Raw genomic sequence first — 57,671 nt, 5'->3', positions numbered from 1 at the left:
CTAAAGGTTTTGATGACATGGAGACGGTAAGGAAAATGAAAGAAATCGTACCGGAATACAAATCAAACAATTCGATATACGAGAAACTCGACTAATTTTTTTGTAATGGATGTAATTAAGACAAAGATTGAAGGGGCATATATTATCGAGCCTAAAGTATTCAAGGATGCGCGTGGGTATTTTTTTGAGTCGTTCTCACAGCGGGAGTTTGATGAGAAGGTAGGGCCTGTCAGGTTTGTACAGGACAACGAGTCGATGTCGAGTTATGGGGTGATGCGTGGATTGCATTTCCAGCGCCCACCGTTTACGCAGAGTAAACTGGTGCGTTGCGTGAAGGGGGCTGTGCTCGATGTGGCAGTGGATATCCGTAAGGGTTCTCCCACCTATGGACAGCATGTGGCGGTGGAGCTGACGGAGGAGAACCACCGGCAGTTCTTTATCCCCAAGGGCTTTGCGCATGGGTTTGCGGTGCTTTCTGAAACAGCGGTGTTTCAGTATAAGTGCGATGAGTTTTATCATCCGGAGGCTGATGGTGGCATCAGCATCCTGGATGAATCGTTAGGGATTGACTGGCGTATCCCTACTGATAAGGCGATTCTTTCGGAGAAAGATACGAAGCATCAGGTGTTGAGGGATTTTGATTCGCCATTCTGATGGGGCTTCGCCCCCTCATACCCCCCCAAAGGTTAATCGCCTCATTGGTTCTTTTTTCGACCAATGGGGCGATTTTCCTTTTAATCCGATTTTTTTTCTTTATGGTGGCGAGCCGCTGCCGAGCTCACCTGGTGGCTCAGCGACAAACTCTTCGGCGCCGACAGCCCAGTAGCCGTAGGCTCCTCGGGCACCACCGTCGAAGTGCGCTACGCCTTCTGAGCGAGAGAGAGCAAAAAAAATATGGTAAAGAATTCTTTTTTATTCAAAAAAGTTGTATCTTTGCATCGGTTTATAACAATAAAATGATAACTAATCTTCTTACATAATATGATTACAACGATAAAGTCACAGTCAACAGAGATAAGTACCCTCGATGCACTTTGGACACTCTATCAGAGTCAGTCGAAGAAAGTACGTCAGGCTTTGGCCAAGCGTATACTTGAGGAGCATAAGCTGCATCAGACTCAGGCGCAACAGCAGATGGTCAAGGAAAGTCTGACACGAGCTTTTGATGACCTTCATTCTGGTAAGGTCCGTCATGATGCTCGTAAACTGTTCAAGTAGGCCATTATGCGTTAAATGGTCAATTTTGACATATTAAGGCACATTAATGAGGTGATATAAAATTATCCCGCCGTCCTCGAAGCTGAGGGCGGCGGGCTTTTTTATTGCTCTAAGATGAGCGGGGAGAGAGAGCTATGGCTGTAGATGGGCATAGGCCTTTACAGCGTCAAAGCATGGGCATTTCTTGTCGGGGTTCAGATCGTGATGACCTACGATGAGAGCTTTCGGGAATTGGGCGTGGAGACGTTCCAGCAGTTGCTCTAATGCTATTTTCTGCTCGGGCGTCCGTGTGTCGACTTCTTCCCCTTTTTCATTGAGACCGCCTTCGTAGCATACACCGATACTATGGCTGTTGTGACCTACGCAGTGGGCACCGACCTTTTCGATGGGGCGTCCTGTTTCGATAGTGCCGTCGCGCCTTACCACATAATGGTAGCCGATACCCTTCCAGGGCCTGCCATCCTTGGTCTTCCGCTCCTTGTGCCACTTGTTGATGTCGGCTACAGAGCTCCGCTGTCCGGGATGGACAGCAGAGCAGTGGATGATGATGAGTGTGATGGTTCTCATACGCTTACACATGATACGGTTCCAAGTGCTGCGGCGAGTGCTGTGAGCACGCTAATGAACGTCTGAATTAAAAATTTCCAGATTTTCTTTTGAGTTTTGCTCATAATGTATTATCTTTGTCGGGTGAAACATCGATGCATTAGTCTTCGGTGCTGCCGTCAGGGTTGGGCTCGCCCCCTTCACCGCCGGTATTGCCACCGTTGGTGCCGCTGGTGTTGCTGCCGCCGCTGGTGCCGCCAGAGTTACCGCCTCCATCGGTGCTGGGAGCATCTGGATCAGGTTCCGATGACTCTTCGTTAGAGGTCTTGCTCACGCGCTTGAACTCGGCTTTCGTCTTGAATCGATCGATCCACATCTTGGGCAGTTCGATACCGATATCAGCTGTGAGGTCGCTGATGGTGAGGTCGGATACCGAGAGTTCGCGGTTCACGTCGATGTTGAGAGTCGGATCGGCAGCCTGTCGTGCCTGCAGCTTCTCTCTCAGCTGTTTCTGGCTGATGGAACCTGACACGCTCGGACGGAAGGTCAGTCCCTCAGGTGAGCATATCACCTTGACGTTCAGACCTAACAGCAGAGGCAGGCGCAGCTCGATCAGTTTCATCACTGCAGCTACATCGGCAGCAGTCACTGTGGCGCCGTCGGCCAGATAGTCACAGAGCCCGTTGAAATCGAGCGTCTGCTGATTCACCAGACGGGGAATGACCAGATCCTCACCAGTCAGATGATTGTGGATTTTGTACATTTGCACTTTTAGTGCCATCTTGTTGCTCCTTGTCAATAGGAGACTTGGTATTTTCTCTACGACACGACGTTGTGCCTTGAGATTGACGTTGCAAAGGTAGCCTTTCGAAGTGCTGAAAGCAAGAAAGAAACCAGCTGCCAACTTTCTTTCTAAATATGGACTGATAATCAATAACTTATAGAATAATTAAAAAACTATGGACATCAACATTAAAGGAGATCCCGGAACGGGTAACACCTACCAGGAGATTAACATTCAGCATGTGGAGAACTTTAACCCCGCAGCTACAGTTGTAAACAACTATTATAATGGTACGCGCGCAACGACCAGGAAGGCTTCGGATGCCGCCGATCCGGCTGCCACTGTCGATATTGCGACCATTCGTCAGGACATCCTGAACTATGTGAGCCGATTGCGCAGTCTTCTTGCCGATGCGTATAAGAGCAGCTATATGACGTTGTGGGACGAGCTGCTCCGTGTCGATGTGATTGCCGAGCGTGTCTATAACCCAGGCAAGCAGCAAGGCACCAATTTTAATCGTAACTTTGTGGCGAATATCATCTGCTATTTAGGTCGTCGGGGTTTCTTTGGCGATCGCGATGCTTACATTCCGTCACATTTTTCAATGCTTCTCGAAGGCACTATAGAGCATTCGGTTCGGGCCGAGTTGGCGAGGCTTCCCGAGGAGGGTATCGTATCCCGCCTGAATAGGGTGCTTGAAAACCGTGAATTAACTCAAACGATGAAATGAGCGTGCTCGTTTTATAAATCGAATTAATTCAACAGAAAATATGTGTAATTTAGGCATACTGAAAAAGCTCACGAAAAAGCTTCGTCCGAGGCGCCCCGTGACGCACGTCATCATTGTTGTTCCATTGAACTTTATCAATGTCAATTTTGTAACAATAATTGTAGATAAAGTTGATAGTTTCAATCCCAATGCGGTGACTGTCAACACCACCTATTATGGTCATGAATCGTCCGGGGATGATTCCGACGATGAAAGTCAGCTGTAGTATCTTTGCTTATGGCATGCAATCAGCCCTCTCTTGGTGGCATCGCGCTATCAAGGGAAGGGTAGATTGCGCTATCTTAAAAACTGCGGACGAATCGGAAATTAATCCCCGATTTATTTGGTTGATTAAAATATTATGTTTATTTTTGCAGCGGAAAATTGATGAATCGATTCACACCATTCGTTCAATTTCTGTGATATTACTAGTCTAAACCGACCTAATGCGCTGATAATCATAGTTTTATAGTTAAGCGTTAGGAGAGGGATTATTACGCTCTGTCCATTAGGAACGATGATTTTTATAAAACGGTAGTAATATATCGTTTTACAATCTAATTGAGAAAATAATGAAAACAGCACTTATTACTGGTATTACTGGTCAGGACGGTAGTTACCTGGCCGAGTTTTTGTTGGAAAAAGGTTATGATGTTCATGGAACGATTCGTAGAAGCTCCGTCGATTTCCGTGAGCGCATCGCCCACCTCGAGGGGACACCCCATTTCCATCTACACTATGCCGACCTGGGCGACTCTATGAGTGTGCTGGGCGTGATTGGAAAGGTACGCCCTGATGAGATATATAATCTGGCAGCTCAGAGCCATGTGCAGGTGAGCTTTGATTCGCCTGAGTTCACCGCCGATGTCGATGCTGTAGGTGTGCTCCGTATCCTGGAGGCAGTTCGTCAGCTTGGTATGACGGAGACCTGCCGTATCTATCAGGCTTCGACATCGGAGCTGTATGGTAAGGTGGAGGAGGTCCCTCAGAACGAGAATACACCTTTCCATCCCTATAGCCCATACGCTGTAGCCAAGCAGTATGGTTTCTGGATTGTCAAGGAGTATCGTGAGGCCTATAATATGTATGCCTGCTCAGGCATCCTCTTCAACCACGAGAGTGAACGCCGTGGCGAGACCTTCGTCACTCGCAAGATCACCCTTGCTGCCGCCCGCATCAGCCAAGGCCTGCAGGACTGCCTCTACCTGGGCAATATGGACAGCCTGCGCGACTGGGGCTATGCCAAGGACTATGTAGAGTGCATGTGGCTCATTCTTCAGCAGGACAAACCAGAGGACTTCGTAATCGCTACAGGCGTTCAGCACTCTGTTCGTGAATTCACGGAACTTGCGTTCAAACATGCAGGCATTGAACTGAAGTTCGAGGGCGAAGGTATCAACGAGAAGGGAATTGTAGTAAAAGGCCCAGAAAACTTGATTGGTAAGACCGTTGTTGCAGTTAGCGAAGATTTCTATCGTCCTACGGACGTGGTGAACCTCTGGGGTGATCCCACAAAGGCAAAAGCTAAATTGAAGTGGAATCCTAACAAGACCAGCTTCGAGGAGTTGGTGAAGATTATGGTCGAGCACGACATTGCCAAGGTTGCCGCAGAAGGTGCAGCAGCGAAGGTTAGAACCAACTTAGCTGAATACTTGGAGAAAGGAATCGTAAAGTAAGCTTCAGAGTTTAAGTGGTTTAAAAATTTAAGAAATTTAAGATGGCCGCAGTAAAGGACTTTGAAGAGCTAGCAATCTTCCAGAAAGCACGTGAGCTTTCTAAGAAGATTTATCCTGTTACTAATAGGGAAGGATTTAAGTCCGATTTCCCAGTTAATTGAAGGGGAGTATTTAACTTACATCTTTTTTCTCTTATCAAGTTACTCAAATAAGAATTGTCTAGATGGACTATAGATAAATAATAGAATCACTGATAAATGCAAGATACATCTTCAAATAACAAACGATTAGCCAAGAACTCTATTGCATTATATATCCGAATGCTTCTTACTACCGTGGTGGGTTTATATACATCACGTGTAGTATTAAACACATTGGGCGTTGATGATTTTGGAGTTTATGGCCTTGTGGGTGGTGTAGTATCCATGTTGGGTTTTTTGAACTCAACCATGTCTGCCTCCACCTCTCGCTTTATTACCTACGAGTTAGGCAAGGGTGATAAACAGCGACTTGCAGACACATTCTCTTCTGCTCTCATAAATCATATTATCATAGCAGCTGTTGTATTTGTATTATGTGAGACTGTTGGTATATGGTATATCAATTGTAAGATGGTTATCGCCCCAGAGCGACTCTTTGCAGCTAATTGGGTGTTTCAGTTCTCTGTCCTATCTGTTTTATTGACTATTACCCAGGTACCATATAACGCGTGTATTATTGCACATGAGAAGATGGATGTATATGCTTATGTGGAATTGTTGAATGTTTCTCTTAAACTTCTTATCGTATATCTGCTTCAAATCCTAAGTGGTGATAAATTGATTATCTATGGATTATTGGTATTCATAGTATCCAGTTTCATAAGAATAGTTTATCGATTATATTGTCATAGACATTTTGAAGAGTCTCATTTCCATTTCGTTTGGAAACCAGAAATATTAAGACCCATGTTGACATTTTCTGGGTGGGACCTGTATGGAAACCTTGCTAGTACAGCCAGAATACAAGGTGTTAATATGATTATCAACTCCTTCTTTGGTCTTGCACTTAATGCTGCTTCAACAGTGGCAGCGACCGTTTCTTCATCCGTTGGTCAATTTGCAGGTACTGTTGTAACAGCGGTTAGGCCACAGATTATCAAAAGTTATGCACGTGAGGAATACGATGAGACCGAAAGACTCATCATGCTGGGATGTGTGCTGAACTTCTTTCTTTTTTCACTTGTGGGAATTCCGCTTATTTGCGAAATGCATTATGTTTTGGAATTGTGGCTCAAAATAGTTCCTGATCATGCAGTATCTTTTTGTCAGTTATCGCTTATAGCTTCTATATTATCCAGTATGACGTATATAGTCATCACAGGCATACATGCAACAGGAAAGGTTAAGACAGTCGGCATTGTCCTTGGAACGATGTACTTACTGATTCTCCCTGCAACATATATTCCATACGCATTAGGTTGGCTGGATGCTAATCTGCCATATTACATTGGAGTTATAGTAGGCTTGTTAAGCATTGCCGCACCTGCATATATCTTAAAGAATTATATGCCTTCGTTTTCAGCAACGAAATTCGTTCTTAACATTGCTGGCCATCTTTTAATTCCGTTTGCGGCACTTATTTTTATTGTCACGTTCGTCATGAGCAATATGGAAGAGAGTTTTGTAAGGTTGGTATATACGACTTTGTTTTCTACTTTACTACTAGGCATATCTTCTGTGGTAATGGTGCCAGCAAATATAAGGGGTGCTGTGATACAATACATAAAACGATTTTTAAAAAGAAATACAACAAATATATGAACTGTAATAAAGAAAATGAATATAGTTAACGATAATTAGCACTTAGTGCTGATTCGTACCCTCTCATGGGGGCTTCTCGCCCCCACACCCCTCGGTGTTTTCAGGTATTAGATTTTCCAACCTGATACACTTTGGAAAAATGCAGGAGTTACTTTTTTGAAGATATGTAACCATCAACATAGGGTTTCTCCTGAGTGACAATGGCAAAAGCCTGACGGATGAGTTTGTTAGCCACAGCTATGACAGCGACTTTTCCAGGCTTGCCATTAGACCGCAAACGGTCATAACAGGCTCTGCATTCAGTGTTGCATCTCAGAGATGCGAATGCTGCCACATAGAGCTGACTCCTTAAAGAAGAGTCCCCGTTGCGGTTGATGTGACCTTTGAAATTGACTGAAGTACCGGACTGCTGATAAGTCGGCGACAATCCCAAATGACGGGTGAGTTGCTTGGCATTATCAAAGTAAGTGAAGCCGCCAGTGGCCATGATGAGTGCAGCTGCAAGCGTTATACCTATGCCTTTTACAGAGGTGAGTAAATCCATCTGCTTCTTGTATTCAGATTTGGCAAGAGATGTAAGATCTTCTTCTAGGTCTTTGATCTGCTTCTCAAGGAAAGCAATGGTCTTGTCAATAGACTTCTTGCACTTGGCATCAAAGAACGGCAGCACCTCCATGGAGCCTTTGAGGTTCCTTGTGGCAATGAGTTGTTTCTTGAGCTGGCGGATGACTGTACGCTTCTGCTTTAAGGTGAGAATGGCATCACTGCGGAGCTTGTATGGCGCAGGTTGCATTTTCTCTCCATAGAGAGCAATCAGACGGGCATCTATCTCATCCGTTTTGACGGTAGATAGCATTGCACGAGCAAAGTTCTTCACTTTGAGCGGATTCTCCAAACTTGTCGTTATACCTGCCTCTGAAAGCAGATAGACAAGCAGAGCACTGTAATTTCCTGTCGCTTCCATGACGCAATGGTGCTCCTCCTTGGAGATAGTCCTGATGAACTCATGAATCCCCTTAGTGGTGTTCTTGAATGTCTTCGTCTTGCTGTTCTTGTCTGGAGAGTAAGCGACGACGAAAGAGTCCTTGCTGACGTCAATACCAATGTAAGTCATAACAATAACATTTTAAATAATATGCAACATCGAAACATCTTGGAGCCATCATTGCAAATGCGGGGTCAATGCCCAGTGAACTGTCCGGATTCGGATGTTAAGGAGTGGGGGCGGAACATATTTTACTGTCTTATGACGAATGAAAGGACGGCCTTATTCCACATCCTTGATGTTGTTAACGAGTGCAAATATAATAATTAATATTGAATATACAATGAAAGGAATAGTACTCGCCGGAGGTTCCGGCACTCGCCTCTACCCTATAACCAAGGGTGTAAGCAAGCAGTTGCTTCCTATATATGATAAGCCGATGGTGTATTATCCCATCAGTGCACTGATGCTGGCTGGGATTAGAGCCATGTTAAAGAACCAATATGGCCAGTATCTACTTAAGGTCATAGATGAGATGAAAGAAGAAATTAATTCTAATACATTCACTCATCCTGAAATGTCAGAAATAAAAGAATAGAAATATGTCAGAGAAACAAATTACCGTTACCTCGCCGTTGTTGCCAAACCTTGACGAGTTCAATGAGATGCTCAAAGAGATTTGGGCAAGTAAATGGGTGACTAATAATGGCCAGTTCCATAAGCAACTGGAGAAGGCATTGGCAGAATATCTGAAAGTACCTTATATCAGTCTTTTCACAAACGGAACATTGCCTCTGCTTACAGCCCTTCAGGCACTTCGTATAACAGGCGAGGTCATTACCACACCATATAGCTTTGTAGCTACAACTCATAGTATTTGGTGGAACGGGTGCAAACCTGTCTTTGTGGATATTGAGGAAGAAACTTGCGGCATAGATCCTGACAAGATTGAGGCTGCTATTACCCCTAAGACTACCGCTATCATGCCTGTTCATTGCTACGGCAAACCCGTGAAGATGAAGCAGATTCAGGAGATAGCTGACAAGTATGGTCTTAAGGTTATCTATGACGCTGCTCATGCCTTTGGTGTAGAGGTGAATGGTGAAAGTGTACTTAATGCAGGCGATATGTCAACCTTGAGTTTCCATGCCACGAAGGTTTATAACACCCTTGAAGGTGGCGCCTTGGTATGTCATGATGAGAAAACAAAGCAACGTATTGACTATCTTAAGAACTTCGGCTTTGCTGGTGAGACAGAGGTCGTTGCTCCTGGCATCAATAGTAAAGTCGATGAGGTACGTAGTGCTTACGGTCTTTTGAATTTGAAGCAGGTGGACGCTGCCATTGCAGCAAGACAAAAGGTCGCACAGAAATATCGTGAGGCATTGAAAAATGTTCCAGGTATCTCTTTCTTTGAAGATATGCTTGGTGTCCGTCATAACTATAGCTATTTCCCCATCTTTATCAATGCGGAGGAGTACGGCAAGACCCGAGATGAACTTTATTTTGAGATGAAAGAAAAAAAAGTATTGGGACGTCGTTATTTCTATCCTCTTATTAGCGATTTTAGCACCTATCGTGGATTGCCAAGTGCTACACCAGAAAACCTTCCAATTGCAACAAAGATTGCAAATGAGGTAATCTGTCTTCCAATGCATCATGAACTGAGTGAGGAAGATATCAACAGAGTTCTTGAATTAGTTGTAAGATAAAAAAATGAGCAAGAAGATATTAGTGTTCCCTGGAACACAGTGGCAGGTGCCGCTGATTGAGAAGATACAGGAAATGGGACATCAGGCGTTAGTAGTTAATCCTGACCCAGAAGCTCCTGGAATGAAAAAGGCAGATATGACGCTCATAAGCGACATCTTTGATAAGGACAAGGTTGTTGCTTTCGGTATAGAGCAGCATATTGATGCTGTTATGTCTGATGAGTGTGACATAGCTATGAACATGGTAGCTGAACTTGGTAAGGCTTTTAATGTCCCAGCGATGGATGAGGAAACAGCTGCACTCTTCACGGATAAATTCCTGATGCGTGAGTTCAGTAAAAAGCATGGGCTTAAATATCCGGAATACAAGTTCTGTAAGACCGTTGATGATGCCATCGCTTTACAAAAGGAAATCAACAAGCCCATCATCATTAAACCCCTTGATAGTAATGCAAGTCATGGCGTGTTTAAGTGTAGCAACGAAGAGGAGATTCGTAAACACTTTGATGAATCCATGTCATTCTCGCGCGTAGAGAAATCAGTGTTGGCGGAACGCTTCATTGTTGGTACTGAGTTTACCATTGATGGTGTAAAGACACCTCATGGACACTATACGATGGCTATCAGCGAGAAGAAACACTTTGCCCATAACGAGAGCATTGCCAACGAACTCTTGTTCTCACACTATAATCCATATTTTGATTACGATAAACTGAGGGCTACTAACGATGCTTTCGTGATGAAGAGCAACCTTCAGTTTGGCTTTACTCATGCCGAGTATAAGTTTGAGGATGGCGAGTTCTATCTCATAGAGATCGCAGCCCGCGGTGGTGGTAATATGATTTCCAGTTGCATAACTCAGTATATGACAGGTTATGACACCTATCGTTACTTAGTTGAGTGCGCAACAGGAAATGTCCATGATGAGGATTTCTCACTGCGCCCCGAATATAAGGAGCGTGCCGCTGTTCTAAAGTTCTTTGAAACTCCAGGCGGTGGTGGTAAGGTGAGAGAAATAAAAGGTCTAGATTATATTGAGAACGAACCTGATATTAAACACTATCGTTTGAACTTCAAGGTTGGCGATACTATTGAGGATGCCCTCAATGATTCTGTTCGCATTGGCTTCTACATTGTTTGCTCTGAGAACATGCAGAAACTGAGAGAGGTAATAAGTAACGTACAAAAGAACTTCCAAATTTTATATTAAGCGATTATGGATACAGAAGCTATTAAAAGACAAGCTCTTGACCTGATAGAGGCCAACAAAATCTCATCCACAGAGATTGGTGATGTGCTTGGAAAAACAGGTCAGATAGAAGGTGTCCATGCTTTGAATGCTCAGATGTTCAAGGCTGGTGAAGTGAAAATGATTTATGCTATTAACAATAGCAACTATGAGGTGCATAAACAGCTTGCAGAGTGTGATGACATCAAAGACAAAATTCTCTTTGTCTATAATGTTAATTGTGACCGTGCTGTGTTTGGAGACTTGGTTTCTAAGTACATCATGCTTTATAAGCGTGCTAAAGCCATAGTTATCAATGGTAAGTTGCGTGATGCTCACACACTGATTAAGGAAAAGTATCCTATTTGGCTTCAAGATGTCAGCCCTATTGGTTGTGTAAACCGTCAGAACGGTCCTGATATAGACCCCAAGTTTCTTCAGGAGTTGAAGGATAAGTATGATGGTGCAATCATGGTATGTGATGATTCTGGTGTTGTGATGATTCCAAAGGATAAGATTGATGAGAAATTGATTACTAAACTGGAGTTTATCGAGTATCAGGAGGATATTTGGTTTTACTGTGTTGATACACTTAAGATGAGTACCTATGACACAGTTTGCTTGAAGAAGTATTTGGAGGGAGGTCTGATTGATGAGAACAGGCTTGAAAAATTGAACGAGTTCCAAAAAAATATGTAATAAACCAATATTATTACCGATGGATAATTATGAAGGATTCTTAGGGCAGGGCTCTATTGTCAATAATGTTACTGGTCCTAAGTCAAGTAAGATTTTTGGCCAATGCAGAGTTTCTGATACTACTCTGCATGAGAAAGCCACAATAGGAGATTTTTCTACAATAAGGGAGAGCGAAATAGGAGAGATGAGCTCTATTCAGAGACATTGCGATATTTGGCGGTTGGATCTTGGCAGATATACTTGTGTAGGTAGAATGTCTACAATTCAAGGAACTAAGATTGGCTCATTCTGTGCTTTGTCGTGGAATCTTAAAATTGGAGGGGATGATCATGACTATCATATGCTCTCTACTCATCCTTTTTGGCATAACGTTTCATGGGGCATTGCGGAGGATAAAAAATATTCGGATTTCTATCATGAAAAGGAATACGAAGAACCTTGTGTGATTGGAAATGATGTTTGGATTGCAGCTGGTGTTTCAATTTGCAGAAATGTACATATAGGTAATGGCTGTGTAATAGGTGCAGGTGCTGTAATTACAAGGGATTTAGAACCTTATTCGGTTGTTGTAGGCGTCCCCGGTAAGGTTATTAAGAAGCGCTTCAGTGATGAAATCATTGAACGACTAGAGAGAGCACAGTGGTGGAATTTGCCCATTAATGTGATTCATGACAATTTGTCCCTTTTCCGTAATTCTCATTTAAATGAAGAAATATTGGAGAAGATAGAATTTCTATGTGAAGAGAATAAATTTTAGTATGTCCACAGGAAAGGAGCATTTTATATGAAGAAAATATTACTATTAGGAGCTAATGGAGGCACAGGAAAGTACTTTGTAGATTATTTTTACGAGCAAAACCCTGAAGATGTTCAATTAATTGGAGTCGGACGTCATCATTGTGATTTCGTTGAATCTAAAATAGACTATATTCTTGCAGACATAACAAAAAAAGAGGATGTGGAGAAACTTCCGAAGGATGTTTATTCTGTTGTTCTTCTTGCTGGAGCGATGCCTGCCCGAATGAATGGATACGACCCTGAGCAATATATTAATACTAACATAGTAGGAGTTTTCAATATCCTTGAGTATTGTGTGAAGAATCAAGTTGATAGAATCCTTTTCACACAAAGTTTTGGCGATATTAAAGACAAGGCTGAAAAGGAGTTAGTTTTAACTCCAGATATGAGCCCCGAATTCCGCTATGACACAGATCATTCTGTTTATGTTGTTTCGAAGAACACCGCGGTTGAATTAATCAAGTGCTATCATGCTATACACAACCTAAAAGCATTCATTTTCCGACTTCCTACAGTTTACTCTTGGTCATCAAATGATTCCTATTATGTCGATGGTGTTCTTAAAAAAAGAGCCTGGCGTATTCTAATTGATAAAGCAATAAATGGTGAGGAAATAGAAGTTTGGGGAGATTCTTCACGTGTAAAAGATATGGTCTATGTTAAAGATTTCTGCCAAATGTTATATAAGGCTTGCTTCGCTGATAAGGAATATGGACATTACAATGTTGGAACAGGAATCGGTACTTCGTTAATTAATCAGATTAAAGGTATGATAGATATATTTGGAGATGGGGATTATTCCCATATTGTTATGCGTCCAGATCAGCCATCAGCGCCTCAATATATCATGTCAATAGATAATGCTATAGCAGATTTAAGGTATAAGCCATCGTATTCATATTTGGATATGTTAAAGGATATGAAAAAAGAAAGGAAACTCAACAGATTTTAAATAGTAAGTAAATTAATAGTAGTTCAAAAGAAAATTATAATGCCCGAACAGAATTTGAAAGAAAAGACGGTGAATGGAACAATCTGGGGTGGTTTAGAGAATGTCACTTAGGTTGGTGCTTCCTTTGTCGTAAGTATAATACTGGCTCGACTGTAAGCAGCCAATTTTGACGTATTACCTGAAAAAGTGAGATGACATACCTTTGCACTGACATTTTAAATATAAGATCATGTTCAGTAGCAAAGACTTTGAAAAATGCTGGTTTTTATACCAGAGCGAAGGATTACCTTACAACCTCTCCATTGAAGAGTTCTGCCTTAAACAAGGCGTCCCGGTAAACGAGTTCAATAAATGGTACAGGGATACACACAAACGAATACACCCAATCCAAGTAGATGGTGCTCCGGTTCTGGAAAGCAAAGAAAATGGCTCAGCAGAACAGGCACCCTCCCAAGGTCCGGTTCGCATAGCAGTAACCATCTGTATGAGCAATGGCGTCTTTATCAAGCGGAAGAACCTAAACTACGAGAGTCTTCATCGATTCGTAGAGAAACTGGAGGGCCTATGCTGACGATATCCGGCTTGATGCGTTTCTACTATATTCCAGGTGTGACAGATATGCGCTGTGGCTACTGCCGTTTACTAGAGATAGTCAAGCAGATGACGCATCATGACCCCTATAACTGAGATGTGTTAGTATTCATGTCCAGAGACCGCAGGAAAGTAAAGATGGTCCACTTTGAGAACCATGCCTATTATATCCACGAAAAAGTCTTCACCAATGGCTATAAATTCATGCTTCTCGAGTATAGAGACGAAAGCGGGCAGATGAGTGATCGCATGGACTGGAAGGATTTGGTAGCAGTATTGGAAAGTCCCGTGATAAAGAAACTGCGGCTGAGATAGCTCTCCGCCCGATTAATAATATTTAGCATAAATATCTGTATATCAGATAAATAAGCAAAAAATGGTTGGAAATCTTACATTTATTTTGTAGCTTTGTGGAGAAATAGAAAGGTATGGAATTAGAGGATTTACAGTCCAGAATGGAGCATTTTCGCCACTTGGAGACTCGGGAGAATAGCCCTGAGCCCCCTCAAAAAGCATACCTTTCAATGGAACGCGACGAAATGATATGGTATATAGAGTTTCTCCAGGACCGTTTGGACGAGGAGAAACGTGCCCGTGAAGTGTCAGAGAAGCGTTTCGAAGAGGAGAGCGCAGCACGCAGGGAGGCCGACAAACGTGTCTTTAACCTACTTGATAAAATAGATCGTATGGTTGAACAACACAGTTATGAGATGCAGAGCTTACTCCAGAAGAATCAGGAGCTGCAGCAATCCATTACGGATCTGACCTCCACAATCCGCCTGAGTAGGAAGAATCGCTTTGCCTCTACCAGTTAGAAGATACATCCGGAATCTAAAAAGAATGAAGCTCCGACCCGTGACGAGGAATGTGAAGATCATGACGGCACTCCGGCAAGTGCCGCAACAGAATCTCCTGCTTCCAATGACCATCGGCATATAATAGTCAATTAAAAATCAATAAATTTTGCCAATATTTAACGTAGGTACCCTAAAAGGGGGTCCTTTTGGTGCTATACGTCAGAATTGGCTACTTACTAATTTATCAATAAGTTACTGGATTATTCTTTCAATCCAAATTCTTGTTGAGTCTTTTGTTTTTTTAAATATGTGAGATTTCCAAGTTAAATGAATATACAATGAAAGAAATGATAAGACCATTAATTAAAAAGATAAGGAGATAAATATGGATACGAAATATGAATATAAGGTATGCACAAGATGTTTAACCTTCAACCATGCGCCATACATAGAGGACACACTGAGTGGCTTTTCCAATCAGGAGACGACATTTCCTGTGATTCATTGTATTATTGATGATGCCAGTACAGATGGTGAGCAAGAAGTAGTGAAAAAGTTTGTGTATGAGAACTTCTGCATAGATGGTTTAACAGAAGAGACTGATGACTATGTTATGTTATTCATACGACACAAGTCCAACATAAACTGTTACTTTGCTGTCTATTTTTTGAAATACAATCATTGGCGAGTGCCAGAATTTAAAAAAAGAAAAGAAGAGTACTTTGAAAGATGGACTGAAAAAGCAAAATACACTGCATTATGTGAAGGTGATGATTATTGGACAGATCCCCAAAAATTACAAAAACAGGTTGATTGGTTAGAAAATCATGACGATTATTCTATGTGTTTTCATCAGGCAATTGAGCATTCTGAAAACGGTTCTTTTCCAGATCGCCCATTTGCAATAATAGAAAATAGAGATTACGATGGTGTTGAACTTTTTAGAAAATGGATTGTTGCAACGGCCTCTGTGGTGTATAGGGCGAGTATACACAATTCACAGATTTTTAAAGAGACTCGTGAGAATAAGAATTTTTGCTATGGTGATATTACCCTTTTTCTGTCATGTGCTCATGAAGGTAAAGTCAGAGGTATGTCTGATATGATGAGTGTTTATAGACGTAATGATGGTGGTGTTACTCTTTCAGTGTTCAACACTTATAAAAAGGCGTTAAAAACAGCTGTTCATAATCATGAGATATACAAAGTTTTTGGAGAAGCATACAAAGCAGATTCTGACCATTTCGTTTTGACTATATTATGTAGTAATTTTGTTAAGCATAATGTGCCAGATGATGCCAAAAAGGAAATGATTGATTATGCAAAAACCATTTCAAAAATTGGGACTTATTCTATGATATGTAAATTCTATATTTTAACACGCCTACGCGAATTTAAACATCGGATATTGAGATGAAAATATCAATCGTTACAATCAACTTTAATAATGGAGATGGACTTGAGCGTACCATCAAAAGTGTTCAGGAACAGACTTATCAAGACATTGAACACATTGTTATTGATGGTGCTTCTACAGATAATTCTGTAGATGTAATAAAATCCTTGGAAGAAAAAATTGCATACTGGGTAAGTGAGTCAGATAAAGGTATTTATAATGCCATGAATAAAGGCGTCGCTCAGGCTCACGGAGAGTATTGTCTTTTCTTGAACTCAGGTGACAGACTTTTTAAACCAGATTCTCTTGAGAAAGTGATTCAACAAGCCCCAACTGAAGATATTGTATCTTGTGATGTTATAAGAGATGATGATGAGGTTTATGGATATGATTCACCACCAGATGAAATAACCCCTGCATTTATTAGTAGAAGTGCTATTCCTCATCCTTCTACGCTGATAAAAGCCTCTGTGATAAGACAATATGGTTATCGTGAGGATTTTAAACTTATATCGGACTGGATTTTTTTCTATGAGGCTTTAATAAGAAACGATGCGACGTATCAACATATTAGTTTGCCATTGTCAGTTTTCTATACTGATGGTATATCTTCAAGAAATAAAAATCTAATTAAAGAAGAGGGAAGAAGATATAGTGCAAGTATCTTTTCGAAACGTATGCTAAAAGAAAAACATACCCAGATTTACAAAGATTTCATTGATAGACAGTTCCTTTCGGATAGATATAATAAAATCATACATCATGTTATAAGATTTTTCTGCTGGCTACAAAGTCATAATATAAAAATGTAATTAATAATAGTAAGGCAGATATGAAGGTTCTTCAAATTAATACGACATATAACATTGGTAGTACGGGACGTATAGTAGCGGGAATTGACAATGTCCTGCAAAACGCAGGTCATGTTTCTTATGTCGCCTTTGGTTATGGGAATGTAGAAGATAGACATCATTTTCGTATTGTAAATCGCTTTGAGGCAATATGCCACAATGTGTTATCACGTTTTACTGATGGGCAAGGGCTTTTTTCACAACTGGAAACAAAAAAATTGCTCAGATGGATGGATGATATACAACCTGATGTGGTACATCTGCACAACCTTCATGGTAATTATGTGAATTATCCCATGCTCTTTAAGTGGTTACAGCATTCAACATGCAAGGTAGTTTGGACGTTGCATGATTGTTGGCCTTTTACTGGGCATTGCGCTTATTTTGATACTGTTCAATGCTTGCGCTGGAAAGATGGATGTCGCGATTGCCAGCAATATAGGTCCTATCCAATGTCTTTCTTTGTTGATCATAGTAAAAAAAATTGGCATAAGAAGAAAGAGCTATTTACTTCATTAGGTGAACGCCTTGTTATGGTACCTTGCTCTGAGTGGCTCGGAGGATTGTTGCGTGATTCTTATTTTGAAAACACTAAAATTGAAGTTGTTCATAACGGTATTAATATCTCGAATTTTTGCATTTGGAAAAAAACAGAACCAGCGTGTAATGGTAAAGTCTATGTGCTGGGAGTGGCACCAGCATGGGCAAAAAGGAAAGGGCTGGATGACATGATGAAATTGAGAAAATTACTACCAGACATAATTGATATGGTATTGATTGGACTGACTATAAAACAATTATCAAGACTCCCAAAATCTATAATTGGGAAAGAGCGTGTAGACTCAGTTGAAGAATTGGCACAGCTCTATTCAGGGGCTTTAGTACTCGTAAATCCAACTTATGAAGATAACTACCCTACCGTAAACCTTGAAGCTGAAACTTGCGGAACACCAGTAATTACGTATAGAACAGGTGGAAGTCCAGAGTCAGTGCCTGAGGATATGGGGGTTGTAGTGAGACAAGGTGACGTAAATGGCCTATATAAAGCGGTTTTAGATATTTATAATAATCCATTGAAATATAACTCTGAAAGAATAAGTCGGTTAGCTCGTTGTAGGCATGATGAGAACTTGTGCTTTCAATCATATCTTAAAATCTACGAAAAAATATGGGAATGATTCCTTATTATTTCATGCTTGCTATCATATTGATATGTGCATGGGCCTTTAGTCCAAAAATGTCATCGAAGAAACAGAAGTGGCTATTAGTTGTAGCATTGTTACCCGTTTTCTGTTTGTTGTCATTCAGATCAGAATCAGTTGGAGCTGATACGGCAAGCTATACTTCGTTATATTTGAATATGGCAGACCTTGGAAGTGTGGATAAAACGAGTCGAATTGAGTTCGGATTTCAGTTGTTCTCTATTGTTTTGTATAAATGTTTTGGCTCAACGCAGGCCCTTTTTATTTTTTCATCGCTGATTGTATGTGTTTCATTGTTCATTTTCATTAAACGGACTGCGACTAATCATTCTTTAGCTTTGTACTTTTTCGTAACTATGGGTTTTTTTCAGTTCGCTTTATCTGGTATTAGACAAACGTTGTCAATATCTATATTATTATATACTCTTCCATTTATTCAAAACAAGAAATTAATTCCTTATTTTGCTATTGTTATTTTGGCGTATTTATTTCATAAGTCTGCTCTATTATTCTTACCGATGTACTGGATAATGAATTTGAGAGTTACAAAATTAAACATGTTGCTTGCATTTGGTATAATGCTGGGAGCGCTTATTTTTGCTGAACCACTATTATTGACAGCTGCTGATGCACTTAACTATGATTATGGCATAGAGAGTACGGGTAACGGTATACTTTTTATGTTAGTCGTCTTAATTATCTCTGTGTTATGTTTAAAGAATAGATTAGTAATAATAAATAAAAAAGCTACAAATGTTTTATTGCTTAATGCCAATTATGTTTCCCTAACGCTTTGGGTGGTTAGGCTTGTCAGTCGTACGGTTGAAAGAGTGTCATTGTATTATATGCCTTTTACATATGTAGCGCTTGAACAATATATTAGTACGCGGTCTAATAATAACAGATGGTCTTTTGTGTTAGTAGCTGTATTGTTGGCAACATTTTTGTTTGTTCATCGTATTTCTCCATCAGAAGCATTGAATAACTTTACATTTTATTGGCAATGATAAAAATTGTTTTTGTTTCAAACTACATTAACCATCATGAAAAGTTCTTTTGTGATGAAATAAGTAAAAAGCCAGGAGTTGAATTTCATTTCATCCAGACCATGCAAATGGATGAAGAGCGTGTAAATCTTGGATGGAGTATTGATATTAACTCTTTATCCTATTGTACATGCTCTTATGGAAGTAATGGCGAGTATGAAAAGGCACTTAAGTCGTGCTCAAGGGCTGACGTGCTTATTCTTGGAAGCGCTCCATACGAGTTTATCGCAGAACGTGTAAGGGAGAACAAACTCACTTTCTTTTACGCTGAGCGGCTTTTTAGGAACGGTTTGTGGCACATGTTGTACCCTCCTACTTTCTTCAATGTCCTGAAGCGTTTTATTATCCCCGGAAATAAGAGCAATTTCTATATGCTTTGCGCAAGTGGATATACAGCACTCGATTGTCACAAGATACATGCATTCCGAGGGAAATACTTTAGGTGGGGGCATTTCATCGAGGTGAAGAATTTTGATTCCGTTGATGCGTTATTGGAGTCTAAAAGGTTGAAACACCCGCAGGGCGTTTCCATTCTTTGGGTTGGCAGATTAATTGGATTAAAACACCCTGAACAGGCTATTCAAGTGGCAGCAAAATTAAAACATCAAGGATATAAATTTGAATTGAACATCATTGGGACAGGAGAAATGGAAGAAGCCTTGGAACAAGAGGTTAAAGAAAAGGATCTCACAGCAATCGTCCATTTCTTAGGTGTAATGAAGCCCCAAGAAGTCCGCTCCTACATGGAGGACGCTAACATATACTTGTTCACAAGTGACTTTAATGAAGGCTGGGGGGCCGTCCTTGGTGAGGCAATGGCCTCGGGCTGCGCTGTTGTAACGAGTCATGGTATCGGTGCCACACCATTCCTTGTCAAACATAATGAAAACGCTTTGATATATGAAAATAGCAACAAGGAGTCTCTCTTCCGTAATGTAAAGAAGCTAATTGAATCGGAAGAGTTAAGGACGAGACTAGCACGTAACGCCGTTGAAACAATGGGGAACCTATGGAATGCAAATGTTGGGGCCAATCGGTTGTATGAAGTGATTAAAGCTCTGAAAGCTGGTACTGACATCCCAATATATGATTATGGTCCGATGAGCAAGGCGGCATTATTAAGTAATAATTGGTTTAAAGATGATACAGTCTAAGAAAGATTATCTCTATTATTTAGAGTGCGATAAATTAGCCCTACGCAAAACGACAAAATGGCCACGATACAAACATGATATAATTTGGATTTTTGAGCGTTTGCTTAGGAAGTGTGAATACTTTGAGAACTGCCGGCATGACATGATTGGTCGGCTTTATGGAAAATGGCTAAAATATCGTTATGTGTGTTTGAGTCATCAGCTCGGATTCTCCATTGGATTTAATACATGCGGTCCAGGTCTTAGTCTGGAACATTATGGAAATATAGTCATCAACCAGATTGCTAAGATTGGGTGCAATTGTCATATCATTGGAAGTGTTGTCATTGGAGCAACAGAGGACGATAAGGTGCCAACAATAGGGGATAATGTGTTTATCGGTTTCGGAGCCGCTATTGTTGGTGATGTAAAAATTGCAGATGGTATTGCTATAGGGGCTAATGCTGTCGTAACAAAAGATATACTCACTCCAAACGTGACAGTGGGTGGCGTTCCGGCAAAGATTATCTCACAGAGGGGTTCTGAAGGTTATTTAGTTAAGGCAACTGAAAAGATCAAGAATCAATATTAATGTAAGTATGAGTAAAATAAACGGCGTTAAAAATGCATTAAAGCCTCATTATCATAGGCTTCAACGGATGTTTAAGTTTTATCGAAGGATAGGGTTATATAGTAAGGATTTTTCCATAATCAGTAACAATTGCACAGGTGGTTATGTGTACCAGTATTATGGTATACCATATAATACTCCAACAGAAGGGCTGTATTTCACTACGAGTGATTATATAAAACTCATGCAAATCCCTGAGTATTACTTTAAACAAAAAGTTCACCTTATAGATCCGCAAAAGTCTAGTTTATATAAAGAAGGAAGAATCATTAATCATCCTGTTGGTTTAATTGATGATGTCGAAGTGTATTTCTTGCATTATCATGATCCAGAAGAGGCTCTTAGTAAATGGTATAGGCGTGCATCAAGGATTAATTATAATAAATTGTTCTTTCTATTGACTGAAACTGAACTCATGAAGCAAGGACATGTACAGCAGTTTTCGGAAACAATTGAGAAAAAGGAGTATACTGGGGTTTGCTTAACAATGAACGATTATAACGTATCTCATTCTAAGTTTATTCCAAATGTTCCATTAGACGAGGATAATGGGAATGCATCTTGGAAGCCAGAGATAATTATTTCATCTTTAGATTGGAAAAATATATTAAATTCTTTATGATTGAACCAACAATTAGCGTAATCATTGCCGCATATAAGGTGGAAACTTACCTTCACAAATGTGTGGACAGCATATTGGCTCAAACGTACAAGAATCTGGAGCTCATTTTAGTGGATGATGGCTCTCCAGATTCATGCGGAGCGATTTGTGATGATTATGCAAAAAAAGATGACAGAGTAAAGGTCGTCCATAAGGCTAATGGAGGACAGTCTACTGCGCGTAACGCTGCATTAGATATTGCGCAAGGTGACTATATTGGTTTTATCGACGGAGACGATTGGATAGAACCTGTGATGTACCAAAGTCTTTTAGACGTATCATTTAAGGAGGATGCAGATATCGTTCAGTGCGGATGGTATAAAGTGGAAACCGATGGGACAAAAGAATGTCCGTTCTCAGAACCTTTCAAGGAAGTATATACTTCTGAACGGGGATTGGATGAACTGATTCAATCCCAAGGTGGGCATTTGAATACCAGTGTCTGTTGTAAATTATTCAAACGAGATATTGCGCAAAAATATAGGTTTTCTCCTGTTCGGGCATATGAGGACGACGAGTACATCTTCAAGACAGTGTCTGAGGCTACAAGAATAGTCTGTATTGATACTCCTTATTATAACTATTTAAATAGAGAAGGGAGTACGATGACAGCGACTTTCAACCTCAATAAGATTGCACTGGTTACAATACAGAGCAATATCTGTGAATTGCTTAGGAAACGCTATCCCGAACGTTACCCAGAGGTCCAAAAGATATTGTGTTCAAAGCAATTCTATATATTGCACAGCTTGCTAAGACATTCAGAGATTGATGAGAACGGGATTCATGCCAAGGAATTATTCGATTCGTTGATGACGAGTTATGGTAGTTATATGCAAAATTCTCAGATGGGGCGAAATAAACTTGTACTTTGGTTGATGAAGTATATGCCCTCTTTTGTGTGGAAAAAGGTTTTAGATATTAGATTTAAAAAAACATAAGCATTAAGGAGTAATTTGTAACTCTTTTAACGATTACTATCTAAACAATGGGGAAACGTATTCTTATAACATCAATACCTTCATGGAATCAAAATGGTTCAAATACATGGACAACATTATTTGATTTCGCAGAACCTGAAGATGTGGCAAACTTGTTCATTAATCCTGAATTGCCAGATTCTAAGGTCGCATCGCGCTATTTCAACATTTCTGAACGTAATGTTGTAAAAAGTGTGTTTAAAAGAAATATTCAAACTGGCTGTGAAGTGTCGGTTAAAGAATATACCAAAAACAGTAAACTTGTACAGTCGTATCAGAAAGATCAAAAGAGGGTTAGGTTCTTTATGAAACATAGATGGCGCTTTTTTATGTGGTTGCGCGAATTTGCTTGGTTCTTTGGGCACTGGAAGTCCAAAGAATTGGATGAATTCATGAAGGATTATAAACCGGAAGTTTTAGCATTTGCGATAGAAAACTATCCGTACTTCAATAGGCTCAACGAATACTTAATTGATACATACAAGCCGAAAACTGTAATCGGATTCTTTTGGGATGACAATTTTACATATAAGCAACGACCGTATAGCTTATTTTTTAAAATTGAGAGGTTTTTCCAAAGACGCATGGCTCGTAGATTAGTTGGTAAATGTACAAAAATACTTGCGATTAGCCAGAAGATGAAGAGTGAATGTGATGCAGAGTTCGGTGTGAACAGTATAGTGATAACAAAACCCATTTTTAATCTGGATCCATTTATTCCATACAAAGTAAGTGAGCCGATTAAGATGCTATACACAGGTAAGTTGGTGATTGGGCGTGATCAAACAATTGCTAAAGTGGTAGCAGCAATAAAGGAAATCAATACAAATGGCCAGAAGGTTATATTGGATATCTATACTAATACATTACTTTCTGAAAAGATGAAGAAGCAAATAGATATCTCTGGGTGTTGCGTGTTGCATGATCCAGTTCCTCAAAATCAAGTGTTTGAATTACAGAAGGGAGCAGATATTCTATTGTTTGTTGAATCGCTGACCGATGAGGATTTGACGGCAAGATTGTCGTTCTCGACAAAATTAACCGACTATTTTGCCGCAGGGAAGTGTGTATGGGGTATAGGTAACGCTGATCTTGGCCCCATATCATATATTAGAGAGGAGGATGCTGGTTTTGTTAGTAGTACCACAAATCAGATAGCAGATGTACTCAATCAACTGGTGGAAACACCGTCTTTGATAGTAGAGTATGCCAAAAAGTCTTATGATTGTGGGAAACGAAATCATGATGGAACAACCATCATCAACAAGTTGAAGAATGATGTGGTTGAGTATTAAGGATCAATATAATGATATGACGATATTTTCAAAATAGACAATAATATAATGGCATTAAAACTAATGTATATTACGAACCGCCCCGAGGTCGCAAGAATTGCAGAAGAAGCAGGGGTGGACAGGATTTTTATCGATATGGAATATATCGGTAAAGACCTTAGACAAGGAGGCTTAGATACCGTACAGAATCACCATACCTTCGAAGATATAAAGGCAATTAGATCCTCTATTTCAGCTGCCAAATTGCAAGTTCGAGTTAATCCGATACATAACGCTATACTTGATTATTGCAACACGGAAGATGAAGTGAGCCGTGCAATTTATTGTGGCGCGGACATCTTGATGTTGCCAATGTATAAGACCATGGATGATGTTGAGCGGTTTTTAAAGGCTGTTGATGGCCGTGCTACCACATTACTGCTGGCAGAAACTGTTGAGGCTGCTTCAATTATGTCGGAAGTGGTAAAAATTAAGGAAGTTGATGAGATTCATATTGGTCTTAATGACTTACATCTTGCCAAGGGTATGCGTTTTATGTTTGAACTGCTTGCTGACGGCTCTGTTGACAGACTATGTAATATTATAAGACCTTCAGGAAAGCCATACGGCTTTGGGGGTATTGCACGCCTTGGCCATGGTGTTCTTCCTGCTGAGAAAATCATTATGGAACACTACAGAGTCGGATCTTCGATGGCTATCTTATCTAGGGCTTTCTGTGACGTTAACAAGATAGATGATATTGCTTTGATAAACCAGCTCTTTAAAACTGAAGTAAAACGGATACGAGAAGCCGAGGATTGTTTTTCAAAGTGTACAAAAGACCAGTTTGAACAAAACCGTCAGGAAGTTGTGAAGTTAGTCAACGAAATAACAAAAACATTATGATAGAGAAAAAGATAAAGATTTGTGCTTTGACGACTATTTCAAAGACTATGGATTGGTTCGTAGTTGATTCGATGCGCAATTTGTCAAATAATGGCTATGACGTTACTCTTATCTGTAATATGGAAGAAGGATTTGCCGAGAGAAATAGCGATTATGCCAAGTGTATCAATATACCAATGAGTAGAGGGGCAAGTCTCCATGACATCATCAAGGTGCCAATCCAACTATACAAACTCTTTCGCCGAGAGAAGTTTGACGTGATATATTACACTTCTCCCAACGTATCGTTATATGCATCTGTTGCCGGTTGGCTTGCAGGTGTAAAATGTCGATTTTATAATCAGTGTGGTTTAAGATATGTTTCTTTTAAAGGGAAAAAGCGTTCTTTATTCAAGTTTATTGAACAATTAACCTGTTCCTTTTCAACTACAATACGTGGTCAAAGTCCACTTAATCGTCAATTTGCAATAGATGAAGGTTTGTGCCCTGCCGAGAAAATTTCCGTGGTTGGCATAGGTGGAACTACAGGTGTGTCACTAAAGGAGTGCGACAGTTTTAATGCTAACGAAGCAAAATTGAGACTGAGGGATAAATATGGCATTCCAGTTAAAGGATTCCTTTTCGGATATGTGGGTAGAGTAAATGCGGATAAGGGTATCAATGAACTTATTACTGCATTTTTGGAATTGCAGAAAAAACACGATGACATATACCTTGCATTGGTGGGTATGATTGATGACACAAATCCCATTAGCGAAGAGAATATGCGTATCGCTAAGGAAAACAGCCATATTTGTTTTACAGGCAATGTGCCCCCCAATGAGGTGTACGCACACATGGCCATGTTTGATGTACTTACGCACCCTACCTATCGTGAAGGCTTTGGTAAAGTTTTGCAAGAGGCTATGGGCGTTAGACTTCCAATTATAACTACAGATGTACCAGGCCCATCTGAAGTTGTTGAAAATGGTGTATCAGGCCTATTGGTGAAAGACCATGATTCTGTTGATTTGTGTGATAAGATGGAACTGCTCTATAGCGATAGCTCTTTACGTGAATCTTTGTCACTTCAAGGGCGTATGAGGGCGGAAAAGTATTTTGACCGTGCAATTATGCTGAATAATATATTGAAAGATTTAAACAGCACGTTAGGTGTATAAGCCCTTCGTAAAGCGGTTAATTTGAAAACGAAATGAGAAAGGAATATTTAGAAGAAAAAGAATCTATAATTAGAGAACTTGTTGCGGCTTCTTTGCCTGCGGAACAAGCTGAAGTAGTTGCCGACTGTTTCGCTACAGCAGATGCTTATGGTGTTACCTCTCATGGTATCAATGTCTTGCCATCTCATGTGGAGAAAATAAAAAGAGGGGGGTATAACTTAAATCCTTCTCTATCCATTGTGCGTGAGTCACCAAGTTTTGCTTTGATTGATGGAGATAATGGTTTTGGGCCAGTATCAGCCACTTTTTGTATGAGTTATGCAGTTGAGCGGGCAAAAAAAGTTGGCGTGTACCATGTGTTTAGTAAGAATAACAACACTGTAGGACCAGCTTTTTACTATCCGTTAAAAGCGGCAGAGAGTGGATGTATAGGTATTCTATTCTCTAATAGCCCTGCACAGATGGCTCCATTTGGGGGAAAGGAGAAAATGTTGGGAACAAATCCGTTCTCCGCAGTTATTCCGGTGCCAGATGGCGACCCCATTATCATCGATATGGCAACAAGTGTCGTTGCGAAAAGCAAATTCAAACAATACAAAGAAGATGGGAAAAAGCTACCTGATGGTTGGGCATTAGATGAGAATGGAAACCCAACAAATGACCCGGAAGAAGGAATGAAAGGATTAGTGTTGCCTATGGCTGGTTTCAAAGGTTATGGTATTGCGATGTTAATTGATTTGATTTCCGGTCTGGTGTCTGGTGCTGCCTTCTTAAACAAAGTTGGTCGGTTCTACTCTTCAGATAATAAGGGTATGAATGTCGGATTCTGTTGTATTGCTATAGAGCCAAGATTGATAATGGGGGATGAGTATGATACCGCTATAAAAGAATATGTCAGCTTATTGCGTAATTCTGAGAGGAACGGGTCAGGGCCTATTTGTCTCCCTGGAGATGATCGTCTGGCATATTTTAATAGAGAACAGTAATACATGGTTTATCTGACCAAAAATATGCAGGTGAAAGCCGAACTTCAATTCTTTGAATTATTGCGTTCAGGCTTATGGGGCAATGAGGCCGATGCGTCGTCGTTTACAAAAGATGTTGATTGGGGGGTAATATATCAATATGCAGATGAGCAGTCTGTATCTGCTGTCGTGTTTGACGGAATTGAGGCGCTGAAAGATAAGGACGGAAAGAATATAACACCTCCCAAGATTGACTTGCTGACCTGGATGGGTGAAGTTTTTATAATAGAAAACAACAATCACGTATTAAATGAGAATCTGAAGACGCTTGAAAGCTATTTTCATGATAAAGGCATAAGAACACTCCTTCTAAAAGGACAGGGGTGTGCTTCATTATATCGGAACCCATTGCACAGGAATAGTGGAGATATTGATTTGTTCGTAGGCTTGGATCAATATGAAGCAGTTAAAAACATTCTTAAGGAAGACGGAATTGCAATAGAAAAGGAAACACGAAAGGATCTTCATTTTATGTGGCATGATACACCTGTGGAATGTCACAAAATGGCATTGCATTATTATAGTCCCATCATTAATCAACCACTACAACGTATTAATAGAGCTGAAGAGTGGCGTGAACCAAGAAGTTTTATATTGGAAGGGCAAGAAATTGGACAGCCGAATCCTACATATAATGCTTTTTTTATATTCATGCACATACATCATCATTTTGTGCAAACGGGAATCGGGCTTAGACAGATATGTGATTGGACGCTTTTCCTTCATCGCCATTGTGCAGAGATTGATTGGGACAAAATTCAACAGTATCTAAAAGATGTTAGGGCAACGCTTGCATGGGTTTCTTTCTATGGTTTCGCAAAAGAATATCTGGCATTAGATATAAATGCCCCTGAGTGGATGAGGCAATACAAAAAAGAAGATGTTCAGTTTTTGTTTAGTGATATAATGGCTGTAGGAAACTTTGGGCAGTCGAGCGAATCAATGAAACACCGCTCCTTTGACAAAGGTTTCTTTGGGAATATATATTCATTCTGGGCTTTGTTCAAACGATTGATAAAAGTCTTCAAATACGGGAAAGAGAAGATTATAGCCTATCCTATATGGAAAGTAAAGGCTAAACTCAGATTCGTCCCATTTTAATTTTGGCATATATGGCGAATAGATATTCTTTTATTAAGAAGATATCCCAATGGTACTTCGGAAAGAATGTTTTACCATATTGGGTGATTCTTTTGATGGACACCGCCATAGTGTTCATCTCTGCGGTGTTCACCTATTGGGTGACAAACCGAACTATGATGGCGTTTGAGAACCGCTTTTCTATGCTCTATACGGCTCTGCTGTTTGCGGCATTGAGCTGGGTGGGTGCAAAGGTGTTCAAGACCTATTCAGGTGTATTACGTTACTCCAGTTCCATCGACTTGGCCAAGCTGGCATACGCCAACCTGACAACGCTGGTGCTGGCAGTGGCAAGCTACTACCTGTTCCGATGGACAGGGGTAGAATGGCTGTGCGCCATCAAGCCGCTGGAGACCATCGTAGTATTCACTATCTCATCGGCATTGATGTGGGCATCGAGACTGGTGGTGAGGATTCTCTACGACTCGTCGAAAGAGGATACTCCAGCTATGCGTGTGCTGATTTACGGTGCGCTGACGGGTGGCGTGGGACTGGCTCAGTTTATCCGCACGCAGAGCCCGCAGCAGTTTGAACTTGCGGGATTCATCTCGCACGAACCTCGCATCAAGAGCATGAAGCTGTTGGGCGTGAAGGTCTATACGCTCGATGGTGACATTGCGGAGGCGATTCGGACGGAACGAATTCAGGCCGTACTGGTAAGCCCTTTCCGCATCAACAACTTCCGACAGAACCAGGAACTGCAGGACCTCCTGATTAACGCAGGCTGTAAGATTTTTATGGCACACGAGATTCAGGAGAGCAGTGTCCAGGACGGTAAACTGACGGACGAACAGCTGCAACTGCACGAGGTGAGTGTGGAAGACTTGCTTCCTCGTCAGGAAATCAAGGTGGACATGAAGTCGGTTGGTGACCTGCTGGCAGGCAAACGCGTGCTGATAACAGGAGCTGCAGGTAGCATCGGTTCAGAAATGGTAAGGCAAGTGGCAACGTTCAAGCCCGCCAAGATGATGCTCATCGACCAAGCTGAGACTCCACAACATGACATTGAACTGATGATGGCGAGGGATTTCCCCGAGGTGCCTTGTGAGGTGGTGGTGACTAGCATCAGTCGCAGAACGAGGATGGAGTATATCTTCGATTCGTTCAGGCCTGAATATGTGTTCCATGCTGCTGCCTACAAGCACGTGCCTATGATGGAGAACAACCCCAGCGAGGCGGTGATGAACAATATTTATGGTACGAAGGTGATAGCAGATATGAGTGTGAAGTATGGCGTAAAAAAGTTCGTCATGATTTCTACAGACAAAGCAGTGAATCCCACAAATGTGATGGGGTGCTCTAAGCGTATCTGCGAGATCTATGTCCAAAGCTTGGCTAAGAAATTAGCAAAGGAAGCAAAAGAAAAAGGCTCTTCATCTACTGACTATACACAGTTTGTGACTACACGCTTTGGAAATGTACTAGGTTCGAATGGCTCCGTTATTCCACTGTTTAAGCAACAGATTAAGAATGGTGGTCCTGTGACAGTGACAGATGAAAGAATTGTGAGATTCTTTATGCTAATACCAGAAGCATGCAAACTGGTACTTGAAGCTGGAACGATGGGCAATGGTGGAGAAATATTTGTCTTTGACATGGGCGAACCGGTGAAGATAGCAGACTTGGCAAAAAGAATGATTGCATTGTCTGGTGCTAAGAATATAGAGATTAAATATACAGGTTTGCGCGAGGGTGAGAAGTTGTATGAGGAAGTGTTGAACGAACTCGAAGGCACTAAACCCACATTCCATGAGAAGATCCGTATTGCTCAAGTGCGAGAGTACGACTATGAACAGGTGGAGAAGGACATTGACGAACTGGTAGAAATCGCCAAGCAGTTCGACAACATGGCCACCGTGAAGAAGATGAAGGAGATCGTGCCAGAGTATAAGAGCAACAACTCAGTGTATGAGAAACTGGACAAGTGATAAATGTGTGCGTTAAAACAAGAATTAAGAACAATATACTAAAGCGCTCAAAGATTTTCATGGATGACAACGCAAGGTGTCTTTTCCATGGGCACTTTTGGTTTATGGTTTAATAATATATATATATATATATGATTGAATACATTATCATAGCAGCCGTGCTGCTTGCCTTGGAGCTAGCTTACTTTAAGATTGCAGATAAGTGCAACATCATCGACAAACCGAATGAAAGGTCATCGCACTCGACCATTGTGTTGCGAGGAGGTGGTGTGATATTTGCCATATCGATGGTAATTTGGTTTGGATGGATGATTGTAGTTCAAGGGGGCAATAGTTTAATAGTTCAAGAGTATTTGCCGTTTATGTGTGGACTTGTGCTTATCAGCGGGGTGAGCTTCTGGGACGATGTGCAGTCGCTGCCGGACACGGTGAGACTGGTGGCTCAATTCGTGGCGATGGCGCTGATGTTCTGGAGTATGGGCCTATTCTCAGTTGAGAGTTTAGGGTTGAATGTTGATAGTCAGTTGATGAGTTATGTGTTGATGGGGTTGATAATTGTAGCTGCGCTCATCGTATATGTTGGTGGTATGAATATCATCAACTTTATGGATGGTATCAACGGCATCACGGCAGGCTATGCTCTGGCGATACTGGTGCCATTGCTAATAGTTGATAGTCAGTTGAAAGTTGAGGAGTTTATAGAACCGAGTTATCTCATCGTGGCTATCATCGGGGTGCTCGTGTTCTGCATCTTTAACTTCCGCCCGAAAGGGAAAGCGAAGTGCTTTGCAGGGGATGTGGGGAGCATAGGAATAGCTTTTATCATGCTTTTCGCCCTTGGAAAGCTGATAGTGCAGACGGAGGACTTGTCGTATCTGGCGTTTCTGATGATATATGGTGCTGATGGTATATTGACAGTGTGTCACCGTGTTATGCTGCATGAGAATCTGGGGGAGGCGCACCGAAAGCATGCCTACCAGCTGATGGCGAATGAGCTGAAGATAGGACATGTGAAGATTTCGCTGCTGTATATGGTGCTGCAGTTGGCGGTGTCGCTGGGATTCATCTACCTCTGCCCCAATACAGTGGCTGCGCACTGGATTTATCTGGTGGCTGTGGCAGCGGTGTTCGTGGTGGCGTATATTTGGTTTAAGAAGAAGTACTACCATCTGCATGAGGAGTATCTGGCGTCTTTGAAGAAGCAATAATCACGGCTGAAGACCGTATGAGTATTTTTAAACAATAAACTATCCACTATACACTTTACAAAAATGACAATTAACCAAGAATTACTGGACAAACTGTTTGAAGAGGCGAAGGGGAATCCTCGGCTGAGGACAAACCTGGACCTGAGGACATCGGCAGAGGATGGCTCGCAGCGTATGCTGAATGCCATGCTGCCAGGAACGGAAGTGGCTATCCACAGGCATCCGATGAGTAATGAGAACGTGATCCTCATTAAGGGTAGACTGGATGAGGTGCTGTATGAGGAGGTGACTTCTGAGGATGGCAAGGTGACGCTGAAGGAGGCGGAGCGCATCCATCTGTGCCCCGAGGATGGCGCCTACGGCTGCCAGGTGCCGAAAGGTGTGTGGCATACGGTGGAGGTGATTGAGCCATCGGTGATATATGAAGGGAAGGATGGAAAGTACGGTGAGGATGGGAGTGAAACGTACCGTGAGATGTAAGAAGTCTGAGGGCTGATGGAAGATGTCGTTCCTCGCTTAAAAGAGTTAAAACTGGATTATATTAATGGAAATTGTATTAAAAAATAAATAAAAATGAGTGTATTTGAAGGAAAAACGCTGCTTATTACCGGTGGTACTGGCAGCTTTGGAAATGCAGTGTTGAACCGCTTTCTGAGAACGGATATCGGGGAGATTCGTATCTTCTCGCGCGACGAGAAGAAGCAGGATGATATGCGTCACGACTTCCAGGCGCGTATGCCAGAGGTGGCCAACAAGATTAAGTTCTATATCGGTGACGTGCGCAACAAGAGCACACTGAAGTACGCGATGAAGGGTGTGGACTATGTGTTCCATGCAGCTGCCTTGAAGCAGGTACCCTCTTGTGAGTTCTTCCCCATGGAAGCCGTGAAAACTAATGTGATTGGTACGGACAATACACTTGATGCTGCTATTGACGCAGGCGTAAAGTGCGTGATTTGCCTTTCAACCGATAAGGCTGCATATCCTATCAATGCAATGGGTATCACCAAGGCTATTGAGGAGAAGATTGCTGTGGCTAAGAGTCGTCTGAGTGGTGACACCAAAATCTGTTGCACTCGTTATGGAAATGTGATGTGCAGCCGTGGTAGTGTGATTCCTCTCTGGATTGACCAGATTCGTAAGGGTAATCCTATCACACTGACCGAGCCTAAGATGACTCGATTCATCATGTCTCTCGAAGAGGCTGTAGATTTGGTGCTCTTTGCCTTCGAGAACGGTAAGAATGGTGACATCTTGGTTCAGAAAGCACCCGCTTGCACGATTCAGACTCAGGCTGAGGCTGTTTGTGAGCTGTTTGGTGGCAAGAAGGAGGAAATCAAGGTGATTGGTATTCGTCATGGTGAGAAGATGTATGAGACGTTGCTGACCAAGGAAGAGGCTGCAAAGGCCATCGACATGGGTAACTTCTATGCAGTGCCTGCAGATAACCGTGACTTGAACTATGATAAGTACTTCAAGGAGGGTGATGTGAAGCGTGCGTTGATTGATGAGTTTAACTCAAACAACACGCGAATTCTGAATCTGGAGGAGACGAAAGAGAAAATCGCTTCTTTGCAGTATATCCAGAATGAACTCAATGGAATTCCGAATCTCGTATAATATGAAGATACTTGTAACTGGAGCAAAGGGGTTCGTAGGTAAGAACCTCTGTGCTGCATTAAAGAATATCAAAGATGGTAAGGACAGGAGATTTCCTGACCTTGCCATTGAAGATATATATGAATATGATATTGATACAGATCCTGCTTTGCTGGATACCTTCTGCAAAGATGCTGGATTCGTGTTCAATCTGGCTGGTGTAAACAGACCTCAGAATCAAGAAGAGTTCATGCAAGGCAACTTTGGCTTTGCCAGCACACTGCTTGATACATTGAAGAAGTATGGGAACAAGTGCCCTGTGATGCTGTCTTCGAGTCAGCAGGCTTCATTGACTGGTCGTTTCGGTAATAGCGAGTATGGACGAAGCAAGAAAGCTGGTGAAGATTTGTTCTTGGAATATGGTAAAGAGACTGGTGCAGAAGTGCATGTATATCGCTTCCCAAACTTGTTTGGTAAATGGTGTAGACCTAATTACAATAGTGCGGTAGCAACCTTCTGCAATGCCTTCGCCAACGACCTGCCTTATACAGTTAATGACCCAAGTGTAGAACTGGAACTGCTCTACATTGATGACCTTGTAGATGAGATGATTGCCATCTTGCAGGGTAAAGGTCATCACTGCGAGTTCGAGGGATTAGAGGTTATTCCTGGACCTCTCGGCAAGTACAGGTATTGCCCTATCACCCACAAAGTGACTCTTGGTGAAATCGTCGAGCTCTTGAAAAGTTTCGCTGAACAGCCTAAGACTTTGATGATTGACCAATGGTCGACCTCTGTCGCGACTCGGCATAGTTCATGCGAGCATGACTCTGCCCTCGCTGCTCCATCGGTTCCTGAGATTCCTGATTACGCTTTTGCAAAGAAATTATATGCGACTTATCTCAGTTATCTGCCAAAGGAAAAAATTGCTTTTCCTTTAAAAATGAACGAGGATGATAGAGGTTCTTTTACTGAATTACTTCATACTGTTCATAGCGGTCAGGTGAGCATCAATATCTCGAAGCCAGGTATCACGAAGGGACAGCACTGGCACAACACCAAGTGGGAGTTCTTCATTGTGGTGGCCGGTCATGGCTTGATTCAGGAACGCAAGTTGGGAACTGATGAGGTGATAGAGTTTGAAGTGAGTGGCGACAACATCCAGTGCATCCACATGTTGCCCGGATATACACACAATATCATTAATCTCTCGGAGACGGAGAATCTGGTGACGGTGATGTACTGCAATGAGATATTTGATTCAAGTCGGCCTGATACGTTCTTCGAGGAGGTTTGATGGGTCGCTATGCTCGAAATTTGACAATAATTAGATTCAAAATTGTATAAGATGGATATTAAGCATTTTAAGAACGATGGAAAGCTGAAGCTGCTGATTATCGTGGGTACACGCCCTGAGATTATCAGACTGGCAGCTGTGATTAATAAGTGCAGACAGTATTTTGACTGTCTGTTGGCACATACGGGTCAGAACTATGACTACAACCTGAATGGGGTGTTCTTCAAGGACTTGAAGCTGGCAGATCCGGATATCTATATGGAGGCTGTGGGTGATGATCTCGGTGCAACGATGGGTAACATCATCGACAAGAGTTATAAGGTGATGGTAGAGACGAAGCCTGATGCTGTGTTGGTATTGGGTGATACGAATAGTTGTCTGAGTGTGATCGGTGCCAAGCGTCTGCATATTCCCATCTTCCACATGGAGGCTGGTAACAGATGTAAGGATGAGTGTCTGCCGGAGGAGACAAACCGCCGAATCGTTGATATTATCAGCGATGTGAATATGGCTTATAGTGAGCACGCTCGTAGATATTTGGCTGATTGCGGACTGCCGAAGGAGAGAACGTATGTGACTGGCTCGCCTATGGCTGAGGTGCTGCATCAGAACTTGGCTGAGATAGAGGCAAGCGATATTCATTCAAGGCTTGGACTGGAGAAGGGTAAGTATATCCTGCTGAGTGCTCATCGTGAGGAGAATATTGACACGGAGAAGAACTTCCTTTCGTTGTTCACTGCAATAAATAAGATGGCTGAGAAGTATGATATGCCAATCTTGTATTCGTGCCATCCTCGTAGTCGTAAGAGATTGGAGCAGTCGGGATTTGTGTTGGACAAGCGCGTGATTCAGCATGAGCCTCTTGGATTCCATGATTACAACTGCCTGCAGATGAATGCTTTTGCTGTAGTTTCTGACTCTGGTACTCTGCCTGAAGAGAGTAGCTTCTTTACATCAGTTGGGCATCCGTTCCCTGCCATTTGCATTCGCACTTCGACAGAGCGCCCTGAGGCATTGGATAAAGGTTGTTTTGTGCTGAGTGGTATTGATACCATTGGATTGCTCCAGAGCGTAGATGTGGCTGTAAGCCTGATTAAGGACGGTCATCAGGGCATTCCTGTACCCGACTACGTGGATGAGAATGTATCAACCAAGGTGGTACGCATCATTCAGAGTTACGTGGGGGTTGTTAATAAAATGGTCTGGAGAAAATTCTAAATCCCAAGAATTAGAGAATACGCAAGAGGGTCGATGCATTGCATCGGCCTTTTTTTATGCCCTGTAGGGGCAATATATCCAATCACCCATCGCCCCTGTAAGGGGCTCATAATGTAGCGTAGGGCCTCGGCCCTATGTGAATGAATAATCATCACCACCATTCACCCCTAATAGCCCCAAATAAAAAGGTAGCCGCTATCAAAGTAGAAATACTTGGTTAGCGTTTTATTTTTTTTGAGATATTTGGTAATAATTCGATTTTTTCTTGTTTTTGTTTGGAAGTAAAGAGAAATTTCGTATATTTGCCAACGGAAAGGGATGTCGACATCGAAAATCACCCTGAGTACATAAATGTGAACAAACTAAAAACTTCTCGTAAAGTGCTGAATCTTAATGTTTTAAGGTGCGCCTTGCGGAAAATTACTATGCCAAGGGGGATGCGAAGGAACAGGTGCGTGACATTCCAAATTGATGGACGAATACAATGAAATAAGTAGTGCTAATTCTAAATTGTTCAAAATTATGAGAATAGAGCTTTTTACATTATGTGAAGGGGCTTTCAATACCAATGGGAGGCTCACAATTGTTAATACATTTGAGGATATAGTTTCAGAGAAGTTTCCTTGGCGTGGTCAGCTTGGCTTGGCGTTGAAAATACTCTTCCCTCATGAAGAGTCAGGGGGCTTTGATATTTTAGTAAGGATTAAACCTGCTGGTGATGCGAAACCATTGCATGAAATTAAAGGCCACTTGGAGATTAAGCATAACGGTGGAGGTAAGGACGTGCGTCTTGCTATGTGTACAAATATTCAGGGAGTAGCCTTGAATAATCCTGGAGATTATGAGGTTGTGGTCTTGGTTAATGATAATGTGCTGCAAGCCTATCCCTTTAAAGCATTGGTTAAGCATGAGTGATTTTAACATCAATCAATCAACTCCATTCTCTTTCAAAGACGATGAATTGAAAGAGGACTTCTCTCGCGTATCCGTTAAAATTGGCTTAACGACAAGTTGTGGTTCAGACAGAGTTACCACCTTGGATACAAGGAGTAGTCAGGTGGAATGCGAATTTGTGTCAAACTTAGCAGGGTGGCAGAGAGATTCTTCTTTTATGTCGGTGAACAATTTTGCAAGTTCTTATTTCGATGCTATAGTAGATATGAAAGAGGATGCAGTACCGTTCATATTCAGGGAATTGGAGAAGGGACCAACGCCTCTTGTACATGCCCTGGACAAGATTTATGAAGGAGAGATGGAATATAAGGGCTATTTGCCTTTAGACTTTGTATGTAAGGTATGGCTGGAAATACTAAAGAAGAAAGGGATAAATGTATAGGTCATTATCCTGACCTTGAATATGACCTAGCTTTTGTGGTCAATAGCGATGAAGACAAGAAATACAATTGTATCGCTTTTGCTATTGGTTATCAAGATATATGGATTGCTACGGGTAGAGATATAGCATGGTTTTGGTGGCCCAATCACATACCCCTGGATACCGCCCCAAATTCATTGGTTGAGACGTTCAGGTATTTTGGATTTGAGGTATGTAATGATGATTTGCCTGAAGCTGGGTATGATAAAGTTGCTCTATACCAAAAAGACGGTAATTGGACGCATGCAGCCCGAATCATAGCTGACGGCGTATATCATAGTAAACTAGGTGAGAGTTTCGATATCTTTCATCGAAGGGGCGATGTGATGGATAAAGCGAATAATCCAAGTGAATCTTATGGTATCCCGTTTGTTTTTATGAAGCGAAAATATGCTGATCGCAGCAAACTGGTTTCTCAAAAACCGCAGCCTGGGAATATGCGGTACAAGGGCCATGATATCCCGTTTCTTTTACCAGATCAATGCTTACCTGGCTTTCTTGCAAGTTTGGGCGTATTCTGAAATGATGGTTATAATGAGGAAGAGAGGTGTTGTGGGGTTGGGAGGAAGGTCCTGCACTAACGCGGAGGAAATGGTGGCAAAGATAGGCTGGCATGACGGGACAACGGCATGACGGATTTTCGAAGAGAAATCAGCGGGGAAAGCGCTGGACGCATGGGTGAGGGTTCATGTCGAAGAGAAAAACATCCGATTATATACAAGTAGAAATCATCTAAAAATATGGGCTATACAGAGAGAAAAAAGATCTTTGATAAGATTGTACAGAAAAGGCGAAGACCTTTGCTGACGTATGTGACTTCAATTCGTCCTGGAATGGGTAGCCAGATGGCTGGCGATTCTATTCGCCCTATAATTGACCAGCTTGAACTAATTCCCAAGGAGAAGAAGAGTATAGACTTCCTGATTATCAGTAATGGCGGTGACCCAATAACATCTCTGAGAATTATGGGGCTGCTAAGGGAACGTTTTGAAACAGTATCAGTATTACTGCCGTATGTAGCTTATAGCGCTGCCACTATCCTCTCACTAGGAGCAGATGAGCTGGTGATGCACCCATACTCAAATATTGGACCTGTTGATCCTCAGTTGTCTGCACCGCATAGAACTCCATCGGGAGCAACAGAACAACTGGAATTCAGCCCTGAGGATATTGTAAACTATATTGAATTTCTAAAGGCTGATGTAAAAGCTGACAAAGAGCAGATGAAGACTGCAATACCACCACTAATGGAGCAGGTGGGTGCTTTGAATATAGGAAGGTCGAAAAGAAGCCAGCGGCTATCATTTTCGTTAAGTGAGAAGATGCTTGGTTTCCATATAAAAAACAATAAGAAGATAAAGGAAATTGCCAAGGCACTAAACTCTTCCTACTATCATCATGGATATGCAGTAGGGCGTTTAGAAGCTAAGAAAATGGGGCTGCCTGTTACTATGCCAGATGCAGAACTTGAAGGGTTGTTATGGAAGGTGTGGCTTGACTATGAAGCAGAGATGAAATGTAATGAACCGTTCAACGTAGTAAACGAAGTGCTGGCAAATCCTAACGCGTCGAAGGCTATTAATAGTATTCCTGTTATCAATTTGCCTGCAAATCTACCAGATGCGCAAAAACAAGCAATATACAATCAAATAGCAAATCAAGTTAATGTAATTCAGCAACAAGCATTAAATGTGAAATGCATGTTGGCCTCTATAGAGAGTCCATACGCAGCAAAAGTGTTTTATAATGACATTACTATTGCATATTGGCGAGATTCGAATTTGAACCTGAAGTTTAACTTGACTCCAAAGGGTTCTGGGTGGATTAAGTATTGAATTTTTAATTATGAGTAGAGTTATTACAATACAGTATTGTGGCCCATATACTATACAAACATCGGATGCTTCTTTAAGTCCACAAATAGTGGAGAGTGTGAGCCTTTCCATTGATCGTAGTGAGCTAAAAGATTACGAAAAGCCTGTGGTTCGTGAAATTGTGCACAAGTGAAAGCCTGAGGACAAACTAGAACTTGAGGACAGTAAGCAGAGGACGGACTGAGGTTCTTTGTATCGTATGTTTTGTGCAGGGTGATATGATTATAGGAAAGGAGTTGCTCGATAAGGTTTGTGGAAAAGCAAAGGCTTCACCGAGGCTTAGGATGAACTACAACTTTCATCAGAGCCTGGATGAAAAGTGCCATAGATTCCTGAATGCGGTTGAACCAGGGACCGAAGTCCCTATACATAAACGTCCCACAAAAGATGAAACGTTTGTGATTCTGCGAGGGAAGGTGCGGGTGACTACTCATAGGGATGATGGGACGATTATCGAGGATGTGGTGTTATGTAGTGAGGATGGCCGATATGGTGTGAATATTCCGAAAGGGGGGGCATAAGATAGAGGCTTTGGAGCCGGATAGCGTGATATTTGAATGCAAGGAGGGGCCGTTCTCAAGACTCACAAGCTCGAATGAGCGACCAGAGGTCGAGCGTGTGGAGCATGAGGTGGAGGGAATACTTGAATTGCCAAAGAAATGAAATATATCAAAGCTCTTTGGCAATTTTGCGCTTATTTGTTTTGGCCACAAAGAAAGGGCGAAGGAGGAATGATAATTAAGTAGATTATGGATTACAGTAAATATCAGTATTACCAAGATGTTCAGCTATGGCCGCTAACCTCCGAGTTTAACTATAAAAGATGGTTAGAGAATTTTGAAGAAGGAGAAGATCGACAAATAGCAAAACACATTCTTGATTTCTTTGTTTATATCCCCGAACTTCATGTGGATCAAATGTTGAAGACTGTAGTTGGAAAATGTGGATACTATTTCCAAAAACATGATCAAAATTGGTCGCACGAAAGTTTTATTAATGGTTGCTTATATAGTTTTATACCAGGTGATGATAAGGGTTTTGTTCATAGCGGTACGTTTTTTACAAGCAAGTTGCGCGATAAACTTGATATTCCCAATGAAAATATTGTAGATCCATATACTATGGTGCAGCGACTTGTTGGAGCACAAAAACCACTTAATGTTATTCTGGTCGATGATTTTGTAGGAACAGGAGCGCAGTGTTGCGAAGCATGGAATGAATTGTGGAAAGGGCAGTTTGGTTCAATTTCGGAAATTGTTGATGAGAAACAGCATCGGGTAGTTTATGCTCCATTGGTTGTAAACGAGATGGGAAAACAGGCTATAGAAAAGTATTGCAAAGGCTTGAATCTGGTTTATCTTCATTTGTTAGGTCCTGAGTATAGTTTGTTTAACGTTGACGGATTATGCTGGAAAGGAAACCATAAGCTATATGATAAGTGGATGGATTTATATAAGAGGATTGTTAAAAAAGAAGGTATTCCGGAAACAGATGGAGCGGCTGTTGTAGATGCAAAGGGATTTTGCGAACAGGGATTGGCATTGGCTTTTAAAAATGGCATACCAGATGCATGTCCGGCTTTCTTTTATTGGAATTCTGATACATGGAAACCGTTAATTAAAAAACATTATCAGCATGGATACAAAAGATAAATTAGTTCTGCTTGACGAATTGTTTGGAAATTACCGAGCAGAATGGCTTCACGAAGATATTTTTAAATTTTTCGCGACTCCAAGCTATTTGAATGAATTAACTGACAGGAGACCTTGCGTACTTATCGGAGGTAGGGGAACTGGCAAAACAACGGTCTTAAAAGGATTGTCATACCAAGGACAGTATGCCCTAAACAATCAAAGTCTGGCGGAATTTGACAAAGTTCCATATATTGGCATATATTGTAGAACCAATACGAATCATGTTACGGTATTTTCTGGGAAAAACATTAGTATAGAAAAATGGATTCCTATTTTTTCTCATTATATTAATCTGATTTTTACTTATGAGGTATTATATTTTATAAATTGGCATAAATCTTTATCGCCCGAAGATGAACAATTCTCACCCAATGCATGTAAACTTATTGCTTCAACTTTGCTACTGTCGGAAACAATATGCAGTTCTGACGAACTGTTTAATGAAATAGAAACAGCTCTTTATATATTTCAAAGCAGTATCAATAATATTGCTGATGGAAATATGCCGAATCTTTCTATGTCAGGAGTTCCAATAAAACTGGTTACCGAGGAATCATTGAAATTAAAACAGTTTAGAAATAAATCATTCTATTTTTTAATAGATGAGTATGAAAACCTCCTTGACTACCAGCAAATTATTGTAAACTCATTACTGAAACATGTTCCCGAATCATATACATTTAAAATTGGAGTTAGGGAAAATGGCTGGAGGGTAAAAACGACTTTAAATGATGACGAGGTGCTTAATGACCCAGCCGACTATGTGTTATTTGATATCGTTCGTGATTTTACTGACAAGGAAAACGGAACGTTGTTTGATAAGTTTGCTCAAGATGTATGTATTCTTAGACTAAAGAATTTATATGAAGATGGGATGCCCTTTGCGTGCATGGATGAGGTGCTAACTTCAATCAGTATAGAAGAAGAGGGGCAGAAATGGGGAGTTGAGGAACATGAATACTGTAAAAAGGTTGTTGAATTTGAACAAGAAAAGGGAATAGATTTAAATATCCATCCATTATATAAATTTTTCTTGTATTTTTGGACGATCTGCCATAATGAAAACCTTGAAGCAATAGTGAAGGACTTTGAGCTGAATAGAAAAAATTGGAATGTAAGATATGAAAATTATCGATACAGTTTACTATTTAAAATAAAAAGAGGACGAGGAAGCGGTGAAATTTCAAAATACTATGCAGGATGGAACACATTCGTGAAATTATCTAATGGAAACATCAGATATTTGATGGAGTTGGTATATAAGGCCTATTTTTACCATCTTCGTAGTGGAGGCGATATTTCAAAACCAATACCGCTTGATGTACAAACCAAGGCTGCAAAACATGTGGGATGGAAAAATTTAACTGAGTTGGATGGAACAACAAAGAAAGGAGTTCAGTTAACAAGAATGGTGCAGTCGCTCGGCACCGTTTTTGGGCAATTGGCTAAAGATGGCGATAATCTTGCACCAGAAATCGTTCAGTTTGAAATAGAAGGAAAAGTATCGGAAAGAACAGTAGAACTATTATCAGCAGGAGTTATGTATTTGGCATTGGTCAGAATGCCTGCTAATAAGTTGAGCAGCAAATCGGATGTCAGAGATTATATGTATTCTCTTCATCCAATATTTGCGCCATATTTTGGGTATAGTTTTAGGAAAAAACGGAAGATTCCTATTTCTGATGAAGAATTTTTGAAGTGTATAGATAATCAGGCAGAAGGTGTATCTGCCATTTTAAGAAGAAAGAATATTGTACCAGCAGAGAGGATTGCTGAACCCAAACAGTTGGATTTTTTTGATATTTTTGACGACAATGATTAATCGAGACTACCAATATACTGAGCATTGGGACTATATTGAGGAAGTTAAATTGCCTACACAATCATTGTACCTTTATGCTCATGATGCAGAAAGCAGAAGTGATTTCTGTGCGCCTCATTTAAGGAAGAATAATTCTGAAACTGTATTTGAACAAATCAGTCTTCTTGAAGAGGATATGATGAAAATAGAAAGGGATGGCTCAGTAATACCTTTAACTGGTTCGAATGAAATTCGAGCTTTTGTCGAAAGTTATAATACCAAAAGTGTGTATCTTGAAGTAACAGGAATGAGTTGCAGATTAGTAGCTCCTTTATTAATTACTGGACTTAAAATCGGATGTGAAATACATGTAGTGTATTCTGAACCGGCACGGTATAAAATTGAGGAATTTCAGAAAGAGGGCTTGCATAAAGATTTGTCGGAGGCAGTAGGGGACATATATTCATTGCCCGGTCTTGAAAAAGTGTTTGCTCCCAAGAAAGAACCTCTATTTGTGACATTGCTTGGTTTTGAAGGAGGTAGGTTGACTTTCATTATTGAGGATCAACAACCATCTCCAGCTAGTATTAGGCCAATTGTTGGAGTGCCTGGGTATCAATTGGGGTATCCATACGAGACCTATTATGGAAACAGACATAGTTTGAGTAACAAGAGATGCTGGCAAGAAGTTGTATATGCAGAAGCCAATTCGATTGTTGATGCATATCTGACACTTGATCAAATAGCCAAAGACAATACAAATCCTTATATGATAGTTGCGCCTATCGGTACAAAGCCGCATGCTATTGGTGCGATATTATATGCTATCAAGCATAGAGACGAAGTTGAACTATTGTATGATAATCCGAAGAGAAGCGTTCATCGTACAGACGGAATAGGAAAGATATTGTCGTGCAACGTTACAAAACTTCTTAATGAAAACTGAAAAGTGATAGATCCATTTTATACGCCCACCCCTTTAGCCACAAAATTAGCTGATTACGTAGATGTAGATCATGTAAAAAGGATTGCTGATTTTTGTATTGGTGATGGGGAACTCATAAGAGCTGCAAGGGACAAATATCCAGATGCAATATGTTATGGCGTGGATATATGTAATGACGTTATAGCGAACTTGAAAGAAAAACATTCAGATTGGAAACTGGCTGTATGCGACTTTGAAGATGATGAATCAGTAAACAAGGTTGATTTCATAAGGGACATCTTGTTTGATCTCATTATGATGAACCCTCCCTTTACATGTAAGGGTAGCATAGTTGAGACAATTGAATTTGAAGGACAAGTATTTAAGGTGAGTACCGCCATGAAATTTGTGATGCGGGCTCTAGAACATCTTTCTACGGAAGGAGGACTGTATGCCATTCTGCCAATCAGTTGTGTTTACTCTGATAAAGACAAAAAAGCATGGGATTATTTGCGACAGAGTCATTATGCATGTGTATTAGAAGAGCCAGAAAGGGTATATTTTTCGAAGAAATGCTCGCCATGTATAGTGCTGGTGTATGTTGGTAACAGGGATATACGAAGGAAGTGCCAAAGTAACATAAACCCTTTTCTGGACTTACCAATCGAGGATGTTGTTAGAGGTGCAATTAGAATGCAGGGCTTAAAAGTAAGTAAATCAAAGAATGCCAAGCGATTAATCCATACAACAAATATGCAGAATGGTAAACTTGTCAAGGTAAATAAGATATTGACATCGTATAATGCCATTTCTGGCTTTGGTGTTGTCATTCCGCGAGTTTGTAATCCGAATAGGAGTAAAATAGTGGTGCTGGATAATCAAGATGAATACGTCTTGTCGGATTGTGTTGCTTTATTAAAGACTCGAACATCGGAGGAGGCAATAGTGGTAAAAGAGAGAATCCTTGAACATTGGCCCGCTTTTGAGCAACTCTATAAAGGAACCGGGGCTAGATATACTACAGTTCAGAGGTTGAAAACGGCGTTTGGGGTAGCAGAATCTTACAAAGCCGGAACTTTTAAATGACTGAAGTATGTCATTCTAAAAAATGAAGCAAATATATTATGGAAACTGTAAAACAAATCAAAGCTCGAATAAAGGCACGAAAGGCTTTTAATAAGAAAATGCTTTGGAAGATTAGAGTGATGCTGATTAAAGAAGAAAAGTTTATCTGGTTTCTTCTTTTGTTTGCACTCATATTTCCTGCAGTACCATTTGCAAATCTGGGGATAAGTATTCCTTTACTACATCCTTTTAGAGTAATTTTGGATAATGTTTGCTACGGATACATAGCAGGTATGATTTTCTATTTGTTCTCAGATTTCTGTCCTAAGTCGTATGGGATATTTAAGGCAAAGCAGCGTCTTGCGTTGATGTATAGGTCTATTCACCTGTACTATGTTATGGCAGTTGAGTCGCTTGGAATGATTGATAATGAAGGGCATCTTGTTGATAATAGTGATAACGTAGCATATAAGTCTTTATTTAAGGCGAGATAGATGATAATCATATCGCAATAAAGGAAGACGTAATAAGTAAAGTTAAGGCAATGCTTAATCTTGTTGATAAAGAAATCGATGATTTTCTGCTGCTACATAATGGCAATTTGGAAGAGAATGAGATTATTGATATCAATAAATTCCGAATAATGTTTGATAAGCTAAAAACGTCTAACCTCTATGTCTATGTTAGTAGTCATGACATTGTTGTAGCAAATAACGATCTAGAGTACTTCCTATCGAGCCTGGGCTTGAATTATAATGTTTCGAAAAGGCTAAAGGAACGGTATTCGGTATATAAGTTCGATGCAGAAAAGTTTGATAATGAATATAAAAGCTAGCGGCTGCGGGCAGACTATTTGCTCTGCGGGCTTGAAAAGAAGGATGAAGGAGATTGGAAAAGGAATGTGGCTGATGAGGCTATGCCCTTTTATGGTTAATGGTTAAGGGTGAATGGTTCACGAATAACGATTCATGGTTCAAGATTAATGATTAACGGTCCACTTTTGGTTAATGATTAAAGGTTCATGGTGAAGGAATTGTGGTTCAGGGTTAATGGTTCAAGGTTCATGATTTTTACCGTGAACCGTGAACAATTAATCGTTAACCGAAAGTTGTCATTGACAGGCGTCAGGCTTGTGGAGGTGACTATTAAAGAAACATAAAAAAACGTAATGATTGAAATTTGAATGACGAGAAATCGTTATTTTTGCAGAAAAAGATATTTATATGCGCAGAATTCAAATAAAAAATATTGGTCCGTTAGAAGATACAGGTGTGATATTTGTAAAGCCTGTGATGCTAATAATTGGTAAACAGAGCATGGGTAAAAGTACTTTCATGAAGGTACTCTGCTTTTGCGAGTGGCTTGAAAAGACTATAATGACGGGTGATCAAGAGGTGGTAAATAAGTATACCCACAATGGGATGTTTGTTAAGAATCTCTCAAAATTCTTCCGCTTAGGCGACTCTTTCTTCTCTGAGAAAAGTGAAATACATTACAAGGGCGACTGTGTATCAATTGACTTGGACAAGAAGGCAAATAATGTAAGGATTACGAAAGTGGAGGATTTTGACAAGAAACGTTTTAACGAAAAACTCTGTTTCCTTCCTGCGGAGCGCAATTTAGTATATGCATCCAAGAACATCCGCAAGGATTTTAACTCGGACAGATATGATATGCTCTTTAACTATATATTTGAATATGGTGATGAAGAGGGAGTGCACTATTTTACAAAGAACAATCCGCTCGTGATGCCTTTCGATCGTGAGACACGGTATTACTATGACGATGCCAAACGGATGCCTGTTGTGGAGGTAGGACATAAAGCTGTTCCTATTCAGCCAATGTTTACTTCAAGTGGTATTCAGTCTTCTCTGCCTATGCTGCTAATGATACTTGGCGCGTTGAGGAAAGCTGGCACGCGAAAGAGTGTATCTCCCGAAGAAATTACCAATACAATAGCCCGTATTGTGATGGATGCTTCAAGTGGAGATACTACAGAAATCCACCTAAAAGATGCAGCACTCCAACTGGCAACGAACTTTGTCACTTACCGTCGCTCTTGCGTTTTCATAGAAGAGCCGGAAGAGAATCTATTCCCCGAGTCACAATACCAACTGGTGTTGGCAATAGTCAAAGCTATCAAGGAGACCAACGAAAGGACGGGTGAGGATAATTACGTGATGATGACTACCCATAGCCCTTATATTCTATCAACCGTGAACCTACTGCTTAGGAGTTTTGTGGCACACAATTCTGATATTGAAAAGGAGGGAATGCTGAGTGATGATTATCTGTTGCCGGTTAATAAGTTTGGTGCTTACTGTGCTGACCATGGTACGATAAAGGATATCTTGGATAAAGAAAGTGGTTTTATTGATGGCGACTATTTGGATAGTATCTCGCAAGAAATAAATCGCAAGGCATCACAGGTAAACGAAGTCATTTATGGAGACATACGATAAGCTATCGGACAATGGCTTCACTGCTGTTGATCATGGAGTGAGAAATCAATTCGTGTGTTGTGAGAAGCGTTCTAAATACGTCCTCTCGCTTGATCCGCCGATGGAGGGCTGGCGTTATCAGGTGGATAACTATATCATTACCGAAGGAGACAAGTGCGATGCCCTGATTCTTGTAAAAGAAGGTGGTGACGTTGCAGAAGTCTTTGTGGAACTTAAAGGTAGTGATGTGAGCCACGCCATTACCCAATTGGAGGAGACTCTCAAACACAGTCTTTTTAAGGATAATGATTTTTTGTCGCGTTGGGGCAGGATAGCTGTATATTCTTATCCTAAGAGTCAATTGCTAAATCGGGAAGTTGACAAAAAGGCTGGAGAGTTTTTGAAAAAATATCGCTGTGAGTTGCTGATTACTCACGCGGATAAGTTGACACATGACATGTTTGAGGCGTTAAGGAACGAAAAGACGAGAGAACCTCATGCTGTCAATATCAGTGATTTGCTGAATTCGGGAGACGATTCGAAAATCAGTCGGGCTGTCGCCATATTATATTTAAGGTTGGACGCTTCGCAGACTCCTTTGGAGGTGGTGAACTATGAATGGATTTTGCAGTTGCTTTCTATTTTGAATGATTCTGATGGAGTAGTTGTTCCTGATGCGTTAAAATATATTGAATTGTGTATTAATAAATGCAAGGATGTATTTATTGACGATAATTTGGTTATGCTTTTGAATACCCTTCTTGAGAAGTACAAAGGGAAGTTTGAGGGTAATGAACTTGTCCTTGCTGATGAAATAGAGGATAGGACGGAAGATGTTAGGCAGGCACTTCTTTCGGTAGTTACATTCTTGAATGAAGTGGATCTTCTAGAGGGTGATACTGAGTTTTGGGCTTCGATAGCAGAACAATAAAAATAGGATTCGAGATGGCTTTAAGACCTAAATTGGAATTTTACAGACTGAGATTGGTTTCTAAAGATCTGGAGTATAGAACCTTTCGCGATTTCGCAATACAAGAATTGTATCAGCGAAAGCCAAGTACTGATGCTCAAATAATGAATAAGCTGTTTGATCATTTTATGAGTCAATTGGTAACGGAGAAGGCAAAAGATAAAAACATCAAGAAACAGTTGAAGCTAATAAAAACTGCTTCCAATAAACATTTAGAACATAAACCTGTTGTTGATGTAAAGAAGAATATCATTTATGGTGTTATCAATGGTGGCAGATTTGGTAGAGATGGTATGATGAGCGACTCGTCGGTAGATACTGAAGAAGCAAGCGCTTTTGGAAAGAACAAAACCATTCTCCGATATTACTATTTTCTTCTTTATTTGCCGTTAGACCATAATGAAGGTTGTTTTATCATACATTCAAATAGCAAGGAGGAAACGATAACAGACATATTCAAATTATATGTGGAACGACTTTTTAAAGGAGGAAATTTCCAACGTCCAGCATTAAATATGTTCTGCCCCAAATCATTTCAGCAAGAGTTTCAAGACGAGGCTATCATCAAGTCTATAGAATTTAGCAATACTTATCTGGACGAAGTGTTTACAGGGAAAGGCATGAGTTCGTATAAGCAATTATATGATGTTAAAATTGAGATTAAACCTAAAGACGGGGATGTTTCATTAAATGCGAAGTCTCGAATGGGGAACCTTTTGGAACAACTGGGTTTTAATCGTCAAAAGAATGAAACAGAGCGTCTGATAAATTTTGAATCTAAGAGAATGAAATTAAGCAGTCCATTCTCAAAGACTGACAGAACATTTGATTTTGATGATGAGAATCTGAATGTAATACCTGTTGTGTATCTTGAAGGACGAATAAATAATTATAATGATGATGACACTCCTGAATTTGATGAACTAAATATGTTGTGCCAAAATCTCTTTCAAGATGAAGTGCTACCAGAGATAAGACCAGATTTATTCGTATAAGATCATGCGTCCAGATAAACATAGCTCGTTTATATGTTTTGTATATTCCAAGGCACGTGAAAGTGAGACGTTGGATATAAATAATCGAAGAAAGCCATTCATTCGAAGGAATGGAAGGCTTTTACTATCTTATCCGCTTTCTTTCATCGTATTGATATCACTTCCTGCAGGATATAATAACGATTTCCTTCAATTGGGAGCGTCGATTCTTGCTATCTTAATAGGGCTTTTTCTCACAGCATTGGTATTTGCTCTAGATAAATTTTATATTCCATCTAGGAAAAAGGATGGAGATTATCGAGTGGAGACAACAGAAAATGACCAAACTCGCAGTATTGAGATATCTGTAGAAGAAATAAGATATGAGAATGCACTGGAAAAACTATGGCAGAAACAATCTCTTTACTATGTCCAACAGTTTAATGTGCTGGTTGGAAAGAATGTGATAGTTGGTATATGGGCCTTGGCATTGATATGCACATATGTCATGTATTACAACTTCTTTAGCGTTAGGCTGGACGACTATTCGTTTGTTGAGATTACGCTCCCCTCAATATTTTTATTCTTGAAACTGTTGTTAATAATTGCAGGCAGATTTTTTATTTGCTATTTCTTGATAGAAATGTTCTATAATACTGTAAGGATAATCAGTAGTATGGTTAATTTCATGTCTATTAGGATACAAAGATAGAAAATGGTTTTCGTGTGGTATTTGATAAAGAGTGATTGCATATGCAGGAATTGCTGAATCTATATACGGAATGCCATACCAAATGGTTGAATTATTCTCTTTGCGGGAATGATTGCCCAGAAAATCATTATTGCCAAAGGTTTGGTTGTCTTGAGGGTGATTGTTCAAGATGTATGGCCGCTATACAGAGATATGGTACTATCAGAGCTTATCCATGCCATAAAATTACATATTATTATGTAATGCGTTTTTTCAATAGATTTGCCTCAGAGATAGAATATGTAATAAGACTCATAACCTTTGGACAAATAACAAAACTGAATGTTGTATCATTAGGATGTGGACCAGGCTCGGAAGTTTATGGTATTATTCATGGTATACGACATCGAAATTTGCAGATTCAACTTGATTATCAAGGATATGATTTAAACTCGATATGGAATGATGTACAACAAATGAGTCGCACATGTCTAAGTGATACGGGGCATATCTTACGGTTCTTCGATACTAATTTGTTCACAACGTTCCAACCATTTGCCGAACAAAGGGTTGATATGCTTGTGATGAACTATCTGTTATCAGACTATGTAAAGAATTCTGCAATAGGTTCAAGGAATGTGTTTGCTGACGAAATTGTTGACTTCATTATTCATGCTAATGTAAAAAGAGTCTTTTTTAATGATATAAGTTTATATGGGCATAATGGTCAGCTAGACACCGCTGTACAAATGATGGAATACATAATGAATTGTCTTAAAAGATTTGGCTATACTTTGCGTGGAAGGAGATTCCATTTCCCCAATGACACTTTTGTTCCATATAATAATAGGTGGCGGCAGCAAGAAACTGGAAACTTATTGTTTACCCCAATGCCCAATAATCCTGCAAATGGAGGTATAGATTGTTGTAAGTCAAAGCAAGTGTATTTTACAATAGAAGATTGAATTGATGTCTATGAATACAACTGAAAACTTACCGGAATGGTTGCATAGTTTCATATATGAGACGTTGGGCGGCTATTACCAACCTGACAGGATTGCTGCACGTGACAACCTGAACTCCGGAGAGAAAGAAAACCAACGGTATCTTGGTACTTACTTTCCTCGGAGCTATACAGAGTCGTATTGTATTTTCTGCAACCTATTTGAGAATGCCGAGTACCAGAATATGATGAAGGATAGGGATACCTTAAGACTTCTTTCCTTTGGTTGTGGCACTGGCGGTGATTTGTTGGGACTGATGGGAGCGATAGCCGAGAAATTGCCTTGGATTAGGATTCTAGACATAGTGGCTTACGACGGAAACTTCAATGCAGTTGATATGTTGAAGAAGATAGTTGAGCACCCAGCGGTTCAGCAGCGGTTTGAGACAGTTCCAAGCCCAGACTATTCTCCTGTACCGATGAAGGACAGAAAGGATTTTGATCTTTTTTGTAGCTGCCTGAAAGGATTTGATGTTATTGTTTCCATGAAGATGGTGAATGAACTGTGTACAAGGGGAATTTTTAGTGAGAACCCGATTGGACAGTTCATGGAGGGGCTATATCCACATTTAGATGGAAAGGGTGTCATGTTGGTATCGGATGTTCCTATCAAACCCACATGGAAAGGTCGGAACGACTATATGCCCGTTTTCCTTACAGAAGGGTTACGCAGTTTTCTGGCAGCACATGATGATGCCTCTGCCATTGTGCCCATACCATGTCACACAAAAGGTGTTGACTGCAAGAACCGTTGCTATCCTGTAGAGACATTCTATGGCAATGTGTTTACTTCTGAGTCGTTGTCATATTGTATGGTGGCACATAAAGAGGTTGCAGATGCTGTCTGCCCAGCACTTAAAGATAGTTACTATAGAGTAAACGATAATAATGAATATTGTGCCATGATTGGCGGTAAAGGCGTGAAAGATGCATTTGATATCAATTCAAAATAAGTAGGCTATGGATGGAGATTTCTATGTGGATTATGCTAGACTTGACAACTTGCAGATAAAGATAATCACAGACAAGTTCCACGACCACCTTGCGGTAAAAGGCAAGGCTGGTACGGGCAAGTCGTTGATTGCATTACACAAACTGGGCAGAGTTCGTGATGACAAAAGAGCTGTCCTTATTGTGTATACCAAGGCTTTGAAACGATACTTCCGAGACGGTTTCCTGGCTCTTGGCATAGATGAACAAAAGGTTTTCCATCATGCCGATTGGATACCGCAGCCAGTGGATTATATTTTCGTGGACGAGTGTCAGGATTTCAGTAGGGCAGAAATACAGACCTTTATAGACAATGCCCGGTATTGCTATTTCTTTGGCGACAGCGAACAGTCAATATACGGTTGGCGTACTCAGGTGCAACCAGTTGAAGAAACAGCAGCAATGGTTGGTGTTGATCCGATAGAACTGTTTAAGAATTATCGTTTGACCAAACAAAATGCAGTGTTAGCAGAATACGTCGGGCAGACACACGACCTCGTGACTCATTGCGAAAGAGAAGGTGCCAAACCGCAACTGTTTACAGGCAACAACATCAATGAGCAACTTGATGCCATGATTAATATCATCAGGAACCGCAACTTGACGAGGGTGGGTATATTGGTTCCAATGAATACAAAACAAACCGCAGCTAACAGTCATGATACCTACAGCCATATCTCCGTGGAGTATGTGAAAGAATATCTTGATGCCCACGGTATGCCTTCGGAAGCAAAGATGAGCAGTGACACAACTGACATGAATGAACTGGATTTCCAGTCACCAACTCCGAAGATATTAACATGGACCAGTGCTAAGGGATTACAATTTAACGATGTGTTTATCCCATTCTGTGAGAATCTTTTCGAGGAACAGAGAAGAAAGACACTTTATGTGGCAATAACTCGCGCCTGGAATCGTTTATATATAGGGTACACTGGTCATATAAATACAGCATTCTTCCCACCGGAGACTTCTGATTGTTATGAGCAGATGACAACACTTGACAAGATTTAGTAATGAAATATTATATTAAGGTTTTACGCTCGAATTTGGATAATATTCTCTCTTCTGAGAGTATATCACCAGCGGCTTTCTACGGGAGGCGAGGGTATGGTTACAATAGGTTTGACCATGCCAATGATGATACGTCAGACTATGAACTGTATTTGTCGGAGGAAGTTGATGATTCAGAAGAGGATGTCGCATATATTGAGTTTTTAGTTGAGGACAATAGCCAGTTGATTGGTAATAGTGTGAGTTGCGGGCATACAGTCAGCAGCACTCTCAGACTCTATCCTTGGAATTGCCGAATATTGTTTAAGTCGGTGGATGATGCGAAGGAAACTATATTCATATGCCGAAGCAGCTTGGCTAATAAAATGTGGGGCTGCTATGCTTTTGACGTTATATCTGATGTTAGGCCAGCACCTTCATCATCGGGCTTTGCGGCAGAATCTACTATAAGCGATTTATCAACGGAAATATTAAGAGACCGTAAGGTGAATAGTCTGAAGGGGTTTGCCTTTGCCTATTATTTGGGTAAGGCATGTTCGCTCACCCCCCAACTGGCAATTCTTTTACGTGCCGAACGACATATCTATGGATTGGCAACAGCACTTGCAGGGATGAAAAACCCCACCAAGGAAATGGTTGATACTGTAGAAAATCTGAAAAAGATATTCAACGCCAATGACCCCAACCGATTAGAACTTAAGCAGAGATGGGAAAAATTGGTGTTGGGAACATTCACATCAGTCAAAGACGGCAAGAACTTTGAGGAGCAGTTAAAGAGGCTTGGTGTTCAGAGGCAGGCGATGGATACTTTCGCCACTGAGCAGGGAATCAGACTCAATCCCCGTTTTGATGTTTATTATGCTACAAGTAGGGATTGGGCAGACTATAAAAACCAGATAACAGAATACACTCAAGGTATATTGAAACAATATACTGAAGTGAAGAGACTGGATGATAGTGATATGCTACGTGTAGATGGTTACACGGCAGGTTTCTCTGATGAAAGTATGAGGCTTTACGAACGGGTGTTGGCCGAAATGATGAATAATACGGAATGGTTGTCGATAGACCGCATCAGGACGCAGAAACTGGAAACTGCTAATGATGCTACCAAGTTCGTAAAGAAAGTGTATGAAGAAGCCGATATCACTTGGGAAGGTTCTGAGTGCCAGGAATATTGGGATCGTCTAAGAAGGAACATTGCCTATTCAGAACCTTTTGATCCCAACTGGATTCATGATAAATCATTAAGGGCACTTGCTATCTACATTTTGAAAGGTGACACTATTGATGACATGTATAAGTACATGCAGATGACAGGTGTGGAGGACTATGGACTTGCATTCGGCCTTTGGGGTGTTAGCACAGGCTATGTTGATATGCCCAAGACTTTCCCAGTCATGCTTGGTCTCAAACAAGAACGGGTAATAGACTGCTATGTAAGAGCATACGAAGTAATGACAGGACGAGAGGTGCCCAAGAGACCTGTTGCAGACAGTTATCAGGAAGTATTACAGAAAGAGGAGAGGGTAAAGAAGCCTACTACTGCATGGAGCCCATCTACAAAGAGAACTATTGAGACAAGCTCAAAAGATAATCGAATAAAGGAATTGCTCAAAGATTCGCCATTAAAGCTAACAAGTTCTCAGCAAGCAGAGATTCTTGCAATCGTAGAGAAGGGGCGAGGTACTATTGATGAGAACGACTTGAAGGCAATCGGAAAGATAAAAGGTATAGGCAAGAAAAAACTGGAGGGATTAAAGATACTTCTCCAGCCTTTAATGCGAACAGCACCCGGACAGTTGCCATTTACGGAAGAACCCACTAAAGAAAAGGAAAGAGTTATCACAGACCCGTGGGATGTAATTGTGGAATGCTTGCCAAAAGAAGAGTGGATAAAAGAACAGATTCACAGAGACTATAAGTGGTTCACAGGCAAAAATAAATTAGGGTATCATGAGATGGTCACAAAACTCTGCGACTATTTCTATAGGAACAAGAATGCTACAGGTAGAAGGTCGTGGCTACGAAATACATATAAAGACGTTGATGTTGCATTGATAGAAAGAAAGCTTCGTGAGGTCTTTTAATAATCGTTTATGATACTTAGTGTAAGCAGGAGAACAGATGTACCGGCATTCTATTCTGAATGGTTTCTGAATAGGATAAGGGAAGGGTATGCCTGCGTACGTAATCCCATGAGCTATCACCAAGTGAGCAGGATAGATATTCGCCCAGAGGTTACCGACTGTATTGTGTTCTGGACAAAGAATCCCGCTCCGATGATGAGTAAGCTGGATGAATTGAAGGATTATCACTACTATTTTCAGTTTACATTGAACCCTTATGGAAAAAATATAGAAACGGCAGTAGCTAGGAAAAATGGTATCATAGATGTCTTTAAAAAGCTATCGGACAAGATTGGGCCAGAGAGAGTCGTTTGGCGCTATGACCCTATCTTTTTCACAAACGAAATAGATACGGACTATCATTTGTTGTATTTTGAGAAATTGTCTTCCATATTGAAGGGCTATACCCAGCGATGCGTCATCAGTTTCCTTGATTTATATAAAAAAACAGAGCGGAATATGTCTGGCACTGGTGCGTATGCACCTGATGAGGCAACAATGCGTAGGATAGCGACTGAGTTTGCTGCAATAGGTAAGGGTTTGGACTTGAAAATCCAGAGTTGCGCTGAGACCATTGATTTAGATAAACAGGGTGTGAGTCATGGTCATTGTGTTGACCGAGAGTTGATAGAGCAAATTGTCGGTTATCATCTGGAGGTGAAGAAAGACCCCAACCAGCGAAAGGAATGTGGCTGTGTGGAAAGTATTGACATCGGTGAATATAACACATGTATGCATCATTGCTTGTATTGCTATGCTAATTTTAGTCAGACCCAAGTACTGCACAAGCATGAGTCGCATCATATAGATTCGCCCTTGATAGTGGGGAATCTTGGTGATGATGATATTATAAAAGATAGAACGGTCAAATTGTTAAAGGCTCATGGGCTGTTTGATTAGGCGTATGTAGTGTGATGAGGCATGGGTGATTTTATGGATGCATTTTTCGAGGAACCCGAAGGTTGCGTTGTATATGCGGTCGTACAAGTTGGTGAAGGAGTTTGGCGAGGGTGTGGACAGGATGTTTCGTGAGATGGCGGAGGCAGGATTGCCTGCACCGGAGTATAGGCAGAATGAGTTTATGGTGTATGCTACCATTAGGCAGGCGAAGGTTGCTACAGGACAAGTGGTAGGCAATGGTGATGTAAATGGCGGATTAAATGGTCAATTAAATGGTCAATTAAATGGTCAATTAAACGATAGCCAGAAAGAGACCTTTGAGTTTATAAAGGCTCACGAGGGTTATAATACAACCAAAATAGCGGACGACCTTGGCAAACCATTCAGAACCATTGTTAAGCATATAAATGTGCTTCTTGAATTGAATATGATAGAGCGTCGTGGTAGTAAGAAGACAGGTGGATATTATGTAAAGAAATAAAATTATGAATATGTGGATTACATATGGAATTATAGCAGTGATTCTGGTCGTTGCAGAACTGGTTTATTTCCGCATTGCGGATAAGTGCAACATCATTGATAAGCCGAATGAAAGGTCGAGCCATTCGACAATCTCTCAGTTGAGAGTTTAGGGTTGAATGTTGATAGTCAGTTGATGAGTTATGTGTTGATGGGGTTGATAATTGTAGCTGCGCTCATCGTATATGTTGGTGGTATGAATATCATCAACTTTATGGATGGTATCAACGGCATCACGGCGGGCTATGCTCTGGCGATATCATCGGGGTGCTCGTGTTCTGCATTTTTAACTTCCGCCCGAAAGGGAAAGCGAAGTGCTTTGCAGGGGATGTGGGGAGCATAGGAATAGCTTTTATCATGCTTTTCGCTCTTGGAAAGCTGATAGTGCAGACGGAGGACTTGTCGTATCTGGCGTCGCTGAAGAAGCAATAAAGTTGAATGTTTAGCGTTGAAAGTTTAAAGTCAGTTATTGAGTTTAAAGTTGAAACAATATGGAGGTTTTCGGTTACCGTAAGCTAATTGCTTACCAAAAGGGTAAAGAGGTTGTAACTGATTCAACTGACTTTAAACAATAAACTATCCACTATACACTTTACAAAAATGACGATTAACCAAGAATTACTGGAAAGGCTGTTTGAAGCGGCGAAGGGGAATCCTCGGCTGAGGACAAACCTGGACCTGAGGACATCGGCAGAGGATGGCTCGCAGCGTATGCTGAATGCGATGCTGCCAGGAACGGAAGTGGCTATCCATAGGCATCCGATGAGTAATGAGAACGTAATCCTCATTAAGGGTAGACTGGATGAGGTGCTGTATGAGGAGGTGACTCTGGCGGATGGCAAGGTGACGTTGAAGGAGGCGGAGCGCATCCATCTGTGCCCAGAGGATGGCGCCTACGGCTGCCAGGTGCCGAAAGGGGTGTGGCATACGGTAGAGGTGATTGAGCCTTCGGTGATATACGAAGGGAAGGATGGAAAGTACGGTGAGGATGGGAGTGAGGTGTTCGAACCGAGGTGAAATGGAATTCTATCAGTTAATAGATAATAGATAAAAGATAATAGTTGTTATGGCGCGGGAAAGTATCGTAGGGGAGAAAAGCTTGGCATTTGCAAAGAGAATTGCAAAATGCTATCGATACCTGAATGATAAGAAGAAAGAGACGGTAATGTCGAAACAGATCCTGCGATGTGGAACTAGTATCGGAGCAAATGTGCGAGAAGGACTGTATGCTCAAAGCCGTAAGGACTTTATAAGCAAACTGAATATTGCACTGAAAGAGGCTGGTGAGACGGACTATTGGTTAGATGTGATACATTCTGCTGGCTACTTTACCGATGATGAGTACAACTCGCTGAAGGTTGATAACGATGAACTGCTGAAACTGTTGACGGCGATAATAAAGAAAACCAAAGAGAACGGAGAGAGAGATAATAGATGATAATTTAGTTAAGAGATAATAGATGATAGATAATAATTTAGTTAAGAGATAATAGATGATAGATAATAGTTGGGGGTGAAGAGGTGTGTGCGAGGAGCGCATGCCTCTTTGTGGTTAAGTAGGGCACGGTATGAACAGCCTGACTATGAATAGCCAAGCGCTGTAAGTTTTTCTAAAGATTATCGTTAAAAAACTAGGTAGATGAAAGGGGACATGTATGCCTAACTAGAAATGGGGCTGTGATCCGTTTGGGGCTCGAACCCAAGACCCCAAAATAAAAAAGGTTCCTTGAAAGGCTTTACTAAAAATAAGAAATGGAGTGTTATACAAAACACAATAATACTTTTAACTCAATTAATTAGTGAAGCAAAAATGAAAAAGAAATTTAGAAACTGATAATATCGGCGAAACGGTACCATCGTAGCGCTTGAATCGGTACCACCGTAGCGCACCAATCGGTACCACCATAGCACTCCAACCGGTACCAGCGTAGCGCACCAATCGGTACCGCTGTAGCGCTCGAATCGGTACCAAAAGTTCATTTCGGTTCTGCCATTGAAGTTAAATTACTATCTTTGCCGAAGGAAATACAAAACCTTTAGCGAGATATGGCAAACCAAAATGTAACAATGAGCAAGTTAAAAAGAGCATTTCAA

The 57,671-nt window shown here is 40.8% G+C and carries 58 protein-coding genes and 2 pseudogenes (1 of these 60 running past the window's edge); 56 read left to right on the top strand and 4 right to left on the bottom strand.

Going from position 1 to position 57,671, the window contains the following annotated elements:
- The 3 genes from T495_RS0107190 to T495_RS0107175 form a co-directional block, all read left to right on the top strand.
- Window positions 1-95, top strand: the final stretch of a protein-coding gene (locus T495_RS0107190; RefSeq protein WP_033148168.1) for a nucleoside-diphosphate sugar epimerase/dehydratase. It extends 1,867 nt beyond the left edge of the window; only the last 95 of its 1,962 coding nucleotides appear in the window; the start codon falls outside the window, past its left edge; the stop codon is at window positions 93-95.
- A 10-nt stretch (window positions 96-105) separates the two neighbouring features.
- Complete coding sequence (rfbC, locus tag T495_RS0107185) at window positions 106-654, top strand: dTDP-4-dehydrorhamnose 3,5-epimerase (protein ID WP_033148167.1); 549 nt, start codon at window positions 106-108, stop codon at window positions 652-654.
- Window positions 655-981: 327 nt separating this feature from the next.
- Window positions 982-1,218, top strand: a complete 237-nt coding sequence (locus T495_RS0107175) for a hypothetical protein (RefSeq protein ID WP_033148165.1) — start codon at window positions 982-984, stop codon at window positions 1,216-1,218.
- Window positions 1,219-1,350: 132 nt separating this feature from the next.
- Here the strand turns inward: T495_RS0107175 and T495_RS0107170 are convergent, their stop codons facing one another.
- Genes T495_RS0107170 through T495_RS0107165 form a run of 3 tightly spaced genes read right to left on the bottom strand, consistent with a single transcriptional unit; the run spans window position 1,351 to window position 2,545 of the window.
- Window positions 1,351-1,785, bottom strand: a complete 435-nt coding sequence (locus tag T495_RS0107170) for an N-acetylmuramoyl-L-alanine amidase (protein ID WP_028902261.1) — start codon at window positions 1,783-1,785, stop codon at window positions 1,351-1,353.
- Entirely contained in the window at window positions 1,782-1,889 is a 108-nt protein-coding gene (locus T495_RS15855) for a smalltalk protein (RefSeq protein WP_155949983.1), read from the bottom strand. Before T495_RS15855 ends, T495_RS0107170 begins: the two co-directional genes overlap by 4 nt.
- A gap of 35 nt (window positions 1,890-1,924) precedes the next feature.
- A complete protein-coding gene (locus T495_RS0107165; protein WP_155993510.1) occupies window positions 1,925-2,545 on the bottom strand; it encodes a hypothetical protein in 621 nt (206 codons plus the stop codon).
- A gap of 178 nt (window positions 2,546-2,723) precedes the next feature.
- Between T495_RS0107165 and T495_RS0107160 the strand changes: the two genes are divergently transcribed.
- From T495_RS0107160 to T495_RS0107140, 3 genes are all read left to right on the top strand, one after another.
- Complete coding sequence (locus T495_RS0107160; protein WP_028902263.1) at window positions 2,724-3,278, top strand: hypothetical protein; 555 nt, start codon at window positions 2,724-2,726, stop codon at window positions 3,276-3,278.
- A gap of 611 nt (window positions 3,279-3,889) precedes the next feature.
- Window positions 3,890-4,993, top strand: a complete 1,104-nt coding sequence (gmd, locus tag T495_RS0107145; RefSeq protein WP_051651912.1) for a GDP-mannose 4,6-dehydratase — start codon at window positions 3,890-3,892, stop codon at window positions 4,991-4,993.
- 257 nt (window positions 4,994-5,250) lie between these two features.
- Window positions 5,251-6,795 carry a hypothetical protein gene (locus T495_RS0107140; protein WP_033148163.1) on the top strand — a complete coding sequence of 515 codons (1,545 nt, stop codon included), beginning with the start codon at window positions 5,251-5,253 and terminating at the stop codon, window positions 6,793-6,795.
- A gap of 148 nt (window positions 6,796-6,943) precedes the next feature.
- Here the strand turns inward: T495_RS0107140 and T495_RS0107135 are convergent, their stop codons facing one another.
- Window positions 6,944-7,909, bottom strand: a complete 966-nt coding sequence (locus tag T495_RS0107135; protein WP_033148162.1) for an IS110 family transposase — start codon at window positions 7,907-7,909, stop codon at window positions 6,944-6,946.
- A gap of 214 nt (window positions 7,910-8,123) precedes the next feature.
- Here T495_RS0107135 and T495_RS16350 point away from each other — a divergent pair.
- The 50 genes and pseudogenes from T495_RS16350 to T495_RS0106875 form a co-directional block, all read left to right on the top strand.
- Window positions 8,124-8,273: pseudogene (locus T495_RS16350) on the top strand (sugar phosphate nucleotidyltransferase); the annotation flags it as partial.
- A gap of 109 nt (window positions 8,274-8,382) precedes the next feature.
- The gene (locus T495_RS0107125; protein WP_033148161.1) at window positions 8,383-9,492 is read left to right on the top strand and encodes a DegT/DnrJ/EryC1/StrS aminotransferase family protein; all 1,110 of its coding nucleotides are present in this window, start codon (window positions 8,383-8,385) and stop codon (window positions 9,490-9,492) included.
- 4 nt (window positions 9,493-9,496) lie between these two features.
- Entirely contained in the window at window positions 9,497-10,702 is a 1,206-nt protein-coding gene (locus T495_RS0107120) for an ATP-grasp domain-containing protein (protein ID WP_033148160.1), read from the top strand.
- A gap of 6 nt (window positions 10,703-10,708) precedes the next feature.
- Window positions 10,709-11,419: an RraA family protein gene (locus T495_RS0107115; RefSeq protein ID WP_033148159.1), complete on the top strand. Its 711-nt coding sequence runs from the start codon at window positions 10,709-10,711 to the stop codon at window positions 11,417-11,419.
- A 19-nt stretch (window positions 11,420-11,438) separates the two neighbouring features.
- The gene (locus T495_RS0107110; protein WP_033148158.1) at window positions 11,439-12,176 is read left to right on the top strand and encodes a CatB-related O-acetyltransferase; all 738 of its coding nucleotides are present in this window, start codon (window positions 11,439-11,441) and stop codon (window positions 12,174-12,176) included.
- Window positions 12,177-12,203: 27 nt separating this feature from the next.
- The gene (locus T495_RS0107105) at window positions 12,204-13,169 is read left to right on the top strand and encodes an NAD(P)-dependent oxidoreductase (RefSeq protein ID WP_033148157.1); all 966 of its coding nucleotides are present in this window, start codon (window positions 12,204-12,206) and stop codon (window positions 13,167-13,169) included.
- 564 nt (window positions 13,170-13,733) lie between these two features.
- On the top strand, window positions 13,734-13,856 hold the full coding sequence (locus T495_RS16290) for a hypothetical protein (RefSeq protein WP_255347595.1): 123 nt from the start codon (window positions 13,734-13,736) through the stop codon (window positions 13,854-13,856).
- 42 nt (window positions 13,857-13,898) lie between these two features.
- The gene (locus T495_RS16045) at window positions 13,899-14,075 is read left to right on the top strand and encodes a hypothetical protein (protein ID WP_197020358.1); all 177 of its coding nucleotides are present in this window, start codon (window positions 13,899-13,901) and stop codon (window positions 14,073-14,075) included.
- 209 nt (window positions 14,076-14,284) lie between these two features.
- On the top strand, window positions 14,285-14,575 hold the full coding sequence (locus T495_RS0107090) for a hypothetical protein (RefSeq protein ID WP_155993508.1): 291 nt from the start codon (window positions 14,285-14,287) through the stop codon (window positions 14,573-14,575).
- A 367-nt stretch (window positions 14,576-14,942) separates the two neighbouring features.
- Window positions 14,943-15,974, top strand: a complete 1,032-nt coding sequence (locus tag T495_RS15175) for a hypothetical protein (protein ID WP_155993506.1) — start codon at window positions 14,943-14,945, stop codon at window positions 15,972-15,974.
- A complete protein-coding gene (locus tag T495_RS0107080; RefSeq protein WP_051651908.1) occupies window positions 15,971-16,765 on the top strand; it encodes a glycosyltransferase family 2 protein in 795 nt (264 codons plus the stop codon). The genes T495_RS15175 and T495_RS0107080 overlap by 4 nt, the downstream gene beginning before the upstream one ends.
- Window positions 16,766-16,785: 20 nt before the next feature.
- Window positions 16,786-17,982 carry a glycosyltransferase gene (locus T495_RS0107075; RefSeq protein WP_033148154.1) on the top strand — a complete coding sequence of 399 codons (1,197 nt, stop codon included), beginning with the start codon at window positions 16,786-16,788 and terminating at the stop codon, window positions 17,980-17,982.
- On the top strand, window positions 17,973-19,013 hold the full coding sequence (locus T495_RS0107070) for an EpsG family protein (protein WP_033148153.1): 1,041 nt from the start codon (window positions 17,973-17,975) through the stop codon (window positions 19,011-19,013). Before T495_RS0107075 ends, T495_RS0107070 begins: the two co-directional genes overlap by 10 nt.
- Entirely contained in the window at window positions 19,010-20,206 is a 1,197-nt protein-coding gene (locus T495_RS0107065) for a glycosyltransferase family 4 protein (RefSeq protein ID WP_033148152.1), read from the top strand. Before T495_RS0107070 ends, T495_RS0107065 begins: the two co-directional genes overlap by 4 nt.
- Entirely contained in the window at window positions 20,193-20,777 is a 585-nt protein-coding gene (locus tag T495_RS0107060) for a serine O-acetyltransferase (protein ID WP_033148151.1), read from the top strand. Before T495_RS0107065 ends, T495_RS0107060 begins: the two co-directional genes overlap by 14 nt.
- A gap of 7 nt (window positions 20,778-20,784) precedes the next feature.
- Complete coding sequence (locus T495_RS15170; protein ID WP_051651907.1) at window positions 20,785-21,438, top strand: DUF1919 domain-containing protein; 654 nt, start codon at window positions 20,785-20,787, stop codon at window positions 21,436-21,438.
- Window positions 21,435-22,418, top strand: a complete 984-nt coding sequence (locus T495_RS0107050; protein ID WP_051651906.1) for a glycosyltransferase — start codon at window positions 21,435-21,437, stop codon at window positions 22,416-22,418. Before T495_RS15170 ends, T495_RS0107050 begins: the two co-directional genes overlap by 4 nt.
- Before the next feature lie 47 nt (window positions 22,419-22,465).
- Entirely contained in the window at window positions 22,466-23,752 is a 1,287-nt protein-coding gene (locus T495_RS0107045) for a hypothetical protein (protein ID WP_033148150.1), read from the top strand.
- Window positions 23,753-23,800: 48 nt separating this feature from the next.
- A complete protein-coding gene (locus tag T495_RS0107040; RefSeq protein ID WP_033148149.1) occupies window positions 23,801-24,637 on the top strand; it encodes an aldolase/citrate lyase family protein in 837 nt (278 codons plus the stop codon).
- Window positions 24,634-25,797 carry a glycosyltransferase family 4 protein gene (locus T495_RS0107035; protein WP_033148148.1) on the top strand — a complete coding sequence of 388 codons (1,164 nt, stop codon included), beginning with the start codon at window positions 24,634-24,636 and terminating at the stop codon, window positions 25,795-25,797. The genes T495_RS0107040 and T495_RS0107035 overlap by 4 nt, the downstream gene beginning before the upstream one ends.
- A gap of 32 nt (window positions 25,798-25,829) precedes the next feature.
- Window positions 25,830-26,783 (top strand): Ldh family oxidoreductase, encoded by a 954-nt coding sequence (locus T495_RS0107030; protein ID WP_051651905.1) that lies wholly within the window; start codon window positions 25,830-25,832, stop codon window positions 26,781-26,783.
- Between the two features lie 24 nt (window positions 26,784-26,807).
- Window positions 26,808-27,923, top strand: coding sequence for a nucleotidyltransferase family protein (locus T495_RS0107025; RefSeq protein WP_197020357.1), 1,116 nt, complete (start codon window positions 26,808-26,810; stop codon window positions 27,921-27,923).
- Window positions 27,924-27,934: 11 nt separating this feature from the next.
- Window positions 27,935-29,890: a nucleoside-diphosphate sugar epimerase/dehydratase gene (locus tag T495_RS0107020; protein WP_033148146.1), complete on the top strand. Its 1,956-nt coding sequence runs from the start codon at window positions 27,935-27,937 to the stop codon at window positions 29,888-29,890.
- A gap of 131 nt (window positions 29,891-30,021) precedes the next feature.
- Window positions 30,022-31,098: a glycosyltransferase family 4 protein gene (locus T495_RS0107015; RefSeq protein ID WP_033148145.1), complete on the top strand. Its 1,077-nt coding sequence runs from the start codon at window positions 30,022-30,024 to the stop codon at window positions 31,096-31,098.
- A gap of 63 nt (window positions 31,099-31,161) precedes the next feature.
- Window positions 31,162-31,578: a WbuC family cupin fold metalloprotein gene (locus tag T495_RS0107010; RefSeq protein ID WP_033148144.1), complete on the top strand. Its 417-nt coding sequence runs from the start codon at window positions 31,162-31,164 to the stop codon at window positions 31,576-31,578.
- A gap of 93 nt (window positions 31,579-31,671) precedes the next feature.
- Window positions 31,672-32,718, top strand: a complete 1,047-nt coding sequence (locus T495_RS0107005; protein WP_028904480.1) for a polysaccharide biosynthesis protein — start codon at window positions 31,672-31,674, stop codon at window positions 32,716-32,718.
- A 1-nt stretch (window position 32,719) separates the two neighbouring features.
- Entirely contained in the window at window positions 32,720-33,994 is a 1,275-nt protein-coding gene (locus T495_RS0107000) for an NAD-dependent epimerase/dehydratase family protein (RefSeq protein WP_033148397.1), read from the top strand.
- A 51-nt stretch (window positions 33,995-34,045) separates the two neighbouring features.
- Entirely contained in the window at window positions 34,046-35,212 is a 1,167-nt protein-coding gene (gene wecB, locus T495_RS0106995) for a non-hydrolyzing UDP-N-acetylglucosamine 2-epimerase (protein ID WP_033148143.1), read from the top strand.
- Between the two features lie 522 nt (window positions 35,213-35,734).
- Window positions 35,735-36,127: a hypothetical protein gene (locus tag T495_RS0106990; protein WP_033148142.1), complete on the top strand. Its 393-nt coding sequence runs from the start codon at window positions 35,735-35,737 to the stop codon at window positions 36,125-36,127.
- Window positions 36,120-36,548, top strand: a complete 429-nt coding sequence (locus T495_RS0106985) for a hypothetical protein (RefSeq protein ID WP_033148141.1) — start codon at window positions 36,120-36,122, stop codon at window positions 36,546-36,548. Before T495_RS0106990 ends, T495_RS0106985 begins: the two co-directional genes overlap by 8 nt.
- Window positions 36,509-37,108, top strand: a complete 600-nt coding sequence (locus tag T495_RS15165) for a hypothetical protein (protein ID WP_051651904.1) — start codon at window positions 36,509-36,511, stop codon at window positions 37,106-37,108. The genes T495_RS0106985 and T495_RS15165 overlap by 40 nt, the downstream gene beginning before the upstream one ends.
- 219 nt (window positions 37,109-37,327) lie before the next feature.
- Window positions 37,328-38,422: a hypothetical protein gene (locus tag T495_RS0106975; RefSeq protein WP_081832047.1), complete on the top strand. Its 1,095-nt coding sequence runs from the start codon at window positions 37,328-37,330 to the stop codon at window positions 38,420-38,422.
- A 257-nt stretch (window positions 38,423-38,679) separates the two neighbouring features.
- Window positions 38,680-38,982, top strand: a complete 303-nt coding sequence (locus tag T495_RS16150; RefSeq protein WP_369793236.1) for a WbuC family cupin fold metalloprotein — start codon at window positions 38,680-38,682, stop codon at window positions 38,980-38,982.
- A 228-nt stretch (window positions 38,983-39,210) separates the two neighbouring features.
- Window positions 39,211-40,113 carry a hypothetical protein gene (locus T495_RS0106965; RefSeq protein ID WP_033148139.1) on the top strand — a complete coding sequence of 301 codons (903 nt, stop codon included), beginning with the start codon at window positions 39,211-39,213 and terminating at the stop codon, window positions 40,111-40,113.
- Window positions 40,097-41,977, top strand: a complete 1,881-nt coding sequence (locus T495_RS0106960) for a hypothetical protein (protein ID WP_051651903.1) — start codon at window positions 40,097-40,099, stop codon at window positions 41,975-41,977. Before T495_RS0106965 ends, T495_RS0106960 begins: the two co-directional genes overlap by 17 nt.
- The gene (locus tag T495_RS0106955; RefSeq protein WP_051651902.1) at window positions 41,970-42,902 is read left to right on the top strand and encodes a hypothetical protein; all 933 of its coding nucleotides are present in this window, start codon (window positions 41,970-41,972) and stop codon (window positions 42,900-42,902) included. Before T495_RS0106960 ends, T495_RS0106955 begins: the two co-directional genes overlap by 8 nt.
- A 3-nt stretch (window positions 42,903-42,905) precedes the next feature.
- Window positions 42,906-43,967, top strand: coding sequence for an N-6 DNA methylase (locus tag T495_RS0106950; protein WP_033148138.1), 1,062 nt, complete (start codon window positions 42,906-42,908; stop codon window positions 43,965-43,967).
- 38 nt (window positions 43,968-44,005) lie between these two features.
- A complete protein-coding gene (locus T495_RS0106945; RefSeq protein ID WP_033148137.1) occupies window positions 44,006-44,440 on the top strand; it encodes a hypothetical protein in 435 nt (144 codons plus the stop codon).
- Between the two features lie 729 nt (window positions 44,441-45,169).
- On the top strand, window positions 45,170-46,408 hold the full coding sequence (locus T495_RS0106935; protein ID WP_033148135.1) for an AAA family ATPase: 1,239 nt from the start codon (window positions 45,170-45,172) through the stop codon (window positions 46,406-46,408).
- Window positions 46,392-47,318 carry a hypothetical protein gene (locus T495_RS15160; RefSeq protein WP_051651901.1) on the top strand — a complete coding sequence of 309 codons (927 nt, stop codon included), beginning with the start codon at window positions 46,392-46,394 and terminating at the stop codon, window positions 47,316-47,318. Before T495_RS0106935 ends, T495_RS15160 begins: the two co-directional genes overlap by 17 nt.
- 14 nt (window positions 47,319-47,332) lie before the next feature.
- Window positions 47,333-48,352, top strand: coding sequence for a hypothetical protein (locus T495_RS0106925; RefSeq protein ID WP_033148134.1), 1,020 nt, complete (start codon window positions 47,333-47,335; stop codon window positions 48,350-48,352).
- 732 nt (window positions 48,353-49,084) lie between these two features.
- Window positions 49,085-49,987, top strand: a complete 903-nt coding sequence (locus T495_RS0106915; RefSeq protein WP_155993502.1) for a hypothetical protein — start codon at window positions 49,085-49,087, stop codon at window positions 49,985-49,987.
- Window positions 49,988-50,027: 40 nt separating this feature from the next.
- Window positions 50,028-50,978, top strand: a complete 951-nt coding sequence (locus tag T495_RS15155) for a hypothetical protein (RefSeq protein ID WP_155993500.1) — start codon at window positions 50,028-50,030, stop codon at window positions 50,976-50,978.
- Between the two features lie 49 nt (window positions 50,979-51,027).
- Window positions 51,028-52,029 (top strand): 3'-5' exonuclease, encoded by a 1,002-nt coding sequence (locus tag T495_RS0106905; RefSeq protein WP_197020356.1) that lies wholly within the window; start codon window positions 51,028-51,030, stop codon window positions 52,027-52,029.
- Between the two features lie 35 nt (window positions 52,030-52,064).
- On the top strand, window positions 52,065-54,119 hold the full coding sequence (locus tag T495_RS0106900) for a hypothetical protein (RefSeq protein WP_155993498.1): 2,055 nt from the start codon (window positions 52,065-52,067) through the stop codon (window positions 54,117-54,119).
- A gap of 9 nt (window positions 54,120-54,128) precedes the next feature.
- Entirely contained in the window at window positions 54,129-55,058 is a 930-nt protein-coding gene (locus tag T495_RS0106895; RefSeq protein WP_033148130.1) for a DUF1848 domain-containing protein, read from the top strand.
- A gap of 37 nt (window positions 55,059-55,095) precedes the next feature.
- Window positions 55,096-55,539: an ATP-binding protein gene (locus T495_RS0106890; protein ID WP_081832046.1), complete on the top strand. Its 444-nt coding sequence runs from the start codon at window positions 55,096-55,098 to the stop codon at window positions 55,537-55,539.
- 4 nt (window positions 55,540-55,543) lie between these two features.
- Window positions 55,544-55,997 (top strand): annotated as a pseudogene (locus T495_RS15580) (UDP-GlcNAc--UDP-phosphate GlcNAc-1-phosphate transferase); the annotation flags it as partial.
- A gap of 180 nt (window positions 55,998-56,177) precedes the next feature.
- Complete coding sequence (locus tag T495_RS0106880; protein WP_033148128.1) at window positions 56,178-56,594, top strand: WbuC family cupin fold metalloprotein; 417 nt, start codon at window positions 56,178-56,180, stop codon at window positions 56,592-56,594.
- 49 nt (window positions 56,595-56,643) lie between these two features.
- Window positions 56,644-57,015 (top strand): four helix bundle protein, encoded by a 372-nt coding sequence (locus T495_RS0106875; protein ID WP_033148127.1) that lies wholly within the window; start codon window positions 56,644-56,646, stop codon window positions 57,013-57,015.
- Window positions 57,016-57,671: the final 656 nt, after the last annotated feature.

Source organism: Prevotella sp. P6B1 (assembly GCF_000702825.1).
Lineage (GTDB): Bacteria > Bacteroidota > Bacteroidia > Bacteroidales > Bacteroidaceae > Prevotella.
Note: the sequence above shows the minus strand (reverse complement) of the source record. Positions and strands in the feature narration are given on the sequence as shown.

What these genes read in the sequence shown, in the direction of transcription:
- rfbC (WP_033148167.1), top strand. Translation starts at nt 106, where the DNA reads ATGGATGTAATTAAGACAAAGATTGAAGGGGCATATATTATCGAGCCT.
- T495_RS0107175 (WP_033148165.1), top strand. Translation starts at nt 982, where the DNA reads ATGATTACAACGATAAAGTCACAGTCAACAGAGATAAGTACCCTCGAT.
- T495_RS0107170 (WP_028902261.1), bottom strand. Translation starts at nt 1,785, where the DNA reads ATGAGAACCATCACACTCATCATCATCCACTGCTCTGCTGTCCATCCC.
- T495_RS15855 (WP_155949983.1), bottom strand. Translation starts at nt 1,889, where the DNA reads ATGAGCAAAACTCAAAAGAAAATCTGGAAATTTTTAATTCAGACGTTC.
- T495_RS0107165 (WP_155993510.1), bottom strand. Translation starts at nt 2,545, where the DNA reads ATGGCACTAAAAGTGCAAATGTACAAAATCCACAATCATCTGACTGGT.
- T495_RS0107160 (WP_028902263.1), top strand. Translation starts at nt 2,724, where the DNA reads ATGGACATCAACATTAAAGGAGATCCCGGAACGGGTAACACCTACCAG.
- gmd (WP_051651912.1), top strand. Translation starts at nt 3,890, where the DNA reads ATGAAAACAGCACTTATTACTGGTATTACTGGTCAGGACGGTAGTTAC.
- T495_RS0107140 (WP_033148163.1), top strand. Translation starts at nt 5,251, where the DNA reads ATGCAAGATACATCTTCAAATAACAAACGATTAGCCAAGAACTCTATT.
- T495_RS0107135 (WP_033148162.1), bottom strand. Translation starts at nt 7,909, where the DNA reads ATGACTTACATTGGTATTGACGTCAGCAAGGACTCTTTCGTCGTCGCT.
- T495_RS0107125 (WP_033148161.1), top strand. Translation starts at nt 8,383, where the DNA reads ATGTCAGAGAAACAAATTACCGTTACCTCGCCGTTGTTGCCAAACCTT.
- T495_RS0107120 (WP_033148160.1), top strand. Translation starts at nt 9,497, where the DNA reads ATGAGCAAGAAGATATTAGTGTTCCCTGGAACACAGTGGCAGGTGCCG.
- T495_RS0107115 (WP_033148159.1), top strand. Translation starts at nt 10,709, where the DNA reads ATGGATACAGAAGCTATTAAAAGACAAGCTCTTGACCTGATAGAGGCC.
- T495_RS0107110 (WP_033148158.1), top strand. Translation starts at nt 11,439, where the DNA reads ATGGATAATTATGAAGGATTCTTAGGGCAGGGCTCTATTGTCAATAAT.
- T495_RS0107105 (WP_033148157.1), top strand. Translation starts at nt 12,204, where the DNA reads ATGAAGAAAATATTACTATTAGGAGCTAATGGAGGCACAGGAAAGTAC.
- T495_RS16290 (WP_255347595.1), top strand. Translation starts at nt 13,734, where the DNA reads ATGCTGACGATATCCGGCTTGATGCGTTTCTACTATATTCCAGGTGTG.
- T495_RS16045 (WP_197020358.1), top strand. Translation starts at nt 13,899, where the DNA reads ATGGTCCACTTTGAGAACCATGCCTATTATATCCACGAAAAAGTCTTC.
- T495_RS0107090 (WP_155993508.1), top strand. Translation starts at nt 14,285, where the DNA reads ATGGAACGCGACGAAATGATATGGTATATAGAGTTTCTCCAGGACCGT.
- T495_RS15175 (WP_155993506.1), top strand. Translation starts at nt 14,943, where the DNA reads ATGGATACGAAATATGAATATAAGGTATGCACAAGATGTTTAACCTTC.
- T495_RS0107080 (WP_051651908.1), top strand. Translation starts at nt 15,971, where the DNA reads ATGAAAATATCAATCGTTACAATCAACTTTAATAATGGAGATGGACTT.
- T495_RS0107075 (WP_033148154.1), top strand. Translation starts at nt 16,786, where the DNA reads ATGAAGGTTCTTCAAATTAATACGACATATAACATTGGTAGTACGGGA.
- T495_RS0107070 (WP_033148153.1), top strand. Translation starts at nt 17,973, where the DNA reads ATGGGAATGATTCCTTATTATTTCATGCTTGCTATCATATTGATATGT.
- T495_RS0107065 (WP_033148152.1), top strand. Translation starts at nt 19,010, where the DNA reads ATGATAAAAATTGTTTTTGTTTCAAACTACATTAACCATCATGAAAAG.
- T495_RS0107060 (WP_033148151.1), top strand. Translation starts at nt 20,193, where the DNA reads ATGATACAGTCTAAGAAAGATTATCTCTATTATTTAGAGTGCGATAAA.
- T495_RS15170 (WP_051651907.1), top strand. Translation starts at nt 20,785, where the DNA reads ATGAGTAAAATAAACGGCGTTAAAAATGCATTAAAGCCTCATTATCAT.
- T495_RS0107050 (WP_051651906.1), top strand. Translation starts at nt 21,435, where the DNA reads ATGATTGAACCAACAATTAGCGTAATCATTGCCGCATATAAGGTGGAA.
- T495_RS0107045 (WP_033148150.1), top strand. Translation starts at nt 22,466, where the DNA reads ATGGGGAAACGTATTCTTATAACATCAATACCTTCATGGAATCAAAAT.
- T495_RS0107040 (WP_033148149.1), top strand. Translation starts at nt 23,801, where the DNA reads ATGGCATTAAAACTAATGTATATTACGAACCGCCCCGAGGTCGCAAGA.
- T495_RS0107035 (WP_033148148.1), top strand. Translation starts at nt 24,634, where the DNA reads ATGATAGAGAAAAAGATAAAGATTTGTGCTTTGACGACTATTTCAAAG.
- T495_RS0107030 (WP_051651905.1), top strand. Translation starts at nt 25,830, where the DNA reads ATGAGAAAGGAATATTTAGAAGAAAAAGAATCTATAATTAGAGAACTT.
- T495_RS0107025 (WP_197020357.1), top strand. Translation starts at nt 26,808, where the DNA reads ATGCAGGTGAAAGCCGAACTTCAATTCTTTGAATTATTGCGTTCAGGC.
- T495_RS0107020 (WP_033148146.1), top strand. Translation starts at nt 27,935, where the DNA reads ATGGCGAATAGATATTCTTTTATTAAGAAGATATCCCAATGGTACTTC.
- T495_RS0107015 (WP_033148145.1), top strand. Translation starts at nt 30,022, where the DNA reads ATGATTGAATACATTATCATAGCAGCCGTGCTGCTTGCCTTGGAGCTA.
- T495_RS0107010 (WP_033148144.1), top strand. Translation starts at nt 31,162, where the DNA reads ATGACAATTAACCAAGAATTACTGGACAAACTGTTTGAAGAGGCGAAG.
- T495_RS0107005 (WP_028904480.1), top strand. Translation starts at nt 31,672, where the DNA reads ATGAGTGTATTTGAAGGAAAAACGCTGCTTATTACCGGTGGTACTGGC.
- T495_RS0107000 (WP_033148397.1), top strand. Translation starts at nt 32,720, where the DNA reads ATGAAGATACTTGTAACTGGAGCAAAGGGGTTCGTAGGTAAGAACCTC.
- wecB (WP_033148143.1), top strand. Translation starts at nt 34,046, where the DNA reads ATGGATATTAAGCATTTTAAGAACGATGGAAAGCTGAAGCTGCTGATT.
- T495_RS0106990 (WP_033148142.1), top strand. Translation starts at nt 35,735, where the DNA reads ATGAGAATAGAGCTTTTTACATTATGTGAAGGGGCTTTCAATACCAAT.
- T495_RS0106985 (WP_033148141.1), top strand. Translation starts at nt 36,120, where the DNA reads ATGAGTGATTTTAACATCAATCAATCAACTCCATTCTCTTTCAAAGAC.
- T495_RS15165 (WP_051651904.1), top strand. Translation starts at nt 36,509, where the DNA reads ATGGCTGGAAATACTAAAGAAGAAAGGGATAAATGTATAGGTCATTAT.
- T495_RS0106975 (WP_081832047.1), top strand. Translation starts at nt 37,328, where the DNA reads ATGGGCTATACAGAGAGAAAAAAGATCTTTGATAAGATTGTACAGAAA.
- T495_RS16150 (WP_369793236.1), top strand. Translation starts at nt 38,680, where the DNA reads ATGATTATAGGAAAGGAGTTGCTCGATAAGGTTTGTGGAAAAGCAAAG.
- T495_RS0106965 (WP_033148139.1), top strand. Translation starts at nt 39,211, where the DNA reads ATGGATTACAGTAAATATCAGTATTACCAAGATGTTCAGCTATGGCCG.
- T495_RS0106960 (WP_051651903.1), top strand. Translation starts at nt 40,097, where the DNA reads ATGGATACAAAAGATAAATTAGTTCTGCTTGACGAATTGTTTGGAAAT.
- T495_RS0106955 (WP_051651902.1), top strand. Translation starts at nt 41,970, where the DNA reads ATGATTAATCGAGACTACCAATATACTGAGCATTGGGACTATATTGAG.
- T495_RS0106945 (WP_033148137.1), top strand. Translation starts at nt 44,006, where the DNA reads ATGGAAACTGTAAAACAAATCAAAGCTCGAATAAAGGCACGAAAGGCT.
- T495_RS0106935 (WP_033148135.1), top strand. Translation starts at nt 45,170, where the DNA reads ATGCGCAGAATTCAAATAAAAAATATTGGTCCGTTAGAAGATACAGGT.
- T495_RS15160 (WP_051651901.1), top strand. Translation starts at nt 46,392, where the DNA reads ATGGAGACATACGATAAGCTATCGGACAATGGCTTCACTGCTGTTGAT.
- T495_RS0106925 (WP_033148134.1), top strand. Translation starts at nt 47,333, where the DNA reads ATGGCTTTAAGACCTAAATTGGAATTTTACAGACTGAGATTGGTTTCT.
- T495_RS0106915 (WP_155993502.1), top strand. Translation starts at nt 49,085, where the DNA reads ATGCAGGAATTGCTGAATCTATATACGGAATGCCATACCAAATGGTTG.
- T495_RS0106895 (WP_033148130.1), top strand. Translation starts at nt 54,129, where the DNA reads ATGATACTTAGTGTAAGCAGGAGAACAGATGTACCGGCATTCTATTCT.
- T495_RS0106890 (WP_081832046.1), top strand. Translation starts at nt 55,096, where the DNA reads ATGCATTTTTCGAGGAACCCGAAGGTTGCGTTGTATATGCGGTCGTAC.
- T495_RS0106880 (WP_033148128.1), top strand. Translation starts at nt 56,178, where the DNA reads ATGACGATTAACCAAGAATTACTGGAAAGGCTGTTTGAAGCGGCGAAG.
- T495_RS0106875 (WP_033148127.1), top strand. Translation starts at nt 56,644, where the DNA reads ATGGCGCGGGAAAGTATCGTAGGGGAGAAAAGCTTGGCATTTGCAAAG.